Source organism: Thioclava sp. 'Guangxiensis' (genome assembly GCF_045348365.1).
GTDB classification, from domain to species: domain Bacteria; phylum Pseudomonadota; class Alphaproteobacteria; order Rhodobacterales; family Rhodobacteraceae; genus Thioclava; species Thioclava kandeliae.
In genome coordinates, this window is record NZ_CP155822.1 from 2,261,799 (window position 1) to 2,318,630 (window position 56,832).

53 protein-coding genes (2 of these 53 running past the window's edge) are annotated in these 56,832 nt (G+C 61.1%); 20 read left to right on the top strand and 33 right to left on the bottom strand.

Features of this window, described 5'->3' with window-relative positions; genetic code table 11:
• From speB to ABEB22_RS11255, 5 genes are all read left to right on the top strand, one after another.
• A protein-coding gene (speB, locus tag ABEB22_RS11235; RefSeq protein ID WP_406870304.1) for an agmatinase crosses the window boundary here: on the top strand, positions 1-54 show its end. The gene continues 918 nt to the left of window position 1, outside the view; 54 of the gene's 972 nt are visible here — the last part of the coding sequence; the start codon falls outside the window, past its left edge; it ends in the stop codon at positions 52-54.
• An 80-nt stretch (positions 55-134) separates the two neighbouring features.
• Positions 135-1,751 carry an FMN-binding glutamate synthase family protein gene (locus ABEB22_RS11240; RefSeq protein WP_339112741.1) on the top strand — a complete coding sequence of 539 codons (1,617 nt, stop codon included), beginning with the start codon at positions 135-137 and terminating at the stop codon, positions 1,749-1,751.
• Between the two features lie 234 nt (positions 1,752-1,985).
• A complete protein-coding gene (locus tag ABEB22_RS11245) occupies positions 1,986-3,215 on the top strand; it encodes an MFS transporter (RefSeq protein WP_350935952.1) in 1,230 nt (409 codons plus the stop codon).
• 121 nt (positions 3,216-3,336) lie between these two features.
• Positions 3,337-3,732, top strand: a complete 396-nt coding sequence (locus ABEB22_RS11250; RefSeq protein WP_406870305.1) for a VOC family protein — start codon at positions 3,337-3,339, stop codon at positions 3,730-3,732.
• A 127-nt stretch (positions 3,733-3,859) separates the two neighbouring features.
• Positions 3,860-6,175, top strand: a complete 2,316-nt coding sequence (locus tag ABEB22_RS11255) for a Tex family protein (protein ID WP_406870306.1) — start codon at positions 3,860-3,862, stop codon at positions 6,173-6,175.
• A gap of 29 nt (positions 6,176-6,204) precedes the next feature.
• Here the strand turns inward: ABEB22_RS11255 and ABEB22_RS11260 are convergent, their stop codons facing one another.
• The 9 genes from ABEB22_RS11260 to ABEB22_RS11300 all read right to left on the bottom strand — a co-directional run bounded on the left by ABEB22_RS11260 (position 6,205) and on the right by ABEB22_RS11300 (position 13,350).
• Positions 6,205-6,597 (bottom strand): hypothetical protein, encoded by a 393-nt coding sequence (locus tag ABEB22_RS11260; protein WP_339112737.1) that lies wholly within the window; start codon positions 6,595-6,597, stop codon positions 6,205-6,207.
• A complete protein-coding gene (locus ABEB22_RS11265; protein WP_339112736.1) occupies positions 6,594-6,980 on the bottom strand; it encodes a response regulator in 387 nt (128 codons plus the stop codon). The genes ABEB22_RS11260 and ABEB22_RS11265 overlap by 4 nt, the downstream gene beginning before the upstream one ends.
• A 12-nt stretch (positions 6,981-6,992) precedes the next feature.
• Complete coding sequence (locus ABEB22_RS11270) at positions 6,993-7,838, bottom strand: protein-glutamate O-methyltransferase (RefSeq protein ID WP_350935944.1); 846 nt, start codon at positions 7,836-7,838, stop codon at positions 6,993-6,995.
• The gene (locus ABEB22_RS11275) at positions 7,835-8,302 is read right to left on the bottom strand and encodes a chemotaxis protein CheW (protein WP_339112734.1); all 468 of its coding nucleotides are present in this window, start codon (positions 8,300-8,302) and stop codon (positions 7,835-7,837) included. The genes ABEB22_RS11270 and ABEB22_RS11275 overlap by 4 nt, the downstream gene beginning before the upstream one ends.
• A gap of 5 nt (positions 8,303-8,307) precedes the next feature.
• On the bottom strand, positions 8,308-10,494 hold the full coding sequence (locus ABEB22_RS11280; protein WP_406870307.1) for a chemotaxis protein CheA: 2,187 nt from the start codon (positions 10,492-10,494) through the stop codon (positions 8,308-8,310).
• 11 nt (positions 10,495-10,505) lie between these two features.
• Complete coding sequence (locus ABEB22_RS11285) at positions 10,506-10,871, bottom strand: response regulator (RefSeq protein WP_339112732.1); 366 nt, start codon at positions 10,869-10,871, stop codon at positions 10,506-10,508.
• The gene (locus ABEB22_RS11290) at positions 10,868-11,143 is read right to left on the bottom strand and encodes an STAS domain-containing protein (protein ID WP_339112731.1); all 276 of its coding nucleotides are present in this window, start codon (positions 11,141-11,143) and stop codon (positions 10,868-10,870) included. Before ABEB22_RS11290 ends, ABEB22_RS11285 begins: the two co-directional genes overlap by 4 nt.
• Before the next feature lie 122 nt (positions 11,144-11,265).
• Positions 11,266-12,243: an ROK family protein gene (locus ABEB22_RS11295; RefSeq protein WP_339112730.1), complete on the bottom strand. Its 978-nt coding sequence runs from the start codon at positions 12,241-12,243 to the stop codon at positions 11,266-11,268.
• A gap of 81 nt (positions 12,244-12,324) precedes the next feature.
• Entirely contained in the window at positions 12,325-13,350 is a 1,026-nt protein-coding gene (locus ABEB22_RS11300; protein ID WP_339112729.1) for a LacI family DNA-binding transcriptional regulator, read from the bottom strand.
• A gap of 234 nt (positions 13,351-13,584) precedes the next feature.
• Between ABEB22_RS11300 and ABEB22_RS11305 the strand changes: the two genes are divergently transcribed.
• Together ABEB22_RS11305 and ABEB22_RS11310 are read left to right on the top strand one after the other, a co-directional pair.
• Complete coding sequence (locus ABEB22_RS11305; protein ID WP_406870308.1) at positions 13,585-15,216, top strand: alpha-amylase family glycosyl hydrolase; 1,632 nt, start codon at positions 13,585-13,587, stop codon at positions 15,214-15,216.
• 78 nt (positions 15,217-15,294) lie between these two features.
• The gene (locus tag ABEB22_RS11310) at positions 15,295-16,773 is read left to right on the top strand and encodes a trimethylamine methyltransferase family protein (protein WP_406870309.1); all 1,479 of its coding nucleotides are present in this window, start codon (positions 15,295-15,297) and stop codon (positions 16,771-16,773) included.
• A gap of 55 nt (positions 16,774-16,828) precedes the next feature.
• Here ABEB22_RS11310 and ABEB22_RS11315 read toward each other — a convergent pair whose 3' ends face one another.
• Genes ABEB22_RS11315 through ABEB22_RS11330 form a run of 4 tightly spaced genes read right to left on the bottom strand, consistent with a single transcriptional unit; the run spans position 16,829 to position 20,917 of the window.
• Entirely contained in the window at positions 16,829-18,154 is a 1,326-nt protein-coding gene (locus ABEB22_RS11315; RefSeq protein WP_339112726.1) for an HlyC/CorC family transporter, read from the bottom strand.
• Positions 18,155-18,184: 30 nt separating this feature from the next.
• Positions 18,185-19,132 (bottom strand): site-specific tyrosine recombinase XerD, encoded by a 948-nt coding sequence (locus ABEB22_RS11320; protein ID WP_339112725.1) that lies wholly within the window; start codon positions 19,130-19,132, stop codon positions 18,185-18,187.
• Entirely contained in the window at positions 19,129-20,745 is a 1,617-nt protein-coding gene (locus tag ABEB22_RS11325) for a hypothetical protein (RefSeq protein ID WP_339112724.1), read from the bottom strand. Before ABEB22_RS11325 ends, ABEB22_RS11320 begins: the two co-directional genes overlap by 4 nt.
• Positions 20,746-20,767: 22 nt before the next feature.
• Positions 20,768-20,917, bottom strand: coding sequence for a hypothetical protein (locus ABEB22_RS11330; RefSeq protein ID WP_339112723.1), 150 nt, complete (start codon positions 20,915-20,917; stop codon positions 20,768-20,770).
• 314 nt (positions 20,918-21,231) lie between these two features.
• On the opposite strand from ABEB22_RS11330, the gene ABEB22_RS11335 reads away from it, so the two are divergent.
• The 3 genes from ABEB22_RS11335 to guaA all read left to right on the top strand — a co-directional run bounded on the left by ABEB22_RS11335 (position 21,232) and on the right by guaA (position 24,565).
• Positions 21,232-21,750, top strand: coding sequence for a shikimate kinase (locus ABEB22_RS11335; protein ID WP_406871147.1), 519 nt, complete (start codon positions 21,232-21,234; stop codon positions 21,748-21,750).
• Positions 21,743-22,852 (top strand): 3-dehydroquinate synthase, encoded by a 1,110-nt coding sequence (gene aroB / locus ABEB22_RS11340; RefSeq protein ID WP_406870310.1) that lies wholly within the window; start codon positions 21,743-21,745, stop codon positions 22,850-22,852. Before ABEB22_RS11335 ends, aroB begins: the two co-directional genes overlap by 8 nt.
• Before the next feature lie 150 nt (positions 22,853-23,002).
• A complete protein-coding gene (guaA, locus tag ABEB22_RS11345; protein WP_406870311.1) occupies positions 23,003-24,565 on the top strand; it encodes a glutamine-hydrolyzing GMP synthase in 1,563 nt (520 codons plus the stop codon).
• A gap of 599 nt (positions 24,566-25,164) precedes the next feature.
• Here guaA and ABEB22_RS11350 read toward each other — a convergent pair.
• The 7 genes from ABEB22_RS11350 to ABEB22_RS11380 all read right to left on the bottom strand — a co-directional run bounded on the left by ABEB22_RS11350 (position 25,165) and on the right by ABEB22_RS11380 (position 32,704).
• Positions 25,165-26,931, bottom strand: coding sequence for a hypothetical protein (locus ABEB22_RS11350; RefSeq protein ID WP_339112720.1), 1,767 nt, complete (start codon positions 26,929-26,931; stop codon positions 25,165-25,167).
• A 273-nt stretch (positions 26,932-27,204) separates the two neighbouring features.
• Complete coding sequence (locus ABEB22_RS11355; RefSeq protein WP_406870312.1) at positions 27,205-28,503, bottom strand: pyruvate dehydrogenase complex dihydrolipoamide acetyltransferase; 1,299 nt, start codon at positions 28,501-28,503, stop codon at positions 27,205-27,207.
• A gap of 12 nt (positions 28,504-28,515) precedes the next feature.
• Positions 28,516-29,889, bottom strand: coding sequence for a pyruvate dehydrogenase complex E1 component subunit beta (locus tag ABEB22_RS11360; RefSeq protein WP_339112718.1), 1,374 nt, complete (start codon positions 29,887-29,889; stop codon positions 28,516-28,518).
• 14 nt (positions 29,890-29,903) lie between these two features.
• Positions 29,904-30,929, bottom strand: coding sequence for a pyruvate dehydrogenase (acetyl-transferring) E1 component subunit alpha (gene pdhA, locus ABEB22_RS11365; protein ID WP_339112717.1), 1,026 nt, complete (start codon positions 30,927-30,929; stop codon positions 29,904-29,906).
• A gap of 186 nt (positions 30,930-31,115) precedes the next feature.
• Complete coding sequence (locus ABEB22_RS11370) at positions 31,116-31,412, bottom strand: septum formation initiator family protein (RefSeq protein ID WP_406870313.1); 297 nt, start codon at positions 31,410-31,412, stop codon at positions 31,116-31,118.
• Positions 31,413-31,611: 199 nt separating this feature from the next.
• Positions 31,612-32,205, bottom strand: a complete 594-nt coding sequence (locus tag ABEB22_RS11375) for a peptidylprolyl isomerase (protein WP_406870314.1) — start codon at positions 32,203-32,205, stop codon at positions 31,612-31,614.
• Entirely contained in the window at positions 32,198-32,704 is a 507-nt protein-coding gene (locus ABEB22_RS11380; protein WP_339112715.1) for a peptidylprolyl isomerase, read from the bottom strand. Before ABEB22_RS11380 ends, ABEB22_RS11375 begins: the two co-directional genes overlap by 8 nt.
• 213 nt (positions 32,705-32,917) lie before the next feature.
• Between ABEB22_RS11380 and ABEB22_RS11385 the strand changes: the two genes are divergently transcribed.
• Both ABEB22_RS11385 and ABEB22_RS11390 read left to right on the top strand, forming a co-directional pair.
• Positions 32,918-34,108: a phosphoglycerate kinase gene (locus ABEB22_RS11385; RefSeq protein WP_406870315.1), complete on the top strand. Its 1,191-nt coding sequence runs from the start codon at positions 32,918-32,920 to the stop codon at positions 34,106-34,108.
• Positions 34,109-34,326: 218 nt separating this feature from the next.
• Positions 34,327-35,229, top strand: coding sequence for a fructose bisphosphate aldolase (locus tag ABEB22_RS11390; RefSeq protein WP_339112713.1), 903 nt, complete (start codon positions 34,327-34,329; stop codon positions 35,227-35,229).
• Positions 35,230-35,433: 204 nt separating this feature from the next.
• On the opposite strand, the gene tyrS is transcribed toward ABEB22_RS11390, so the two are convergent.
• Positions 35,434-36,684 carry a tyrosine--tRNA ligase gene (tyrS, locus tag ABEB22_RS11395; RefSeq protein WP_339112712.1) on the bottom strand — a complete coding sequence of 417 codons (1,251 nt, stop codon included), beginning with the start codon at positions 36,682-36,684 and terminating at the stop codon, positions 35,434-35,436.
• Between the two features lie 59 nt (positions 36,685-36,743).
• On the opposite strand from tyrS, the gene ABEB22_RS11400 reads away from it, so the two are divergent.
• Entirely contained in the window at positions 36,744-37,841 is a 1,098-nt protein-coding gene (locus ABEB22_RS11400) for an anhydro-N-acetylmuramic acid kinase (protein ID WP_406870316.1), read from the top strand.
• 124 nt (positions 37,842-37,965) lie between these two features.
• Positions 37,966-38,283 (top strand): hypothetical protein, encoded by a 318-nt coding sequence (locus ABEB22_RS11405; RefSeq protein WP_350935907.1) that lies wholly within the window; start codon positions 37,966-37,968, stop codon positions 38,281-38,283.
• Here ABEB22_RS11405 and ABEB22_RS11410 read toward each other — a convergent pair whose 3' ends face one another.
• The 4 genes from ABEB22_RS11410 to ABEB22_RS11425 all read right to left on the bottom strand — a co-directional run bounded on the left by ABEB22_RS11410 (position 38,284) and on the right by ABEB22_RS11425 (position 41,974).
• Complete coding sequence (locus tag ABEB22_RS11410; protein WP_406870317.1) at positions 38,284-38,709, bottom strand: cupin domain-containing protein; 426 nt, start codon at positions 38,707-38,709, stop codon at positions 38,284-38,286. It lies immediately after the preceding gene.
• Entirely contained in the window at positions 38,706-39,620 is a 915-nt protein-coding gene (locus tag ABEB22_RS11415; RefSeq protein ID WP_406870318.1) for a DMT family transporter, read from the bottom strand. Before ABEB22_RS11415 ends, ABEB22_RS11410 begins: the two co-directional genes overlap by 4 nt.
• A gap of 200 nt (positions 39,621-39,820) precedes the next feature.
• Positions 39,821-41,098, bottom strand: a complete 1,278-nt coding sequence (gene eno, locus ABEB22_RS11420; RefSeq protein ID WP_406870319.1) for a phosphopyruvate hydratase — start codon at positions 41,096-41,098, stop codon at positions 39,821-39,823.
• Between the two features lie 168 nt (positions 41,099-41,266).
• Positions 41,267-41,974 (bottom strand): endonuclease/exonuclease/phosphatase family protein, encoded by a 708-nt coding sequence (locus tag ABEB22_RS11425; protein ID WP_339112706.1) that lies wholly within the window; start codon positions 41,972-41,974, stop codon positions 41,267-41,269.
• Positions 41,975-42,140: 166 nt separating this feature from the next.
• Here ABEB22_RS11425 and ABEB22_RS11430 point away from each other — a divergent pair, with 166 nt between their 5' ends.
• Positions 42,141-42,815, top strand: a complete 675-nt coding sequence (locus ABEB22_RS11430; RefSeq protein WP_406870320.1) for a hypothetical protein — start codon at positions 42,141-42,143, stop codon at positions 42,813-42,815.
• A 3-nt stretch (positions 42,816-42,818) separates the two neighbouring features.
• Here the strand turns inward: ABEB22_RS11430 and ABEB22_RS11435 are convergent, their stop codons facing one another.
• Entirely contained in the window at positions 42,819-44,246 is a 1,428-nt protein-coding gene (locus ABEB22_RS11435) for a protein adenylyltransferase SelO (RefSeq protein WP_350935896.1), read from the bottom strand.
• 102 nt (positions 44,247-44,348) lie between these two features.
• Between ABEB22_RS11435 and ABEB22_RS11440 the strand changes: the two genes are divergently transcribed.
• Positions 44,349-44,567: a DUF2945 domain-containing protein gene (locus ABEB22_RS11440; RefSeq protein WP_339112703.1), complete on the top strand. Its 219-nt coding sequence runs from the start codon at positions 44,349-44,351 to the stop codon at positions 44,565-44,567.
• A complete protein-coding gene (locus ABEB22_RS11445) occupies positions 44,567-45,547 on the top strand; it encodes a DNA topoisomerase IB (RefSeq protein ID WP_350935892.1) in 981 nt (326 codons plus the stop codon). Before ABEB22_RS11440 ends, ABEB22_RS11445 begins: the two co-directional genes overlap by 1 nt.
• Here the strand turns inward: ABEB22_RS11445 and ABEB22_RS11450 are convergent.
• Both ABEB22_RS11450 and ABEB22_RS11455 read right to left on the bottom strand, forming a co-directional pair.
• Positions 45,544-46,479 (bottom strand): nucleoside hydrolase, encoded by a 936-nt coding sequence (locus ABEB22_RS11450; protein WP_350935890.1) that lies wholly within the window; start codon positions 46,477-46,479, stop codon positions 45,544-45,546. The genes ABEB22_RS11445 and ABEB22_RS11450 overlap by 4 nt on opposite strands.
• Positions 46,480-46,559: 80 nt before the next feature.
• Positions 46,560-47,561 (bottom strand): Fe(3+) ABC transporter substrate-binding protein, encoded by a 1,002-nt coding sequence (locus ABEB22_RS11455; RefSeq protein WP_350935888.1) that lies wholly within the window; start codon positions 47,559-47,561, stop codon positions 46,560-46,562.
• 243 nt (positions 47,562-47,804) lie between these two features.
• Between ABEB22_RS11455 and ABEB22_RS11460 the strand changes: the two genes are divergently transcribed.
• Both ABEB22_RS11460 and ABEB22_RS11465 read left to right on the top strand, forming a co-directional pair.
• Entirely contained in the window at positions 47,805-48,647 is an 843-nt protein-coding gene (locus tag ABEB22_RS11460; protein ID WP_339112699.1) for a MipA/OmpV family protein, read from the top strand.
• A gap of 136 nt (positions 48,648-48,783) precedes the next feature.
• A complete protein-coding gene (locus ABEB22_RS11465; RefSeq protein ID WP_406870321.1) occupies positions 48,784-50,190 on the top strand; it encodes a tetratricopeptide repeat-containing sulfotransferase family protein in 1,407 nt (468 codons plus the stop codon).
• On the opposite strand, the gene ABEB22_RS11470 is transcribed toward ABEB22_RS11465, so the two are convergent.
• From ABEB22_RS11470 to ABEB22_RS11490, 5 genes are all read right to left on the bottom strand, one after another.
• A complete protein-coding gene (locus ABEB22_RS11470; RefSeq protein ID WP_406870322.1) occupies positions 50,191-52,044 on the bottom strand; it encodes an ABC-F family ATP-binding cassette domain-containing protein in 1,854 nt (617 codons plus the stop codon).
• A gap of 48 nt (positions 52,045-52,092) precedes the next feature.
• On the bottom strand, positions 52,093-52,740 hold the full coding sequence (locus ABEB22_RS11475) for a hemolysin III family protein (RefSeq protein WP_339112696.1): 648 nt from the start codon (positions 52,738-52,740) through the stop codon (positions 52,093-52,095).
• 111 nt (positions 52,741-52,851) lie between these two features.
• Positions 52,852-53,943 (bottom strand): amino acid permease, encoded by a 1,092-nt coding sequence (locus ABEB22_RS11480; RefSeq protein WP_406870323.1) that lies wholly within the window; start codon positions 53,941-53,943, stop codon positions 52,852-52,854.
• A gap of 138 nt (positions 53,944-54,081) precedes the next feature.
• Positions 54,082-54,510 (bottom strand): hypothetical protein, encoded by a 429-nt coding sequence (locus tag ABEB22_RS11485; protein WP_339112694.1) that lies wholly within the window; start codon positions 54,508-54,510, stop codon positions 54,082-54,084.
• A 230-nt stretch (positions 54,511-54,740) separates the two neighbouring features.
• Complete coding sequence (locus ABEB22_RS11490; protein ID WP_339112693.1) at positions 54,741-55,787, bottom strand: ABC transporter substrate-binding protein; 1,047 nt, start codon at positions 55,785-55,787, stop codon at positions 54,741-54,743.
• Between the two features lie 178 nt (positions 55,788-55,965).
• Between ABEB22_RS11490 and ABEB22_RS11495 the strand changes: the two genes are divergently transcribed.
• Positions 55,966-56,832: the 5' portion of a cryptochrome/photolyase family protein gene (locus ABEB22_RS11495; RefSeq protein ID WP_406870324.1), read on the top strand. 549 nt of this gene lie beyond the right edge of the window; only the first 867 of its 1,416 coding nucleotides appear in the window; it begins with the start codon at positions 55,966-55,968; its stop codon lies beyond the right edge, outside the window.

The following is a 56,832-nucleotide window of genomic DNA, read 5'->3' on the forward strand; positions in this document are numbered from 1 at the left end:
TTGAGCGAACTGATCGCGCTGCGCGGGCTCGTGGATGCCGGAACAAGTCTTTAATACGTCGGGTAAGTTTCCGGTTACATTAGGGAGCTAAACTCGCTACTAGCCCGTCGAAATGCGCTTTAGAGGAGAAAGCCATGCATTCAAAAGATGTTAGCCGCTTTATGCCCATGATCCTATGCGGGGTGCTGGCGCTGTTATCGCTACTCGGTGTCATCTTCCACAGCATCTTCTGGCTCACATTCCTGATCTTTGGTGCACTCTTCTTTGTTGGCTTCTACGATGTCCGTCAAACCCGCCACGCGGTGCTGCGCAACTATCCGATCATGGGGCATATGCGCTACCTGCTGGAAAGCATCCGCCCCGAGATCCGGCAATATCTGATCGAGGCCGATCAGGACGAGGAGCCCTTCTCGCGCGAGGAGCGGACGCTGGTCTATCAGCGCGCCAAGGATGTCGAGGATGCGCGTGCCTTCGGGACCAAACAGCGGGTCTATGATTCGGGCTATCAATGGCTGACCCATTCGGTCCAGCCGCGCCATATCGAAAGCCATGATTTCCGCGTCACCATTGGCGGCCCGGATTGCCAACAGCCGTATTCCGCCTCGATCTACAATATCTCGGCCATGTCCTTCGGGGCGCTGTCTGCCAATGCAATCCAGGCGCTCAATACCGGTGCCAAACTGGGCGGCTTTGCCCATGATACGGGAGAGGGGTCCATCTCGCGCTACCACCGCGCGGGCGGGGGCGATCTGATCTGGGAGATCGGGTCCGGCTATTTCGGTTGCCGCAACCATGACGGCTCGTTCAATCCCGAGACCTTCGCGCAGCGCGCGCAGGAGCCGCAGGTGAAGATGATCGAAATCAAGCTGAGCCAGGGCGCGAAACCGGGGCATGGGGGCATGCTGCCTGCGGCCAAAATCACGCCCGAGATCGCCGAGGCGCGTGACATCCCGATGGATCAGGACTGTATCTCGCCCGCCTCGCATTCGGCTTTCTCGACGCCGCTGGAATTGTGCCATTTTATCAAACAGCTGCGGGATCTTTCGGGTGGCAAGCCAGTGGGCTTCAAGCTCTGCGTCGGTCACCGCCGCGAGTTCATGTGCATGCTGAAGGCGATGATCGAAACCGGCATTACCCCCGATTTTATCGTGGTTGATGGCAAGGAAGGTGGCACGGGGGCGGCACCGCTGGAATTTGCCAACCGTCTGGGTATGCCGCTTGTTGAAGGGCTTACCTTTGTCCACAATGCGCTTAGGGGGGCGGGCTTGCGCGAGAAGATCAAGATCGGGGCCTCGGCCAAGATCATCTCGAGCTTCGATATCGCGCGGGTGCTGGCGCTCGGCGCAGACTGGTGCAATTCGGCGCGCGGCTTCATGTTCTCCATTGGCTGCATTCAGGCACAGGCTTGCCACACCAACCGCTGTCCCGTGGGCGTTGCCACCCAGGACCCGCGCCGCTCCAAGGCGCTGGTGGTCGAGGATAAGGCGACCCGCGTGGCCAATTTCCACCGAAACACGATGAAGGCGCTCAAGGAGATGACGGGGGCTGCCGGCCTGGATCATCCCTCGAAATTCCTGCCACACCATCTGATGATGCGGGAGAAGGACCGTCAGATGGTCGTGGGCAGCGAGGTCTATCCCTATATGCCTATAGGTTTCCTGCTGCGCGAGGAAGAGGACCGCTTCGGCTATCTGGCCCGCTGGCACCGTGCACGGGCCGACAGCTTCTTCCCGATCGATGACGGCGTGTGATTTGCCGCTTAAATAGCTCTGCGGCGGCGTGTCGCAGTAGCTGAGTATAAAAACGGCGGCTGTTAAGTCGCCGTTTTATATTAAAAAATAACAGCTCTGCGCTTGGATGTAAGCGGGCTTGCAGTAAGTGCATATAGAAAATGATTTACGGCGCTTGTTCTTTTGGGAAACTCTCCCTAGTTGGGCGAAAGAGGCCAACGGGGTTTCGACCCCCCGAACGCTAGGAACTACCCTATGACAATCGAAAACACTCCCCACGGGGCTACGGTGCAAGGCATCGAGCCTCCCGTTATCAATGCTTCGTCGCGCCTGATCATTCTGGCTCTGGCGCTGGGTGGATTCGCGATCGGTACGACGGAATTCGCCTCTATGGCGGTGCTGCCATATTTCTCCCAGGAACTGGGTGTTGATTCGGCCCGTGCGGCCGATGCGATCAGCGCCTATGCCCTAGGGGTGGTCATCGGTGCGCCGACACTTGCCGTGCTGGGCGCAAAAGTGCGCCGTCGGCTGATGCTGACTTGGCTGATGGTCGCCTTTGCGGTCTTCAATATCCTTTCGGCCTTCGCCCCGACCTTCGGCAGCTTCATGGCAATGCGTTTCCTGTCGGGGCTGCCGCATGGTGCCTATTTCGGCGTGGGTGCGCTTGTGATCGCGGCCGCTGTGCCCAAGGGGAAACGCGCGGCGGCGGTATCGAAGATGTTCCTCGGACTGACCATCGCCACTACCTTGGGGGTGCCGATGGCCAACGTGCTGGGACAGACAGTGGGCTGGCGCTGGACCTTCGGGCTGGTGGGGCTGATGTCGCTTCTGACGGCGATCTCTGTCTTCCTGACGGCACCGCGCGTGCCGGTTGATCCCACGGCAAGCCCCCTGAAAGAACTGGGTGCGCTGAAGAACCGTCAGGTCTGGCTGACGCTGGCAACCGGCGCGATCGGCTATGGCGGTTTCTTCGCGGTCTATACCTATCTCGTGGATACCTCGACCAAGTCCATGAACCTGCCGGCGTCCTACGAGCCCTTCATCCTGATGCTTGCAGGCGTTGGTATGACTGTTTTCACGATGGTTTACGGTTGGGCATCTGACCGCAGCTACACGGCCACCACGTTCTTTGCGCTGATCGTCGGAACGATCCTGCTCATCGCCTATCCTTGGGCAACTGCCAATGTCGTGACCTTTGCGGCGGTGGTGTTCCTGCTGGGGATTCTCAGCGGTGTCTCGATGCCGCTTCAGATCCGCCTGATGGATGTGGCCAAGGAATCGCAGCAGCTTGCAGCGGCGCTCCATCATGCAGCCTTCAACGTGGCCAATGCGCTGGGGCCGTTCCTTGCCGCGAAGGCGATCGGGGCAGGGTATGATTATCCGGTCTCCGGCCATGTCGGCGCGGTGCTCAGCATCATCGGTCTGGCGATTTTCGGGGTGACAATCCTCGACTGGCGCCGCCGGACCCGTCTGGGCCACGCCTGAACCCCAGACATACCGTGGATCAAAGCGGCCCTTCGGGGCCGCTTTTTCATGTCTGGTGCTTGCGTCCTTCGCGTTGGAATGGTCCTTTCGCCCCGGAGTTCCATTTGCGAAAGGATGCCTAATGGCCAAGATGATTCATTCGATGATCCGTGTGCTGGACGAGACCAAAGCCTGTGCCTTCTACAAAACCGCTTTCGGTCTCGAGGTGGCCGAACGCCTCGATTTTCCCGAATTCACGCTTGTCTACCTCTCGAACTCCGAGACCGGATTCGAGCTGGAGCTGACCGTGAACAAGGGGCAGACGACGCCCTATGACCTCGGCAATGGTTATGGGCACCTTGCGGTTTCGGTCGCCGATCTTGATGCCGAACATGCCCGTTTCGAGGCTGCAGGCCTGGCGCCGCGCAAGATCGTCGAATTCGCACCGGCAGGCACCAGGATCGCGCGGTTCTTTTTTGTCGCCGATCCGGATGGTTACCAGATCGAGGTGCTGGAGCGCTCGGGCCGTTTCGGCTGATATCGGCTGAAGCTGACCGATGTGATACATGCCTCAAGGGCTTGTGCGGAGATAGGCTCTTGGCGGGCTGCGGGAACAGGGGTAGACCCGTGTTTCCGAAGACTGCCCGAGACGCATGGAGGAAGCCTTGGACCCCGATCTCCGCATATCCCGTCAGATTGCCACAGATATCTCCGCCCGCACCGATCAGGTGGTTGCGGCGGTAAAACTTCTGGACGAAGGGGCCACGGTTCCTTTCGTCGCGCGTTACCGCAAGGAGGCGACGGGGGGGCTGGACGACAGCCAGTTGCGTCTGCTTTCGGACCGGTTGGTCTATCTGCGCGAGTTGGAAGCGCGGCGCAGCGCGATTGTCAAATCCATCGAGGAGCAGGGCAAGCTGACTGACGCCCTTGCGGCGCAGATTACCAGGGCAGGCACAAAGGCCGAGCTGGAAGATCTCTATCTCCCCTACAAGAAAAAGCGGCGTACCAAAGCGATGATCGCGCGCGAGAACGGGCTGGAACCGCTCCTCGAAGCGATTCTGGCTGATCACGGGGCAGATCCTGAAGGGCTGGCCTCCACCTATCTTTCCGAAGCCGTGCCGACCGAGAAAGATGCGCTGACCGGCGCGCGTGATATCCTGGGCGAGCGCCTCACCGAGGATGCGGCTTTGCTGGGCCGGTTGCGCGAATGGATGCAGCAGAATGCGATCCTGCGTGGAAAGTTGATCGAGGGGCAGGCCGAAAAAGGTGCCAAATTCTCGGATTATTTCGATCATAGCGAAAAGTGGCAGAGTGCGCCCTCCCATCGGGCGCTGGCATTGTTGCGCGCCTCGAATGAAGGGATCATCACGCTCGATATCGCCCCCGCCGAAGAGATGGCGGGACGGCCGGCCGAGATCGTGGCCGCGTCGCTGGGGCTGCGCGGGCAGGGTGCGGGTGCCCGTTGGCTGGGGCAGGCCGCGGCATGGGCGTGGCGGGTGAAACTGTCGCTGTCTATGATGCTCGATCTGCTCGGTGATCTACGCGCGCGCGCGCAGGAGGAGGCGATTGCGGTCTTTGCCCGCAATCTGAAGGATCTGCTTCTGGCAGCTCCGGCTGGTGCGCGGGCGACGCTCGGTCTCGATCCGGGGATCCGAACGGGTGTGAAAGTGGCGGCCATCGACGCGACTGGGAAGGTTCTGGAAACGACCACAATCTACCCGTTCCAGCCCAAGAACGATCTGCGCGGATCGGAGGCGGCGCTACTTGCGTTGATTGCGAAACACCGGATCGAATTGATCGCTATCGGCAATGGCACCGCGTCCCGAGAGACCGAACGCCTCGTCGTGGATGTGCTCAAACGGCTGCCCAAGGGCGTTGCCATTCCGACCAAGGTGATCGTTTCCGAGGCGGGAGCCTCGGTCTATTCCGCGTCAGAACTCGCCGCCCGCGAATTTCCCGATTTGGATGTCAGCCTGCGCGGGGCCGTGTCGATTGCGCGCCGTCTGCAGGACCCCTTGGCGGAACTGGTAAAAATCGAGCCGAAAAGCATCGGCGTCGGGCAGTATCAGCATGATGTCGATCAGCATAAGCTGGGCCGATCCCTCGAGGGTGTGGTCGAGGATGCGGTAAATGCGGTGGGGGTCGATCTCAACACAGCCTCTTCGGCGCTACTGTCCCATGTCTCGGGCCTCGGTCCGGCCCTCGCAGAAGCGATCGTGGCCCATCGTGAGGCGAACGGGGCGTTCGCGACCCGCAAGGAGCTCTTAAAGGTCAGCCGTCTGGGTCCGCGCGCCTTCGAGCAAGCCGCTGGATTCCTGCGTATCCGTGACGGGAAGGAGCCCCTCGACGCATCAGCGGTCCACCCGGAGGCCTATGAAATCGCTCGGGATATCGTGAAATCCTGTGGGCGCGATCTGCGGTCGGTGATGGGGAATGATACAGCATTGCAGAATTTACGGGCGGAGGATTTTCTGCGCGATGGATTCGGTCTCCCGACCATTCGTGATATTCTGGCAGAGCTTCAGAAGCCTGGACGAGATCCGCGCCCTGATTTCAAAACTGCAAGCTTTACCGAAGGGGTGGAAGAGATATCCGATCTTCGTCCCGGTATGCGTCTTGAGGGAACCATAACCAATGTCGCGGCTTTCGGGGCCTTTGTCGATATCGGCGTCCATCAGGATGGGCTTGTTCATGTGAGCCAATTGGCGGACCGTTTTGTCAAGGACCCGCATGAGGTCGTCAAAGCGGGTGATGTGGTCAAAGTCGTGGTGACGGAAGTTGATGTGCCGCGCAAGCGCATCGGGCTCTCGATGCGTCGAGATGGAAAGACCGAGCGGCCCGAGCCGAGCCGGGGGCCTGCATCAAAAGGTCAGTCGAAATCATTGCAGCATAAAAAAAGCGGAACCGGGGCTTCTGCCGTGTCCGGTACCAATAGTGCATTGGGCTCCGCGCTCGCGCAGGCACTCAACAAAACCAGATGATTTGTCAGGTTCTGAGCGGGGTAACCCGCTTAGAACCATTCAATCTCCCCATCCGCTTCATCATGGCTCAGCACTATCCGCTCTTCTGCAGGGTTCAAATTCGTGATGAGTTCATGCAGGCGAAGGCGCGAGAGGATCGGAACGGCATGCAGTTTCACACCTTGGGGCATCTCTCCCGAAACCGCAGCCATGAGGCGGCCTAGATCCTCTAGGGACTGAGTGATCCGGTCGATACCCTGCATACCACGGATCGCTTCGGCCTGCGTATGTTCCGCGAATTCGCAGGCTGAAATCGCTTTCTGGACGTCGGCGGAGAGGCGAGCCAGTGTCTCGAGCTCGTCCCCCACGCGGGCGGCCAGCGCATCAAGAGGCAGGTCTTGATGCTTTGGCGGGATTGTTTCCTGTGCGGTGCTTACAATCATAGGCGCCCCACGACCGCCTCGATGCAGTTACGAAGGTCCTGCGGTTGGAACGGCTTTTTGATGAAGTTGTTCATCCCCAACTTTTTGCCGTTCTCGATGATTTCCTTATCGGCCCGGCCGGTAATCAGGATGAAACCGCTACGTTGCGTCTTCGGGTTCTTGCGCATCGCATGGAGCAGCTGCAGCCCATCCATGCCAGGCATGTTATAGTCGGAGATGACCAGGTGAACCGGCGTCTTTTCCAGAATACCCATCGCGCCTTGACCGTCGACAGCATATCCGACTTGGCGAATACCCATCGCGTCCAGCGCCTGCAAAATCAGGCCGCGGCTCGTGGACATGTCATCGACCACCAAAACTTTAAGTTGGTCTCGCAATGCCATTTGTGGCCTCCTTCATTGTCCCTCTGCGGGGAGTCGATAAGTGGTGATTCCGGCCGGCACGAGTTTACTACCGGTATCGAGCGGAACCCGCTCCGAATGTCCGACAAACAGCCATCCACCCGGGGCAAGAATTTTCTCAAAGCGCTTCCACAGGAGGTTTTGCGCCTCAGGGGAAAAGTAAATCATCATGTTCCGGCAGAAGATGATGTCGAACTGGCCCTTCATGGGCCAATCGGAATGAATATTGAGTTCGCGAAACGTGGCCCGTTTACGTAGGCGATCTACGACCTGCTGATCTGCCCCGGCCGCTTGGAAGTATTTTTTCTGGAGCGGCGCCGGTACGGCTTCAAGGATACTGCTTGAGTATACCCCCTGAGTGCCGCGACGTATCATGACCGGATCAATATCGGTTGCCAGAAGCTTGATATCGGACTGATCGAATTCTCGCACTGTTTCTGCGGCCGTCATCAGGATCGAGTAGGCTTCTTGCCCGTTGGAGCAGCCGGCCGACCAGATCCGCAGCCGTTTTCCGCGCGCGGCAATGAGCTTTGGCAGAGCCTCTTTTTGCAGCGTCTCGAAGTGATGGTTCTCCCGGAAGAAGTTGGTGACGTTGGTTGTGAGCGCGGAAATCATTTCCTGCCGTTCGGGGAGACCGTCAACGCTGTTTACCAGATCGATATAGGCGCGATAGGAGCTCAGCCCCAAAGCACGAAGCCGTTTCTGGAGGCGGGACTGGACCATTGATCCCTTGCCCGGTGCCAGAACGATCCCTGCATGTGTCATAAGGATCGCAGCAATCTCGGAGAGTTCGCGGTCACTTGGTGACATCTGGGAGATATTTGGGGTCAGGGCGTTCATGCAGCTTCCGCAGTGTCTTCAGGCAGAACAGTTGCGAGATCCAGCACACGGATCATGCGGCCTTCTACGATCGTTAGGGCAGAGATGAAGCTGTGTGACAGATCCGCAGCGAGATCCGGCGGAGGCTGAAGCTCTTCGCGCGGAATGGAGAGAATGTCCGACACAGCATGTACGAGAAGTCCTGCAGTTTGATTGCCGAACTGTACAACGATAATCACGTTACGCGCGTCGCCTTCGACCGGGTCCATACCTAAGCGGATGGAGAGATCAACGACCGGCAGAACGGTGCCGCGCAAGTTGATGACACCTCGGACATGGGGTGGTGCGTGCGGGAGCGGGGTTGCTCGCGTCCAGCCACGGATCTCACGAACCGACATGATGTCGACGCTATATTCTTCGTCTGCCAAGCGGAAAGACAGAAGTTCAATTTCGGACGAGGTTTGGGTCGATGCTACGTCAGTCATCTTTATCATCCTGCTAGAGCAAAGTCGGACCGGGTGTGGCCGGTTGCGTTTTGGACAAGGTCGGCGGGGTCGAGAATCAGCGCGATCTGACCGTCACCAAGGATAGTTGCGGCGGCAATGCCGGGAATGTGGCCATAGGCTTGTTGCAGACCTTTGATCACTACCTGACGTTGCTCCATAATCTGATCGACGATCAGGGCGTTGCGGCGGCCGTCTTCCTGGGCTGTCAGCAACACGATACAGCCTTCGTAGTTGCTCTTGGCGCCACGATATCCGAGCTCTGCACCCAGGTCGTAGAGCGGTACAAACTCACCACGAACATGGATAACATTCGTTGTCGGTCCAAGCTTGCGGAGATCCTCGGCGGTCAGCGTCTGCGTCTCAAGGATCGCATTCAGCGGAACAACGAGCGTTTCGCCAGCGACCGTCACCACCATTCCGTCCAGGACAGCGAGCGTAAGCGGGAGCGAGATTGAGAAAATCGTGCCTTTGCCAGGTTCGGACTGGATGGTGATACGCCCGCCCAAAGACTGGATCGAACTGCGCACCACATCCATTCCGACACCTCGGCCCGACAGAGCGGAGACCTGATCTGCCGTGGAGAAACCGGGCAGGAACAGGAGGTTATCGATCTCCGCATCGGTCAGCTGTGCATCGGGTGCGACAAGACCTTTCTCGATGGCTTTTGCCAGAACCTTGGGACGGTTGATGCCTGCACCGTCGTCCTCGATCTCGATGACCACACGGCCGGAGCGGTGCTGCGCCGAAAGTGTGATAACACCTTCTTCCGGTTTGCCAAGCGCGCGGCGCTTGTCAGGGGTCTCCAGGCCATGGTCAACCGAGTTCCGGATCATATGCGTCAGCGGATCGGCGAGACGCTCGATCACGGTCTTGTCGACCTCGGTCGTTTCACCTTCGACTTTCAGACGCACATCCTTGCCGATCGCGGCGGAGGATTCGCGCACGATCCGGCCCATCCGCTGGAAGAGCGGTTTGACGGGCTGGGCGCGGATCATCATCACCGAGTCCTGGATATCACGCGTCAGCATCATGAACGCTTCAAGACCTGTCATGACTGCCGAGTTCGGCGGTAGGCCCGCTTCCGCGACGCTTTGCGCAAGCATGGCCTGGTTGATGACCAGCTCGCCCACTAGGTTCACCAGCCGGTCGATACGATCGAGATCGACACGCACCGTCGGCGATGGATCACTGCCATGTTTGGCCGCGCCGCCTGTATTGGCCGCACCTCCCTCGGTTTCCTTCGGTGCCGGAATGTCCGCGCCCGCGGCGCTCGGCATCGGTGCTTGTGCGACCTGAGTCGCTGGTGCGGCTATGGGGTGCGGGGCATCCATGAAATCACTGTTCATGACGGCGTCAGAAGATGCCTCCGCACCGTCATTGGCAAAAGGGAGAAAACTATTTTCGGCATCAGAGTCCTGATGGATCTCGAGCTCGCTAACATCTTCGACAAAATCGAAGATCTCGCGAACATCCATCTCGTTTACATCGCCAGTCAGAACGGCATGCCACGAAAGGTGGGGAATTTCGGGGCTGAGGTCATCGAGCGCAGGAACCGCATCCAGATCGAGAGAGACTTCGATTTCGGGACAGAGTTCATGAAGCGCACGGAAGAGATGCAAAGGCTCGTTGCCTGACGCAAAAAGTTCCGCTTTGGGCGCGAATTTGATCTCAATGCGGGTCTCGCTGACGTCATCGGTCGTCCCGAGATCCAGATCGAAGCTCAGACCCATCGGCTGGAAGTCGTCCGCCGACACTTCTTCACTCTCTTCTGTCGCTCCGCCCGGAGCCATTCCCATTAGGGCTTCCAGCTCGCACAGCGCCTGCTCTGCACCCTCGGGAGGAGGGTCGCCGGCCTGGGCTGCACGAACATGATCCGATAGGAAATCGGCGCATTGGAAGAACTGTTTCACTGCCTCCGGAGACAGCTGCAATTTTCCGGAGCGGACCTCGTCCATGACCGTTTCGTAACGGTGTGCAAAAGCGACGAGCGCGTCCAGTCCGAAGGCACCAGCGCCGCCCTTGATGGAATGCACCGCCCGGAAAACGACGTTGATCGTTTCGTTATCATAGGCGCCTTCATCCATTTCGATGAGGGCATCCTGAAGACTTTCGAGCAATTCCTCGCATTCAACGAAGAAACTGGCTCTGATTTCTGCCATCGGATCAGACATAGATCCCTCCCTTAGCCAGCAACCATCTGCAATGCCTTGACCAGCTTCGGCGGATCAAACGGTTTGACGATCCAGCCGCTGGCCCCTGCGGCACGTGCCCGTGCTTTCAGCTCGGGGGCGGATTCGGTGGTCAGGACAAGGATCGGGGTCGCCCGGTGCTTTTCCTGACCGCGAACGGCCTCGATGAAGCCGAAACCGTCAAGGCGCGGCATATTGATGTCGGAAATGATTGCGTCGGGTTCGATGCCTTCCAGCACCTCCAGCCCATGCACGCCGTCTTCGGCAACGTGGAGTTCCATGCCCGCGTCTTTCAATGCAAGTTTGAGCATGTCGCGAATGGTGCGGCTGTCATCGACGGCCAGAACTGTCAGGCTCATGCGGCCTCCGTGGATTGTAAATCGTCGAGGGAAACCCCGTAGAGCCCAAGCGCTTCATCGAAGGCTTCGGAGCGGGGCGAAATCGTCAGCGAGTGACCGCTGTCACGCCAGCTCTTTGCGGCAGAGACTAGCACCTGCAGGCCAAGGGCCCCCAGATGGGTCACTTCTGTCGCGTCAATCACCAGATCGCTGCCTTTATGGGAGCGGATGGTATCTGTAAGAGCCGCGACCTTGGTCAGGTCCAGCTTCGGGTCCAGAGGCAAAACCGTCATTGGCTGCCCCCAGGGATGTCTGAGTGAGAAAACTGCACCTAGTTCCCCTTTCATTCGGTAATGAAACGGGTTTAGCGCAGGTCTATTAACATAGACTTGACGGCGCAGGGGCCGTGAGAGGTTTACGACAGACCGAGCTTGTGGGTGGCGATATAATTCGCGCATCCCGCGAGTGCGGCGAAGTCATCCTCAACTACATGGATCGGGAATTTCGTCATGTAATCAGAGAAAGATCCTTTATCCATAAAGGCTTGCCTGAAATTCATCTGTTCGAGCCAAGGCTCGACCGCGCGCGCCGCCCCCCCGATCAAATAAATTCCGCCAAATGGAAGATGGGTTAGGGCCAGATCGCCCAATGCACCCCCAAGGAGAGTTACGAAGATCTGGGCCGCCTTCAGAGCGTCCTCATCTTTACCGTGCATTAGCGAAAGAATCTCTTCGCCGGTTACGGTGGCGTCCTCGCGCCCGGTCACGAACGCATAGATTCGCTCGAGGCCCCGACCCGCACAGGCATGTTCGACGCTCGCAAAGCGGTGTTTACGCTCGAAATAGCGCTTGACCTCGGTGTGGATCTCGGAGCGGACGGGCATGGTGATATGGCCGCATTCCGAGGCAGGCACAACCATCAGCCCGCCGGGCGCGTGATGGACGGGAGCCGCATTGAAACCGGTCCCGACACCGACCACCAGCTTGGGCGACAAGGCAGGCGCGGGTTCGCCCGCCTGCACCTCGCGCAGCACTTCCGGCGAGAGCCCGGCGAGTGCGTGGCCCTGTGCCTGCAGATCGTTGAGCAGCGATACATGCGCCGCACCCGTCACCTCGGCCAGCGCCTCCGCACGGATCGTCCAGTCGAGATTGGTCATCCGCGCATGGGTCCCGTCAACGGACACCGGACCTGCCACGGCCACGCAGACACCCACCAGATCACTGATCCGTTCGGCCACCATGTATTCGCGAATGATTTCCTCGAGCGTGGCGCGCCCTTTATTGGGGAAACGCGCGATGGAGGCAGGCACCAGCTGCGCACCTTGTGCCAGAGCGACCCGTGTATTGGTCCCGCCGATATCGGCCAGTAGGGTATAGCGGCTGGTCATGGTCATCTCTGTCTCCTCCACAGTGCTCGGTCTCCCTGATAGATTGGCCCGAGGGCTTGGGCAAGGGCAGGGTACACCTGACCGCTCTCACATTTTCAGCGGGCCAAGGGACTGGCCCATGAGCAGGGCGGGCTCCAGAAGAAGTGGGGTCTGCGCGATATCGGGCGTCTCGATCCGGTCGATCAGCATCTGTGCGGCGCGCTGGCCCGCCTCGCGGACCGGAGATTTCATTGCGGTATAGATCGGGTTCAGGCCGCGGTTGGTCACGAAGGACAGCCCGTCATCCCATGTCACCAGAGAAATATCGCGCCCCAATGCAAGCCCCGTATCCTCGACGGCCCGACGCACGCCCATCGCCCCCATCAGTGAGGCGGTCACAAAGGCACTGGGGCGGCTTCGCCAGCTCAGCATCTCGGCTGCGGCATCGCGCCCCGTCTCGTCCGAAACCTCGCCCGACACCATGTAGAGCCGCGGCACTTCCAGCCCGCGCGCCAGAAATGCTCTCTCGAACCCCGCGCGACGGTGGGCCGAGGCGCGCAATCCCTCGGGGCCGTTGATCAACGCGATGTCGCGATGCCCCTGATCGATCAAGAGCAGCACCAGCTGTTCGAAGGCGCTCTCGTGGTTGGTGTCGATCCACAGATCCCCCGATGCAGGCGTCTCGACACGACCGTGGATCACAAAGGGCAGGCCCAGTTCGCGGCACAGATCGGGGCGCAGATCCAGATCGCGCGCGCCATGCAGTATGACGCCGTCTACATTGCGCTTGGCCGCCATCGCACGGTAAGCGGCATCCTCGTCGCCCTCTTTCACCAAGGTCATGATCAGGTCGTAGCCGCGCAGGGCATAGATCTCGCCCGCACCGGCAATGAAATCGGCAAAGATCGGGTTCACCAGATCATGGGAAGGCGCCATCGGCAGGATATGCCCGATGGCCATGGCGCGGCCCGTCGCCAGCCTGCGGGCCTGCAGATTGGGGTGGTATCCGCTGGCCTGCGCCGCCTCGCGGACCTTGATCCGCGTGGCTTCGGATACTTCGGGGAACCCGTTCAATGCACGGCTGACGGTGGTCGGAGAGAGCCCAAGCTGGCGGGCAAGTTCTTTGAGCGTCATCGGGTTACCTGAGATCCTACCTGAAAGTCTTTGCGATAGAAGGATAACGCTAGAACGCTTTGGTCCGGTTCCAAACCGATTTCGGAGAGGGTAAAGGCCGAGGGGCGCGGGCTGTTGCAATCGCGCGTCGCCCGTCCCCGGTTTCAGCTTTTTGTCATCGGGGTTTCGCTCGGGGGTATCCCCTCCTATCCTCGGGGCAGGCAAAGGGTATACCGATCAGAAGGAGACCGACGCATGAGCGTGATGCGAAAAGACCCCGACTGGTGGCGTGGCGCTGTCATCTACCAGATCTATCCGCGCAGCTATCAGGACAGCAATGGCGACGGTGTGGGCGATCTTCTGGGGATCGTGCGCAGGCTCCCCCATATTGCACGGCTCGGGGCGGATGCCATCTGGATCTCCCCTTTTTTCACCAGCCCGATGAAGGATTTCGGCTATGATGTGGCCGATTACTGCGATGTCGATCCGATGTTCGGCACGCTGGCCGATTTCGATCAGGTGATCGAGACCGCCCATGCGCTGGGGATCAAGGTGATGATCGATCTGGTCTTCTCCCATACATCCGACCAGCATCCGTGGTTCAAGGAAAGCCGCGCGAGCCGCGACAATCCGAAAACCGACTGGTATGTCTGGGCCGATCCCAAACCCGATGGCACGGCACCCAATAACTGGCTGGGAATGTTTGGCGGCTCGGCATGGCAATGGGACACCCGCCGCGAGCAGTATTACCTGCACAACTTCCTGACCCAGCAGCCCGATCTCAACCACCACAGCGCCGAGGTGCAGCAGGCGCTTCTGGATGTGTCGAAATTCTGGCTCGATCGCGGGGTCGACGGGTTCCGGCTGGATGTGATCAACTACTACATGCATGACGAGAAGCTGCGCGACAACCCCGCGCTGCCACTGGCAGATCGCAATGATGTCGCCGCGCCCAAGGTGAATCCCTATAACTATCAGCTGCATCTCTATGACAGGAACCATCCGCGCAATCTGGAATTCCTGCGCAAGCTGCGCACCCTGATGAACGGCTATAATGCCGCCGCGGTGGGCGAGGTGGGAGACGCACAGCGCGGGCTGGAACTCCTGGGCGAATATACCTCAGGCGAGGACAAGGTGCAGATGTCCTATGCCTTCGAGTTTCTGGCAGGGCATGCGCCGCTCTCGCCGCAGACCTTCAAGACGGTGCTCGACAAGGTGGCCGAAGTGGCTGCCGATGGCTGGGCCTGCTGGGCCTTCACCAACCATGATGTGGCTCGCCATATCAGCCGTTGGGGCCTGAGCCCGCAGGCCGCGCGGGTCTATACAACATTGATGGTCTGTTTGCGCGGCTCGCTTTGCCTCTATCAGGGGGAGGAGTTGGGCCTCCCGGAGGCCGATCTCGATTACGAGGATCTGCAGGATCCCTACGGGATCGAATTCTGGCCCGAATTCAAGGGCCGCGACGGCGCGCGCACGCCGATGGTCTGGGAAGAGGAGGCGCCCTATGCGGGGTTCTCACAGGCCAAGCCCTGGCTTCCGGTCCCGCGGGCCCATGCGCGGCTGGCGGTGGATGCGGCCGAGCGTGATCCTGCCGCGCTATTGCATCACTATCGCCGTGCGCTGGCCTTCCGTCGCGCGCATCTTGCCCTGCGCAAGGGGGATATGAACGAGATCGCGGCGGGCGAACAGGTCCTGTCGTTCAAGCGTAGCGGCAACGGGGAGCAGATCCAGTGCTACTTCAATCTTTCCGGGCACCCTGCGCGGGTCACGGTGCCTGCGGGGCGCTGGGTCACCATCGCGGGCGAACTGGGATCGATCCGGCCTGATCCCGATCATAGTCTCCATCTGGGGCCGTGGCAGGCAAGCATCCTGATCCTGCAGGCGTGAAACTCGGGGCAGGTGGTTGCCTTCCTGCCCCGATCAGGGGCAAGATCGCCCCCCAATGCCCCACCCACGGAGATATAAATGCCTTCATTCGTTCTTCCGCATCAGATTGCCGCGCAGTCGATAGGGCGGATACCTCCCTGCACGATCCTCAGCGAGGCGCGCGCGGCAGAGATCGAGGGGCTGGCAGAAACCATCCTTGCCGAGATCGGTGTGAATTTCACCGACAACCCCGCCGCACTGGCGCGCTGGCAGGAGGCGGGGGCCGAAGTGCAGGGCGAGCGGGTCTATATCCCGCGTGGTCTCGCGCGCAGGCTCTGCGCCACAGCACCCGCCTCCTTCGTGCAGCAGGCCGTCAATCCGGCCCGTAGCGTGACGATCGGCGGTGGCAAACCCGTGATCGCACCGGTCTATGGACCGCCCTTCGTGCTCGATCCGGTGGAGGGCCGCCGTGCCGCGCGGTTTGGCGATTTCCAGATGCTGGTGCGGCTGGCGCAGGCGAGCGAGGCCATCTCCCATGCCGGTGGCACGCTCTGCGAGCCGACCGATCTGCCGCTCGAGACGCGTCATCTGGATATGCTGATGGCGCATGCGCTGTTGTCGGACAAGCCGTTCATGGGCTCGACCACCGACCCCGAGCGTGCCCGCGACTCCGTCGCCTTTGCCAGAACGCTCTTCGGGCTCGAGGGGGATGACCTGCCGGTGCTGCTGAGCGCGCTAATCAATATCGGTTCGCCGCTGAGTTTCGACGCGACGATGAGCGAATGTCTGGAAGTCTATGCCGGTGCGGGGCAGGCCTGCGTGATCTCGGCCTATGCGATCATGGGGGCCACGGCGCCGGTGACGGTGATCGGGACGCTCGCGCAGGCGCTGGCCGAGGTGATGGCGGGCACGGCCTACGCCCAGCTCGTGCGGCCTGGCGCGCCGGTGGTCTTCGGGCTCTACGCCAATGCTCTCGACACCAAGACCGGCGCGTCGATCTTTTCCTCTCCCGAGATGACGCAGCTGACGCTGGCCGCAGGGCAGCTCGCGCGCCGCATGGGGCTGCCCTACCGCGCGGGCGGCTGTCTGACGGCGGCATTCGAAGCCGATGCCCATGCCGGATACGAGGCGGCCAATTCGCTTTGGGCCAGCCAGCTGGCGGGCGTCGATTTCATGCTGCACGGGGCAGGCTGGCTGGAGAGCGGGCTTGTGGCCTCGCCCGAGAAATTCGTCCTCGATACCGACCAGATCTCGGCGACCCTGCGCCAGTATGACGGCCTTCAAAGTGCTTCGGGCGATCCGCTGGCCAGCCTGCGCGAGGTTGGGCCGGGAGGGCATTTCCTCGGCGCCGAGGAAACGCTGCGTGAGGGCGAGGCGCGGCTCTGGAAAAGCGCTGTGCTGGAGGACAGGACCCATGATGCCTGGGAGGCGGCCAATCGTCCCGATACGGTCTGGCATGCGCGCCAATGCGTGAACAGGCTGCTCGACGCTTCCCAGCCGCCGAGCCTTGCGCCCGAACGCCGCGCGGCGCTCGAGGCCTTTGTCGCCCGCCGGAAAAAAGAGATCGCGGGCCTCTGAACGCCGGAGGCTTTGCCAGAAGAAAGCCGGTCGGGAGAGCCCGACCGGCTTTTTGTTATTCCTCTTCGCCTGTTACAGGACGCAGCTGCCGGATCTTCAGCCGCGTGATCCGGTTGTCCTTGCGCGCCAGAACCTCGAAGCGGAAGTTGTGGAAGCTGAAGACCTGACCCGTGGTCGGGATGGTCTGGGCCTCGTGGATCACCAGACCGGCGATCGTATGAGCCTCGTCATCGGGCAATTGCCAGTCCGTCTCGCGATTGAGGTCGCGGATCGTCATGCCACCATCGACGATGTAATCGCCCGCCGCATTCGGCAGAAGACGCGAGGGCGCGGTCGGATCGTGCTCGTCGGTGATCTCGCCCACGATTTCCTCGAGGATGTCTTCCAGTGTCAGCAGCCCGCGCAGGTCGCCATATTCATCCACCACCAGCGCGAAATGGGTCCGGCGCTTGAGAAATTCGCGCATCTGTTCGTCGAGCGGCGAGGTCTCGGGGATGAAATAGGGCTTCATCATCACCTGCGTCACATCCAGCTTGGCGATGCTTTCCAGCGTCGAGCCTTCCTGACGCAGGAGTTTCTCCACCGCGCGCAGCAGGTCTTTCGAGTGAATGATGCCCACCACATTCTCGCGCTCGCCGTCATAAAGCGGCAGACGGGTATAGGGAGAGGAGAGCACGGCGGTCAGGATCTCGCTCGGATCCGCCTTCACATCAATCATCTCGATATGGCTGCGGTGGAGCATGATTTCTTCAACCGTGCGGTTGCCCAGATCGAGCGCGCCCAGAAGGCGGTCGCGGTCTTCCTTATCCACCGTGCCTTCCGATTGCCCCAGTGCCAGAGCCCCCGCAATCTCCTCGTGGATCGAGAACATATGGGTGTCTGCATTGGTATGCTGGCCGAAAAGCCGCAGGATGCCGCGCACCAGAAGACGCACCACCGACACGACAGGGGCGAGCAGAATGGTGATCAGCTTGATCGGACGCGCAACTTTGCTCGCCACGGTTTCGGGATTATTGATCGAATAGGTCTTGGGCAGCACTTCCGAGAAAATCAGCACCAGGACGGTCATCGCCAGCGTTGCCAGTGCCACACCGGAATCGCCGAAGACCCGCGTGAGCAGGGCGGTGGCCAGCGAGGTCGCCAGAATATTGACCACGTTATTGCCCAGAAGGATCGCGCCGATCAGCTTCTCGCTATCCTCGGTGACATCGAGGGCGATATCGGCGCCCTTGTCGCCCTTATCGGCTCGCGAGCGCAGCTTGGCGCGGCTCGATCCGGTCAGCGCCGTTTCGGAGCCCGAGAAAAAGGCCGAGAAGGCCAGAAGGATCAGGATGGTGATTGCCGAGCCGAAAAAGGCCGCATCGAGAAAATTGCTGTCCATAACCGTGTTCTATATCGCTTTCGCCGTGCTTCAAGACCGTTTTGCGAGCGGATGGTGCTGCATGACCAGAGTTTTCAGCCGCTCGTCAAGCACATGGGTATAGATCTCTGTCGTTGAAAGATCCGCATGGCCAAGAAGCATCTGGATCGCGCGCAAATCCGCGCCCCCTTGCAGCAGATGGGTGGCAAAGGCGTGGCGCAGCACATGGGGCGTGACCTTTGCGGGGCTGATCCCCGCCTCGACCGCGAATTCCTTCAGAAGTCGATGGAAAGCCTGCCGCGTCAGATGCCCGTCCTTGCCCGAGGAGGGAAACAGGAAGCGCGAGAGTGGTTTGCGCTTCTTGGTATGGGCCTCGTCCTCGGCGGCGTCCCGCAGCACGATCCAGTCCGCCAATGCCTGACGGGCATGGTCCGACAAGGGCACCATCCGGTCCTTGCCGCCCTTGCCATTGACGAGAAGCATCGCCGGATTGCCGCGCGCCCCGGAGACGGGCAGGGTGACCAACTCGGTCACGCGCATGCCTGTGGCATAAAGCAGCTCCATAAGACAGCGGTTGCGCCCGTGATCGAGAGCGGTGCGCCCGTAATGCGGCGCAACCGCCAGCAGCCGGTCTACCTCCTCGATGCTCAGCACTTTGGGGAGCGCCTTCACACGGCCGGGGCCCGAGATCCGCAGCGCGGGGTTATCCTCGCGCCAGCCTTCCTCATAGGCAAAGCGGTAAAGCTGGCGGATCGCCGAGAGCCTGCGCGCGCGGGTCGATTGCGCCAGCCCCTCCGCCTCGCAGCGGATGAGATAGGTCTCGATATCGTCTTGCGTAAGCGTGCCGAAGGCGAGGTTCTTTGCTGTGACAAAGCCCATGAAGTCGCTCAGATCCCGTCCGTAGCTCAGCACGGTATTGCGCGCGGCACCGGCTTCGGCGGCCTGTGCTTCGAGAAAGATGGACAGCCAGTTGGGGTCGCTCGGGACCGGATCGTTCATCCGCGCCGCTCCAGTATGATCATTTCGAGCGCCGTGCGCCGCGCGACGGTTTCCAGTCCGACGAAACGAAGCAGGTTCAACCCGTTCACCATACGCGGATAATCTCCTCGCGCGCCATTGTCGATATCGTTTACCGCCTGCAGGATCGCCGCACCCAGCTGGTCGGGCAGCAGCTCGCGATAGGGGGCGGGCGTCGCTGTCTGGGGCGCATCGAAAACCCGTTTAAGCGCCAGTCCCAGCTGGTCCTGGGCAGGCACTGCCTCGGTATTGCCCAGAGCGATGGCGATGAGCAGCGCGTCATCAGGCGCCTCGTCATCGGCATTGCGAGCGACATTCTCGTAATCCTGCGATAGCAGCCCCAGCCGGAAAGCGGCCTCCTTGGCCGCCCCCTTGAGATCCATCGCTGCCAGCACCGGCCCGTAAAGCTCTGCCAGAACCGGTTCCAGCTCCGCCCGTTCCATGGCCTGATAGGCTTCGGGAAGGTCGGTCTCGATTGTGTCGATATCGTTATCGGTAATTGCCCGATCCAGCGCCGATACCGCCGAAACCCTGTCCCACAGGCTGCCCGAGGCGGCGGCGCGCCGCTCGGTATAGAGGCCAAGCAACTGGTTGGGGTCGATGGCGCCATGCGGGGCCAGCCGCTCGGCCGCCTCGATCTGCGCCTTCCAGCCATTATTCGAGCGCAGATCGGCATGGGCAAAGGCCAACGGCAGCCCCGTTGTGGGCAGCGGCTGGCCGATCGCCTCCATCATACGGAAATTCAGCGGTGTCACGCGGGTGGGCGGAGGCAGATCATCCGCATCCTCGCCCAGCTCCGGTTCGAGGAACCGTTCCAGAAGGGTCGCCGTCTCGGGGTCGAACTGGCCCAGTGCCTCGCCGCTCCCGAGTGAAAGTGCCGCCGCATCCCAATCACCATTGCGCGCGAAACAGAAGATCCGCGCGCCAAAAGACGGCGCCACATCCGGCATCTCGTCCATCAGCTTGCAGGCGGTATCTTCCTCCCCCAAAAGCAGCGCCACATCGAAACGGCGGCGGAAGACCTGCGGATCATCGCTATGGTCCTGCTCGAGCATGGCCAGCGCGGGTTCCAGCGCGCCTTGATCGAGCAGCTTGTCGATCCGCGCCAGAAACAGGCTGTCGGTCCGGCTCGGATCCGAGATCTCGGGCGGGTCCAGCTCGGCCAGCATCAGTTTCTGCATCAGTTGCTGGATCGCGGGCAGGGCGTTCACGACCTGCGCCTGACGCAGCAGATCGATCAACTCGGTTTCGGGCGTTTTGCCCCAAAGCGCTTTCGGAAGGCCCGCACGCTTGGCAGGCAGGAGCCCGATCCCATTGGGGTCCGGACCGCCCAGATCCAGCACGCTGATATCTTCCGTGCCCACACCCTTGCTCACCGGCGGCTCGCCCGGCACGGGTGGCATCACCGAGAGCGTGCTACCGGGCACAACAGGACGCGCCGTCCCGAAGGTCGGATTGGCCGGCATGGCCGAGGGCGTGACAATGGAATTCGAAAGCCAGTCGATGGCAGAGATCGGGGCCGCCCCCTGCGCAAGCGCGCCCGAGACGGTGACAGCCCACAGACCGGCCGCCACGATGACACGCTTGTCGCCCACGCCTCCCACCATCAGCGCCCCGTTACTGTTGCGCGGCGGGTTGGTCGGGCAGGGTGACTTCGACCGAGGCCGGTTCCTGCCGCGGTGCCATATCGCCGATATAGGCATAGCCGATCACGCCCAATGCGCCCAATACCAGAAGGATCAGAATTACCTTGAAGATGCGCCCCATGGGTCCCCACGTCTGCTTAGTGTTTTTCTCGTTCTGCTCGTATGATCGCGCGTGAAGCAGATGCAAGGTGCAAGCGGTCGGTTTGCTGCAAAACCCCACGGCCCCCGCGAAATCCTGCACATTATAACTGGCATTTTTGGGAAGTTCACGCCATTGAGGGGGGAAATCTTCACGATTGCGCCAAGCAAGCAGCTTCTCTGGAAAATTGCGCCATTTGGTGCGATTACGCACAGAAGTGATGCAGGAAAAGGCAAGAGGAACGCGTGGGCGGACGAGTAAGAGAGCGGCTTCAGAAGAGCATCGTGCTGGTGGGTATGATGGGATGCGGCAAGACCACGATCGGTCAGTCGCTGGCACAGGCTTTGGGCGTGCCGTTTCTGGACAGTGACGAGGCCATCGAGGAGGCCGCGCAGATGAGTGTGACGGAAATCTTCGCCCGTGATGGCGAGGCGTTCTTCCGTGCCCGCGAATCCGAGATCATCGAGCGGCTGCTGCGCGGGGCACCTGCGGTCATCTCCACCGGTGGCGGGGCGTTTCTCTCCGAGGCCAATCGTCGCATGATCGCCGAGCGTGGCATGTCGGTCTGGCTGAAGGCCGATGTGGAAACGCTCTGGACGCGGGTAAAAGCCAAAAGCAACCGTCCGTTACTGAAAACCGCCGATCCCAAAGCGACCCTGCGTCACATGCTCGAGACCCGCCTGCCGGTTTATGCCATGGCGCAGGTCCATGTCGAAGCGGGCCCCCAGACCGGCGTGCATGCGATGACCGACCGCGTGATCGCCGCGCTTCACCAACAGCCGGGACTGTTCAGAACGGAGTGCCAGAATGGATGATATCGTTTCCGTCAATCTAGGTACGCGATCCTATGAGGTCTGTATCGGGACGGGGCTTCTGGCCCGTGCCGAGGCCCAGATCGCGCCTTTGTTGCGCCGCCCCCGCGTGGCGGTCGTCACCGACGAGACAGTGGGCCCGCTGCATCTCGACGCGCTGCGCGCAGGGCTCGGGCAGATCGAAATGGTCTCGCTGACCCTGCCTGCGGGCGAATCGACCAAAAGCTGGCCGCACTTTACCCGCACGGTCGAATGGCTTCTGGAACAGAAAGTCGAGCGTAAGGATATCGTCATCGCCTTCGGGGGCGGTGTGATCGGGGATCTGGTGGGCTTCGCGGCCTCGGTCCTGCGTCGCGGCGTACGTTTCGTGCAGATCCCGACGACGCTTCTGGCACAGGTCGACAGTTCGGTCGGCGGCAAGACGGGGATCAACTCCGTGGTGGGCAAGAACCTGATCGGCGCCTTCCACCAACCCACCCGGGTGCTGGCCGATATCGATCTTCTGGGCACGCTCGCGCCGCGCGATTTTCTGGCAGGCTATGGCGAGGTGGCCAAATACGGGCTTCTCGGATCTGCCAGTTTCTTCGACTGGCTCGAGCGCAATGGTCCTGCACTGGCGCAAGGCGACACGGCCCTGCGCCAGGAGGCCGTGCGCCGCTCGGTACAGATGAAAGCCGATATCGTCGAGCGTGACGAGACAGAGGAAGGCGACCGCGCGCTTCTCAATCTCGGCCATACCTTCGGCCATGCGCTTGAATCCGCAACCGGCTATTCCGACCGGCTTCTCCATGGGGAGGGCGTCTCGATCGGCTGCGCATTGGCGTTCGAGCTCAGCCAGCGTCTGGGCCTGTGCGCGCAAGAAGCCCCCTCGCGGGTGCGCGCGCATCTGCGCGCCATGGGCATGAAAACCGACCTCTCCGATATTGCGGGCGATCTGCCCGATGCCGATGGTCTCATTGCCCTCATGGCGCAAGACAAGAAAGTGCTCGACGGCAAGCTGCGTTTCATCCTCGCCCGCGGCATCGGCGAGGCCTTCGTGACCTCCGAGGTGCCCGCCGACACCCTGAAAACCCTCCTGCAGGATGCGCTGGCCAGCAGAGCCTGAGATCCACTTCCAGTGTCCCCAAATATCCCGGGGGTGAATTGTGCCAGAGGCACAAGAGGGGGCAGCGCCCCCATCCCCATCTCCACTCTTGCATCGGGCAGGGCTGCAAAGTTATTGCCTTTGTAATCCTGCCCCCTTAAAGGCTCGCATATGGCACAGCATCAGACCCTCCTTATCATCGACTTCGGATCCCAGGTGACGCAGCTGATCGCGCGCCGCCTGCGCGAGCTGAACGTCTATTGCGAAATCCGTCCCTACCAGTCCGTCACCGAAGAGGTGATCCGCGAGATCGCGCCTCTGGCCGTGATCCTGTCGGGCGGTCCTGACAGCGTGACGCGCGAAGGCTCCCCCCGCGCGCCGCAAGCCCTTTTCGAGATGGGCCTTCCCATCTTCGGCATCTGCTATGGTCAGCAGGTCATGATGGAACAGCTCGGCGGCCGCGTCGAAGCCGGCCACCATGCCGAATATGGCCGCGCCTTCGTCACTCCCGCCGATGGCCACAAGCTCGACGGCATCCTTGCCGGTCTCTTCCTCGATGATGGCCGCGAGCAGGTCTGGATGAGCCATGGCGACCGCGTGACCGCATTGGCTCCGGGTTTCGAGGTGATTGGGACCTCGCCCAACGCGCCCTATGCGATCACCGCCGATGAAAGCCGCCAGTTCTACGCCGTGCAGTTCCACCCCGAGGTGCACCACACGCCCAATGGCAAAGCGCTGATCGAGAACTTCCTGCGCAAGGCAGGTTTCACCGGCGACTGGACCATGGCCGCCTATCGCGAGGAAGCGATCAAGACGATCCGCGAGCAGGTGGGCGACAAACAGGTCATCTGCGGTCTTTCGGGTGGCGTTGACAGCTCGGTCACCGCGATCCTCCTGCACGAAGCCATCGGTGACCAGCTGACCTGCGTCTTCGTCGATCACGGCCTCCTGCGCCTCGATGAGGCCGAACAGGTCAAGACCATGTTCCGCGAGAACTACAATATCAAACTGATCGCGGCGGATGAATCCGATCTCTTTATCGGTGCGCTGGAAGGCGTCTCCGATCCGGAAGTCAAGCGCAAGACCATCGGCAAGCTCTTCATCGACGTATTCCAGAAATACGCCAACGAGATCGAGGGCGCCGAATTCCTCGCTCAGGGCACGCTTTACCCCGACGTGATCGAGAGCGTGAGTTTCTCGGGCGGTCCTTCGGTCACCATCAAATCGCACCACAATGTGGGCGGTCTGCCGGAGAAAATGGGCCTGAAACTGGTCGAGCCGCTGCGGGAGCTGTTCAAGGACGAGGTCCGCGAGCTTGGCCGCGAACTCGGTCTTCCCGACAGCTTCATCGGGCGTCATCCGTTCCCCGGTCCGGGTCTGGCGATCCGCTGCCCCGGCGAGATTACCCGCGAGAAGCTCGAGATCCTGCGCAAGGCGGATGCGGTCTATATCGACCAGATCCGCAAGCACGGCCTCTATGACGAGATCTGGCAGGCTTTCGTGGCGATCCTTCCGGTGCGCACCGTGGGTGTGATGGGCGATGGCCGCACCTATGATTTCGCCTGCGCATTGCGCGCGGTTACTTCGGTCGACGGGATGACGGCGGATTACTACCCCTTCACCCACGAGTTCCTCGGCGAGACCGCCACGCGGATCATCAACGAGGTCAAGGGCATCAACCGTGTGACCTATGACATCACCTCGAAGCCCCCGGGCACGATCGAGTGGGAATGACTTGAGGTCTGGAACCGACCGGTAGCCACCGGCAGAAAATCACATCTAAGCCCGCGTCACTGCGGGCTTTTTGTATTTTGGTGCTGTATCGACCGGGATGGTCTGGCGCTGATCGTCGGAGCGGTGGTTGTTCGGGTTCCGATGCTGGCGTCCGACCGTGCACTTGACCACGATGCTGATCAGTTCACAGGATTTGAAAAGGCGACACACCGGAACCTTTGTCACAGAAGCTTTCCGGATCAGTCAACTTTACCGCCAATATATGCGGTGATCGCCCGGGCAGCTTTAGCGCCAAGGTCACGTTGTGAACGCGAAGCCCTAGCGACCTGCGGAACCAGCGCCTGATTGACAGCGAACTATTCAAAAGGACGCTCCGCCACGCGCTGAACGGCGTCCTCATCCTCTTGAGGCGGGGACATGGGCGAACGCCCGAATGCAGCGAATCTGCTCGGCGAGAAAGAATATCAACGTCGGCTGTTTCGACGGAGTTTTCCGACAATAGCGCCCCGTCGTGTTGGGACAGTCTGGCATCTGCGCAGAAAAAGACCCGCCACGCATGGCGCGGCAGGTCTGGTGCTCATTTCCCGGATCGCGGGTCGTCAGTTGCTCTGATTGGCATCCGTGACACGCATCGCAAGCGCGGCAAGGATGAAATAGCACAGCGTCAGCGCCATTGCGATCGAGTGGAAATTGGTGCGCAAAAGCTCATAGGCCCCGAGATCGGGTGCCGTAAAGGCCAGTTGCAGTGCCAGTCCCAACATCGACAGGAGCATAATTCCTGCACCGCCCAGCAGCCATTTGGCGATCTTGGCCGTGTGCTCGTTCGATGGATCCTCTTCCTCGTCATCCATCTGGGCTTGCGCATCACGGCGCTCCTCGAAGGCCGCGAGATATTCCTCGCGCTCGGCCTGCTGGGCTTCTCGCTTGGGCCAGTTTCCTTTCGCGCCCATGAAGGAGGCGAGGATCGGGTAGGAGACCAGCGCCAGAATATATTCCGGCAGGAAGATGAAGTAGAAGCTGATGGCTTCGGTCACCAGCAGGGTGATGGCGAAAGCGAGAGCGATCATCCATGTCACCAGCGCGGCAGGGTTCAGCTTTTTGCCCAGATAGCGTGACCAGTAGCGGGTCAGGCCCAACTTGGGGAAGAACCAGTGTTCAGCCACCACGATTGCGCCGATCGGTGAGAGGAGCATCGCGCCGTACACGGTCAGCGGCATGATGGATTGCGCCACGAAGGGGAAACACGCGGCAATCGCAATGAAGATACCAACGCCGAGCGTGACCTTTGCCCGCGATTTGCCCGGGAAAAGGGAGGTTGCTGCAAGCCCTGCACGGTAGAGGCAGGCATTGGCCGTTGTCCAACCGGCACACACCACAACAAGGATGCCGATGACGCCCAGTGTCGCGAAGGCCACATCGGCGCTATCGAGGCTGGTCAGGCTGGCGCTGACAATCAAAGCGGCACCCGCGCCCATCAGACCTGCCGAGATCCAGCCGATATAATGGCCGAGGAACATCCCGATCCCCGAGAAGAGGCCATAGCTCTTGTGTTTGGCGAAGCGGAAGATCGCCATGTCGATGAGGCCCAGATGGACCATTGCGCCATTCGCCCAGGCAAAGGCTGCCACTTCCCAAACGCTGATCCCGGGATCTCCAGTAGGGGTGCGACCGGTCCAGATCGTGTCCTGTGCTGCTTGCAGGAAGCCGCTGAAACCGCCGAAGCCCACCGAACCGGTGGCGTTATAGGCAAGGATCGGCAGGGCAATGGCTCCGCCGCAGATGAAACAGGCCAGCATCCAGGGCGCACAGATCGTTGCAAAATTCGCCATGGCCTCGAAACCGATGGCCGCCACGGCCACAACGACCGCGCCCACCAGAAGCGTGATCAGAACGAAGGTTCCGGAGGTCGGATACCATTCCGTCTGCACAGGCAGACCGAAAGCGAAGCGTACCGCATAGGCAGAGATAGTGATCATCGCCGCTGCAAGAGAGCCGTAAAACAGCAAGATCGCAATATTGTAGACCTTGGTGAAGTAGGGCCCCGCGATATGTTCAAGATAGGAGAAGAGAGAGCGGCGTGTCTCGACAGCGATCGGCGTGGTCACCAGCGTCCAGCTGGCCACCGCCAGCGCGTTGCCGATCAGGAGGCCGATCAGGACTTCCTTGGCGCCGACCCCCATCATCACGAAGGTGACGCCGATGACGAATTCGGTCGCGGCGATATGCTCACCGCCGAAAAGGCCGGCGAAGTAGCGCCAGCCGCGCACATGGCGAGCCGCAGGCGGAATGGCACCGCGCAGGTGTTTACGATGTTTTTGGGGCGAGGGAACGGAGGAAGCCAGGCTCTGGTCGTTCGAGAGTGTCATCTTTTTCCAGATGTTGTTGCATGGAGCGGACAGCCTTTCAGACCATCCCATGCAACTAAACCCTTAGAGCATGACAAGGTTTCGCAGATCCGTGAGCTTTTGTGAGTTTACCTCAAAATGACGTGAATCCGACGGCGTTTTGCAGGATGTTAGCGCGAGTGCAAAAATCATGAAGCAATCTTGAAGCGCAGCAAGCTGCGTGACCTATCTCCCGAGGGTAAATAGGAAAAGGCGCCCGGTGCCGGGCGCCTTTCAAACCGGTTCGAGAGGCAATTATGCCAGCATGGTCATCGGGTTCTCGAGGTTCTCGACGATAACCTTCAGAAGGTCCGCACCAAGCGCCCCGTCGATCACACGGTGATCGACCGACATGGTGACCGACATCACGGTGGCCACTTCGATTTCGCCTTCGGCATTCACCACCGGCTTTTTCACACCACCACCGACGGCAAGGATACCGGCATGGGGCGGGTTCACGATGGCATCGAAATTGTCGATACCGAACATGCCGAGGTTGGAGATTGCGAAGGAGCCGCCCTGATATTCATGCGGCGCGAGTTTGCGATCGCGGGCACGTTTGGCCAGATCCTTCATCTCGGAAGACAGCGCGGAAAGCGACTTCATATCGGCGTCTTTCAACACCGGCGTGAAGAGGCCGCCCTCGATCGCCACGGCCACGGCCACATCCGACGGTTTCAGCTTCAGCACCCGGTCGCCCGCCCAGACGGCATTGGCGTCCGGCACGGCCTGCAGCGCTTGCGCCACGGCCTTGATGATGAAGTCGTTCACCGACAGTTTGACCCCACGGCCTTCCAGCTGCTTGTTCAGCTGCGAGCGGAACTTCAGCAGCGCATCCAGCTTGATGTCGCGGCGCAGGTAGAAATGCGGGATCGTCTGCTTGGCTTCCGAGAGGCGCGCGGCAATCGTCTTGCGCATCCCGTCCAGCTTGACCTCTTCGAACTCGCGGCCCTCATACATCTTGATGACGGCATCGGCCGAAGGGCCAGCAGGTGCAGCTTTGGCGACAGGCGCGTCGGTTTTGGCCGGAGCTGCAGCCGCGGCTTTGGGAGCTGCGCTTGCACCTTCGACATCGGCCTTCACGATCCGGCCACGAGGCCCGGAGCCTGCGATGGTCGCCAGATCCAGACCTTTCTGGGCCGCGATACGGCGGGCCAGCGGCGAGGCGAAGAGACGCTTGCCATCCTTGGCGGGGGCTGCCGGAGCAGCGGCTGCTGCAGGGGCCGCCTCTGCTTTCGGTGCCTCTGCCGGCGCCTCGGATTTCGCGGGCGCTGCCGGATTGGAGGCGGTCTCGATGGCCGAGGCATCCTCGCCCTCTTCGAGCATAACAGCGATGGGCGTGTTGACCTTCACGCCCTCGGTGCCTTCGGCGATCAGGATCTTGCCCAGAACACCTTCATCCACCGCCTCGAATTCCATCGTCGCCTTATCGGTCTCGATTTCCGCGATGATGTCGCCGGAGGCGACGGTGTCGCCTTCCTTCTTGAGCCAGCGCGCCAGCGTGCCTTCTTCCATCGTCGGAGAAAGGGCCGGCATCAGGATTTCAGTTGCCATCTCTGGATCTCCTTAGCGATAGGTGACTTTTTTCACCGCAGCGATGACTTCATCGGTGGTGACAAGAGCCAGTTTCTCGAGGTTGGCGGCATAGGGCATCGGCACGTCTTTACCGGTGCAGTTGATCACGGGCGCGTCGAGATAGTCGAAGGCGCGTTCCATGATGACAGCAGAGAGGTGGTTGCCGATGGAACAGACGGGGAAGCCTTCTTCGACGGTGACGCAGCGGTTGGTCTTCATGACCGAAGCCAGCACGGTGTCATAATCGAGCGGACGGATTGAGCGCAGGTCGATGACCTCTGCCGAGATGCCATCTGCCGCGAGCTTCTCGGCCGCTTCCAGCGCATAGGTCATGCCGATCCCGAAGGAGACGATGGTCACATCGGTGCCTTCGCGCCAGACTTTTGCCTTGCCGATCGGAACCGTGAAATCGTCCATCACCGGCACTTCGAAGGATTTCCCGTAGAGGATCTCGTTTTCGAGGAAGATGACGGGGTTCGGATCACGGATTGCCGATTTCAAGAGACCCTTCGCATCGGCTGCCGAGTAGGGCTGCACGACCTTGAGGCCCGGGATCTGCGCATACCATGCGGCGTAATCCTGGCTGTGCTGCGCGCCCACACGGGCGGCGGCGCCGTTCGGGCCACGGAACACCATCGGTGCGCCCATCTGGCCGCCCGACATGTAGAGGGTCTTGGCAGCCGAGTTGATGATCTGGTCGATCGCCTGCATGGCGAAGTTGAAGGTCATGAACTCGACGATCGGACGCAGGCCGCCAAAGGCCGCGCCGACCGCGATACCGGCGAAGCCATGCTCGGTGATCGGCGTGTCGATCACGCGCTTCGAGCCGAACTCGTCCAGCAGGCCTTGGGAGATCTTGTAAGCGCCCTGGTATTCGGCCACTTCCTCACCCATCAGATACACGTTCTCGTCGCCGCGCATCTCTTCGGCCATCGCGTCGCGCAGGGCTTCGCGGACCGTCTGGGTCTTCATCTCGGTGCCTTCGGGCCAGTCTGCGGCGGTATTCGGCGCCAGCGGTGCCTCGGGGGCCTCATCGGATTTGGCGGTTGCAGGAACCGATGCGGGGGCAGGGGCGGCCTCTGCGGCAGGTGCCGAAGCCGTCTCGATATCATCGGCGGATTCGCCTTCCTCGAGCAGCACGGCGATAGGCGTGTTGACCTTTACGCCCTCGGTGCCTTCCTCGATCAGGATCTTGCCCAGCGTGCCCTCGTCGACCGCTTCGAACTCCATCGTCGCCTTATCGGTTTCGATCTCGGCGATAATGTCCCCTGCGGAGACGGTATCGCCTTCTTTCTTCAGCCAGCGCGCCAGAGTGCCCTCTTCCATGGTGGGCGACAGGGCGGGCATCAGGATTTCAGTTGCCATTCGTGTATTCCCTCTCAGGCGTTCTGCGGTGCGACTTCGGCGTAGATATCGGTCCAGAGCTCTTCGAGCGCGGGCTCGGGGCTTTCTTTCGCGAATTCGGCCGACTCGTTGACGATCGCCTTGATATCCTTGTCGATGGCCTTCAGGTCATCTTCGGTTGCGTGCTCGCCGGTCAGCAGGAGCTGGCGCACATGCTCGATGGCATCACGCTCTTCGCGCATCTTCTGCACTTCATCGCGGGTCCGGTATTTCGCGGGGTCCGACATCGAGTGGCCGCGGTAACGATAGGTCTTCACTTCGAGGATATAGGGGCCTTTGCCCGCACGGCAGTGCGCCACGGCTTTTTCGCCTGCGGCTTTCACGGCCAGAACATCCATCCCGTCGACTTCCTCACCCGCGATGCCATAGGCCTCGCCGCGCTTCCAGAGCGCCGGGGATTTGGTCGAACGCTGGACGCTCGTGCCCATCGCATACTGGTTGTTCTCGATCACGAAGACGACCGGAAGATCCCATAGCTGCGCCATGTTATAGGTCTCATAGACCTGGCCTTGGTTGGCCGCGCCATCGCCGAAATAGGCGAAGGTCACATTGTCATTGCCCTTGTATTTGTCGGCAAAGGCCAGACCCGCACCGATCGGCACCTGTGCGCCCACGATGCCATGGCCACCATAGAAATGTTTCTCTTTCGAGAACATGTGCATGGAGCCGCCTTTACCTTTCGAATAGCCGCCCTCGCGGCCCGTCAGCTCGGCCATCACGCCTTTGGCGTCCATGCCGCAGGCAAGCATATGCCCGTGATCGCGATAGGAGGTAACGCGCTTGTCGCCCTCTTTCGCGGCGGCCTCGAGACCGACAACAACAGCCTCCTGACCAATATAGAGGTGGCAGAAACCACCGATCAGACCCATACCATAAAGCTGGCCTGCCTTCTCTTCGAAGCGGCGGATCAGCAGCATGTCACGGTAGTAGCTGAGTAGCTCGTCCTTGGAGACGTTGGCACCGGCCTTCGGTGCAGTCCCCGAACTCTTGCGAGCAGCCATAGGCATCCTCCCTAAAAGCGGATAGTTCAGTATTAAACCATTTCTAGCGGAAAGCTTTCAGGAACACAATCACCGCATTGCCTGCCAATGAAAAAAGGGCGAGCGACACGATTATGTCAGACAGGGTAATGCAAAAACCCGCAAGCCTTGCCTGCGGGTCCGGATGTGGCGCCACTGTGGAGGGGCTCAGCGGATGACGACCTCGTCGCCGCGCACCAGCCCGAGAATATTGCGGGCCTGCTGGTCGAGGAGGTCGAGATCGAGATAGTCATCCGAAAGCCGGTGCGTCAGATTCGCCATCCTCGTCACCTCGTCGCGCAGCGTGTCGCGCTTCTGGGTCATATCGGCAATCTCCGCCTCGATCTGGACGCGCTTGAAGATCCCGTAAGACCCCTGCACAGCCGCAAAGGTGAAATACGCCGCAAGCACGAAGGCGATGGAAAAGAAGATCAGCGGCCCGACCGCCCGGTTTTTCTGCTGCATGTTCTGCCTATGTCGGGCGCGGGGACACGCGCCTCACTGCTCTGCCAAATATGGTGCGAAACTCGCGATGCCTCTTGTCGGGCAATGGACGAATTATGGCATGAAGGGAGCTTAACGCCTAGCTATTTCTGGCGGGGCCGAGGGCCGAAAATGAAAAAGGCGCCCGCGGGGGCGCCTTTTATGGAAGCCAGAGGCCGGATTACTTCTCGACCTTGGCCGAGACGATATAATCGGGCTCATCCACCAGACCATTCTTGGCGCTGTCGCCCTTCTTGATCTGGTCGACGATGTCCATGCCTTTTACGACATGACCCACAACGGTGTATTGGCCATTCAGATGGGGCGCATCGGCAAACATGATGAAGAACTGCGAATTGGCCGAATCCGGGTTTTGCGAGCGGGCCATGCCGACGATGCCGCGCACGAATTTCCGGTTCGAGAATTCTGCCGGAAGGTCGGGTTCGGTCGAACCGCCCATGCCGGCCATCGAAATCTGCGATGATCCGCGTTTTCCGAACTGCACGTCACCGGTCTGTGCCATGAATCCGTCGATGACGCGGTGGAAGACCACGTCATTATACTCGCCTTTCTCGGCCAGCTCTTCCAGACGTTCGGCGGCTTTGGGAGCCACATCGGGGAGAAGGTCGATGACCACCTCGCCTTGAACCGATCCGCCGATCTCGAGCACAAGATTCGGACCGGGCCCGTCAGGGGCCGTGTCCTGAGCATAGGCTCCGGTGGTCATTGCCCCGGCGCCCATTGCAAACAGGGCTGCCGCAACAAGATTACGCATCGGCAGCCACCGTGACCTTGATCATACGGTCGGGGTTTTTCGGGGGCTCGCCACGCACGATCTTGTCGACATTGTCCATACCTGCGATCACGCGGCCATAAACGGTGTATTGGCCGTTGAGGAAGTGGTTGTCCGAGAAGTTGATGAAGAACTGCGAGTTGGCCGAGTTCGGGTTCATCGAACGCGCAGCACCCAGCGTGCCGCGATCATGCGGGATGCGCGAGAATTCTGCGGGAAGATCATCATATTGCGACCCGCCGGTGCCTGCGCGGCCCGGATTGTAGTCTTTTTCCATATTCGCGTTTTCCACGTCGCCGGTCTGCGCCATGAAACCGTCGATCACGCGGTGGAAGGCCACGTTGTCATAGGCTCCGTCGCGGGCCAGCTGCTTCATGCGCTCGGCATGTTTCGGCGCGATCTCGGGCATCAGTTCGATGACAACCGGACCATCCTTCAGCTCGATGATGATGGTGTTTTCGGGATCTTTATATTCGGCCATAAGGTCCTCCTGAATCTGGCCTGCAATCTACACGACCATGCCGCCATGGAAAGCCGAAACCTGAGTTTTTCGCTCTCACAGCCTGTCACAGCCCGTCACGGGGTGTTCAGGGCGGGTGATCGCCTCTGTTGACGGGCCCCGATCCGCAGTGCAAGTTGCCGCCAAAGAGGCGCCGTCTATATGAGCCAAGGCGCCGGAATGAGGAGACACCCTATGGCTTGGAAAACCCTTGATGATCTGGACCTGGAGGGCAAGGTTGCTCTGGTTCGCGTCGACATCAATGTCCCCGTCGAGGACGGGCGCGTGACCGATACCACGCGCATCGACAAGATCGTGCCGACCGTGAAGGACATCTTGGCCAAAGGCGGAAAACCCGTTCTGTTGGCACATTTCGGCCGCCCCAAGGGCAAAATCGTGCCGGAGATGAGCCTCAAGCCGCTGGTGCCCGCATTGGCCGAAGCCTTCGGCGTGCCGGTGCATTTCGCCGAGGATTGCATCGGCGGTCCGGCCAAACGCGCGGTGGCGGCACTGCCCGAGGGCGAGGTTTTGCTGCTGGAGAACACCCGCTTCCATGAGGGCGAGGAAAAGAACGACCGCGAGCTGGCCGCTGCCATGGGCGCGCTCGGGTCTGTCTATATCAATGATGCCTTCTCGGCCGCGCACCGTGCCCATGCCTCGACTGAAGCGCTGGCCCATGTGTTGCCCTGCGCGGCGGGTCGGCTGATGGAGGCCGAACTGAAGGCGCTCGAGGCGGCACTTGGCGAGCCTGAACGTCCGGTCACGGCGGTCGTGGGTGGGGCGAAGGTCTCGACCAAGCTGGACCTCTTGGGCAATCTTGTCAGCAAGGTCGATAATCTGGTGATCGGCGGGGGCATGGCCAATACCTTCCTCGTGGCGCAGGGTATCGATGTCGGCAAATCGCTCGCGGAACGGGATATGGCCGACACCGCGCTCGAGATTCTCGAGAAGGCAAAAGCGGCAGGCTGCACCATCATCCTGCCTGCGGATGTGGTGGTGGCGCGCGAGTTCAAGGCCAATGCCAAGAGCGAGACCGTGGCGGCGGATGCCTGCCCCGAGGATGCGATGATCCTTGATGCCGGTCCCGAGGCCGTGGCGCAGATCGTCAAGGCCTTCGAGGGTTCGCGCACGCTGATCTGGAACGGACCGCTCGGGGCCTTCGAGATCGCGCCGTTCGATACGGCCACCAATGCCGCCGCCGCCAAGGCCGCCGAACTGACGGCCGAGGGCAGGTTGATTTCGGTCGCCGGTGGCGGGGATACGGTTGCGGCGCTCAACAAGGCGGGCGCTGCAGAGACCTTCAGCTATATCTCAACCGCAGGTGGTGCTTTCCTCGAATGGATGGAAGGTAAAACCCTGCCGGGCGTGGCAGCGCTTGGCGCGTAAGAGGTCCTTGTAAACATGACGCGAAGGGGCGGCCTGAAGGCTGCCCCTTTTGCCATCTGGCGTGAAAGATGCCCGAATACTGGCAGCATTGCGCCAAGCTTCATGACAAAATGAAAGAATCCGAAAAGGTTAGCGCCATCAAGATTGTCTAAGCCCCTCCGTCGCGCTAGGTCTGGACTTGGCCCATTATTCATACTCCGTGCTGGAGGGAGAGACATATGCCGAACGCGCAACAAACCGAACAGATTTCAAAAGGTGACGGGTTTATCGCCGCGCTTGACCAATCGGGCGGTTCGACTCCGAAGGCGCTGCGCCTTTACGGTATCGAGGAGAGCGAATATTCCAACGATGCCGAAATGTTCGACCTGATCCACAAGATGCGGACGCGGATCATCAAATCGCCGGCCTTCTCCAACGGCAAGGTGATCGGGGCGATCCTGTTCGAGCAGACCATGGATCGCGAGATCGACGGTATCCCGACCGCCACCTATCTGGCCGAGAAATGCGGCGTGGTGCCCTTCCTGAAGACCGATAAGGGGATGCTCGACGAGGAGAACGGTTGCCAGCTTCTCAAGCCGATCCCGGGCTTCGAGGATCTTCTGGACCGCGCGGCGGCAGCAGGTATCTTCGGCACCAAGATGCGCTCGGTCGTCTCGGCCGCCAACCCCGAGGGGATTGCCGCCGTGGTGGCACAACAGTTCGAGCTGGGCGCGATTGTCATCAAGCACGGTCTGATGCCGATCATCGAGCCGGAAGTGACCATCTCGATCGCCGATAAGGTCGAGGCTGAAGCGATCCTGCGCGAGGAGATCCTCAAGCAGCTCGACGCCCTGCCGGAAGACCAGCAGGTGATGCTGAAGCTCTCGCTGCCGAGCGTGCCGAATTTCTACAAGCCGCTGGTCGATCACCCGCGTGTGCTGAAGCTGGTGGCCCTGTCGGGCGGCTACTCGCGTGACGAGGCCAATGCGATCTTGGCAAAGAATGATGGCATGATCGCCTCCTTCTCCCGCGCGCTGACCGAAGGCATGTCGGACAAGCAGACGGACGAGGAATTCGATGCGGCACTGGCGAAGGCGATCGACGATATCCATGCGGCGTCCCTGGCGCATGAGCCCGCCTGATTGTATCCGGAACTGAGTTGGGAAGGCGGGGCGTTTGCTCCGCCTTTTCCTTTTGGCATGCGGGGTAAGGGGACGCTCGCGCCCCCTCTTTGCGCTGCGCGCAAATTCACCCCCGAGGATATTTAGAGACGCTGGAATTGCAAAAGGGCGCCGGTGAGGGCGCCCCTTCAAGATGGATATGGCTCGGATCTGGCGTTGTGGGGATCAACCCAGTTGCACGAGCGCGTGGCGTTTCTTGCCAGCCGAGAGTTTGACCGGTGTCTCGAAATCGGTGGCGGTGAACATACGGCCCGCTTCGGTGCAGGTTTCGTCATTCACTTTCAGCCCGCCTTCACCGATCAGGCGTTTGCCATCCTTACCGGTTTTGGCAAGGCCCGAACGGGTTACGAGTTGGGCCAGGCTGATGCCATCGCCCAATTCTTCGGCCGAGAGGCTGAGGGTCGGAAGATCCTCGCCGGTGCCGCCTTTTTCGAAGACCTCACGCGCGGTGGCCTCGGCGGCGGCGGCCGCCTCGGCACCATGCAGAAGCGTGGTGACCTCGCGGGCGAGGATGATTTTGCCCTCGTTGATCTCCGAGCCCTGAAGGGCTGCAAGGCGGTCGCATTCCTCGACCGGCAGTTCGGTATAGAGTTTGAGGAAGCGGCCTACATCGGCATCCGTGGTGTTGCGCCAGAACTGCCAGAACTCGTAGGGGCTGAGCATCTCGGCATTGAGCCACATCGCGCCGCCTTGGGACTTGCCCATCTTGCGGCCATCCGAGGTGGTCAGCAGTGGCGTGGTCAGGCCATAGATCTCGTTATCAAGCACACGACGGGTCAGGTCAATCCCGTTGATGATATTGCCCCATTGGTCCGAGCCACCCATCTGGAGCGCACAGCCATAGCGGCGGTTCAGCTCGAGGAAGTCATAGGCCTGCAAGATCATGTAGTTGAATTCGAGGAAGGACAGCGACTGTTCGCGGTCCAGACGCGATTTCACGCTCTCGAAGGAGAGCATCCGGTTGACCGAGAAATGCCGCCCGATATCGCGCAGGAAGTCGAGATAGTTCAGGCTGTCGAGCCATTCGGCATTATTGAGCATGAGCGCGCCATTGCCGCCCTCGCTATAGTCGAGATAGCGGTCGAAGACTTGCTGCATGCCGTCGATATTCGACTGGATCTGCTCGGGTCCCAAAAGCGGGCGCTCATCCGAACGGAAGGAGGGATCGCCCACCTTGGTCGTGCCGCCACCCATGAGCGTGACCGGCTTATGGCCACATTTCTGGAACCAGCGCAGCAGCATGATGTTGAGCAGGTGACCCACATGCAGCGAGGCGGCCGTCGCGTCATAGCCGATATAGGCAGTGACCGTCCCGGAATAGAGTTTCTGGTCCAGCTCCTGCAGGTCGGTGCAGTCGGCCAGGAATCCGCGCTCGGTGATGATGCGCAGGAAATCCGATTTGGGATGGTATGTCATCTGGCTTGTTCCTTTCTGATAGGCATGCGTATATCGCTTGGTCAGGTAAAGGGGAAGCCATGTTGAAAGCAGGACCTGTCTGGGCAGTTGGCGCGATGTCGGGCACCTCGCTCGATGGCGTGGATGCGGCTGTCGTGCTGACGGATGGTGAGCGGATTCTCGATTTCGGGCGCGTGGATTATCGTGGCTATAGTGACGAGGAGCGCGGTATCCTGCATGCGGCACTCGGGCTGTGGCAGGGCGAGCCTGCGGTCGAGCCTGCGGCGGAGGTCGTCGAGACGGTGCATGCCGAAATCCTCTCGGGCTTTTCCGAGGCCGAGATTGTGGGCTTCCATGGTCAGACACTGGCGCATGATCCGGGCGGGCGTGGCACCCATCAGGCGGGCGATGGCGCGGTGCTGGCGGAGGTGCTGGGCAAGCCTGTGGTCTGGGATTTCCGCACGGCGGATGTCGCACTTGGCGGGCAGGGCGCGCCGCTTGCGCCCTATTTCCATTTCGCCTGTGCTAAATGGGCGGGGCTCACCGCGCCTTGCGTTTTTCTCAATCTCGGCGGGGTCGGCAATGTGACATGGGTCGATCCGCGTCTGACCGGACCAGAGGCCGACGGGGCGGTTCTGGCCTTTGACACAGGTCCGGCCAATGCACCGATCAACGATCTGATGCGTCTGCGGTTCAATCTCTCGCAGGATGAGGGAGGCGCGCTGGCGTTGCAGGGGAATGTCGACGAGGCTGTGGTCGCGCGGTTTCTGGAGCATCGCTATTTCCTGAAAATGCCGCCCAAATCATTGGACCGGAACGATTTCCACGGGGTGCTCGAACTGGTCTCCGGCATGGGAGATGCCGATTCGGCGGCAACGCTGACCGCCTGTTCGGCGGCGTCGGTGGCGCGCGGGTTCGAGCATTTTGCGACCCCGCCCGAGAGGCTCTATCTTTGTGGGGGTGGCCGGCTCAATGCAGCACTCGTGGCCGAGATCGCAAAACGCGTGCCGTGCCCCGTGGAGCTTGTCGAGGATATCGGGCTTGATGGCGATATGCTGGAGGCGCAGGCATTCGCCTATCTGGCGGTGCGGGTGGCGCGTGGATTGCCCACCTCGGGACCGTCGACCACGGGTGTGGCTGCGCAGGTGGGCGGGGGTCAGATCAGCCGGCCTGCCTGACATCGCGCTCTTTCCGCAACAGCATTAATCAATTGTTAATCCTTTGGTGCTCGCGACTTTGTGATGTCTGGCGGTGCGCGTAATTTCGCTCATGCCGATAACGATAAAAACGAGGCCGAGCATCATGAAAGCGCTTATTCTTGTCCTGCCCCTGATGATGGCGGGCTGTGGTCATACGCCCGACATCGCGTCACGGCTGCCTGCGATCCAGTTCGTCCCGGATCTGCCCTCTCCCGCAGCTCTGATGCGCCAGAAGGCACCCGATTACACCTATAACGGCCAGATGATTACTTTCACGCAGGTTGATCCGACCTTTGATGATGATGCGCCTGCTGGGCGTAATTACGCGCAGGCGCAGGGTGTCTGCACGGATCACGGCTTTGATTTTGTTGAATATTGGGGCGTAACCGAAAACGGTCAGCGCTTCTTCTGTAGTAACTGATCAGCCGCGCGGAATGTCGAAGCCTTCCGGTGCAAGGGTAAAGCCCTCGAACCGGAAGCCGGGCGAGACGGTGCAGCTGACGAGGCTATACTCCCCCGTGCTAAGGGCTGCCTGCCAGTGATGGGGCGGCACGATCACCTGCGGGCGCTCTCCGGCGAGGATATCGGGGCCGAGCCGGTGGTCCTTTGCCGGCCCCGTATCGCTTGGTGCAAGCGACAGGGTCAGCGGCGCGCCGGCATGCCAGAGCCAGATCTCGGTCGAATCGACCTTGTGCCAATGGCTGGCTTCACCTGCTTTCAGAAGGAAATAGATGCAGGTGCCCGCTGTGCGGCCTTCGCCTTCGGCGATCCATGTCTGGCGATAGTGGCCCCCTTCGGGATGGGGGGCCAGCTGGAGTGTTTCGATGATATCATCTGCAGTGCTCATGGCGCATTGAGCGTTGGTTGGCGGCGCAGTGTCAAGTGTGGACTGGTGATCTGGGACAAGCTGACCCCGAGGAGTGTCAGAGCCGTGCCGATGATCTGCAGGAGGGCAGGTGTCTGTCCGAGCGCCCAGCCGATCAGCACCGCAAAGACCGGCACGAGATTGAACAGGATGGCGGTCTTTGCCACGCCGCGCGCGGCGATCGCCGCCGTCCAGAAGATATAGGCCAGCATTGAGCCGAGGATCCCCATCCACAGAGAGGCGATCAGGCTGGAGGGCGATGCGGCTAGAGTGAAGGCAACAAGATTGCCCTCATGGAGGCTCGTTCCGATCAGGGCGAGGGTGCCGAAAACCATCGTCCAGCTTGTTGTGGCAAGCGGGGAGGAGCCCCGTATAAAGCGCGTGCAACCCACCCCATAGGCCGCCCATGCCAGTGAACCGGCAAGAATGACCAGATCGCCGGAGTTGAGCCTTCGGGAGATATCGTCAATGTGCCCCTGTGCGAGCACCAGTGCGACGCCCGCAAAGCTGAGTACCATGCCGGATAATGCGCGCCAGCTTGGGCGTTTACGCGACAGGACCGCGTCGAAGATGGCAGAGGTGATCGGGGTGGTGGCCATGATCAGTGCCGCCGTTTGCGGGTTCGTGCTTTGCAGCCCTATGCAAAGCGCCGCATTGAATCCGGCAACCCCGAGAATGCCCAGAATGATATAGGCGAGCAGGTTCCGCCTGAGAGGCGCCATGGCCAACCCTTCGCGCCAGATAAGGAGCACGAGGATCGCGATTGTCGCGATGAGAAAGCGCAGGCTTGCCACGCTTAGAGGCGGCAGGCTGCCAAGGGCGATGCGGGTCGCCTCGAAATTGCTGGCCCAGAAAGCCGTTGCGGCAACACCCAGAATAAGCGGTCTTTGCATGAGATGTCCTTCGGAGAAGATCCGGCCCATGAGGGGCAGGATAGGGATCACGCGACCGGTAGCGCAGGGGCAAACTACGCGTGGTTTCGTTTTCCGTCTTCCCTCAACTACGCGTAACCGCTTTCCAAATACGGAAAGTATCGCCACTAAAAAAGGCGCGGAGAATCTCCGCGCCTTTCTCCGAAGTATTCACCGAAGTCTTATTTCTTCAGGATCGAACGGCCCGCATAGATTGCGGTCTCGCCAAGCATTTCCTCGATACGGATCAGCTGGTTGTATTTTGCCAACCGGTCCGAACGCGCCAGCGAGCCGGTTTTGATCTGGCCGCAATTGGTGGCAACTGCGAGGTCCGCGATGGTCGCATCCTCGGTCTCGCCCGAGCGGTGCGACATCACATTGGTGTAGCGAGCGCGGTGGGCCATATCGACGGCCTCGAGCGTCTCGGTCAGCGAACCGATCTGGTTCACTTTCACCAGCATGGAGTTTGCCACGCCTTGCTCGATGCCATCGGCCAGACGCTTGGGGTTGGTCACGAACAGATCGTCGCCCACCAGCTGGATCTTGTCGCCGAGTTTCTCGGTCAGGATCTTCCAGCCTGCCCAGTCATCTTCCGCCATACCGTCTTCGATCGAGATGATCGGGTATTGCTCGCAGAGTTTCACAAGATAGTCGGCATTCTCTTCCGAGGTGAGCGAGAGGCCTTCCCCCTTCATCTCGTATTTGCCGTTCTTGTAATATTCGGTCGAGGCGCAATCCATCGCCAGATAGATATCCTCGCCCGGCTTGTAGCCGGCTTTCTCGATGGATTTCAGGATCACGTCGAGCGCTTCTTTGGTCGAGGAGAGGTTCGGCGCAAAGCCACCCTCATCGCCCAAACCGGTGGACAGACCCATCGCGGTCAGCTCTTTTTTCAGCGTGTGGAACACTTCCGAGCCCATACGAACGGCTTCGCGGATATTCGCGGCCGAGACGGGCATGATCATGAATTCTTGGATGTCGATCGGGTTATCGGCATGCTCGCCGCCGTTGATGATGTTCATCATTGGAACCGGCAGAACGCGGGCCGAGGTGCCACCGACATAGCGGTAAAGCGGCTGGGTGGTGTAATCGGCGGCGGCTTTCGCACAGGCCAGCGACACGCCCAGGATCGCATTCGCGCCAAGGCGGCCCTTGTTCTCGGTGCCGTCCAGCTCGATCATCGTGCGGTCGATTTCGACCTGCTCGGTGACATCGGCGCCCACGAGGGCTTCGGCGATCTCGCCATTCACGGCGGCAACCGCGTCAAGCACGCCTTTGCCCATATAGCGGGCCTTGTCGCCATCACGCTTCTCGACCGCTTCATGAGCGCCGGTCGAGGCCCCCGAGGGCACAGCCGCGCGGCCCATGGTGCCGTCTTCGAGGATCACGTCGACTTCGACGGTCGGATTGCCGCGGCTATCGAGGATCTCGCGCGCGTGGATATCGATGATGGTGCTCATATTACTCTCTTCCCTTGTCGTTGCACAGCTGTGCTTAATGGGCCGCGTAAAGCTATAACTTCGCCAAGCCCCAGTGAAAAGGGCGTTGTTACCGCTAACGCGAGTGTTAGCGACACAACTTCATGAAATTTGTGGAATGTTCGTATGACATACGCATAGTCAGGTAGATCAGCGCCGGCGCCGCAGACCTTTCACATCAGCCCAGATCGGCAGATGGTCCGAGGCACGCCGCGTCAGCTGGGTGTCGAGCACTGCCATTTTGGCAATGCTCGCACGGTTGCAGGTCACGATTCGATCCAGCTTGCCGACCGGCGCGACCGAGGGGTAGGTGGCGCCAGGTGCATGGACCGAGAAGCCGCTCAGCGCCTCGAAGCCGGAACGCCCCGACCATTCGTTGAAGTCACCAATGGCGAGGGCGGGCGCGGGAGAGGCTGCCAGCATCTCCTTGGCTATCCGCGTCCATTGCGCGCGCCGGTCCGCCCGGCGTAGCCCCAGATGGGCTGCAAAAATGGAAAAGGGCAGATCGCCCTCGGCCTTGATATGTAGATGCAGCGCGCCGCGCGGCTCGAGGCCGGGCAATTCGATCCCCTTGCAATCGATCATCTCGACGGTCTTGCGCACCAGAAATGCCTGACCGTGCCAGCCCAGACTATCGGGTCCGGTGCGGGGTTGCTCGATGGTGCAGAAATCCGTCTCGGCCTCGATAAGGGACGCAGTCAACGCAGCCGGACGCGCGCCGCGCCGGCGGTCAACTTCTTGCAGCGCAACGATATCGGCATCCAGCGTGTTGAGCACCTCGATAATCCGGTTGGGATCTCGGCGGCGGTCCACCCCTACGCATTTATGAATGTTATAAGAAGCAATTCGGAGAGTCATTGGTCGTCAGCATGGTCAATTTCACGCAGAGATATAGATCTAATGCGCGGGATGTCACCTTGCCGTCGCGAAAAATTCCAATATTGCGATATATTCGCCGAGAATTTTTTGTGAGCGGAGCGTGAGCATCTTCCCCGCACTGCGATTTGCCCCCATCATGAGAGTTATGAAAAACTTCCTCCCCCTCGCGGCGTTTTTGCGCCAGCCCTGGCCGGTGCGCGTGATCTGGTCGCTTCTGGCCATCGAGTTATGTCTGGCCCTTGTCGAACGGCAATGGCCACTTGCGGGGGTGGCGCTGTTTACCTTCGGGCTGACACTCGTGCCGCTCTATGTTAGCTCGCGCATCGGAATTTCCATGCCCACGGCGCTGGTTGTGGCGATCACCGGCTTTATCTTCGCCACGATCTTTCTCGGCGAGGCGTTCGATTTCTACAACCGCTTCTGGTGGTGGGACATCGCGCTGCATGGCGGATCGGCACTCGGCTTCGGCCTGGTAGGCTTCATGTTCGTTTTCATGCTGTTTGAAGGCGACCGCTATGCCGCGCCTCGCTGGGCGATGGCGCTAATGGCGTTCTCGGTGGCGGTCACCATTGGCGCGGTCTGGGAGATCTTCGAGTTCGGCATGGACCAGATCTTCGGCACCAATATGCAGAAATCCGGCCTGATGGACACGATGGGCGATCTGATCGTGGATGTGATCGGCGGCGCTTTGGGGGCGCTTGCGGGCTGGGCCTATCTCTATGGTCGCGGTCCCGGTTTTACCCGCGCTTTCTTCGAGGATTTCGTCGCCCGCAACCGCCGGTTCTTCCGCAAGATCGGCAATCGGGTCGGGCGACGCTAGGGGTTATGTCCCGCAGAAGGTGCGCATAACGCGCTCACCCAGGTCGGGCGCCTTCTCGTAGGCGGCAAAGCCCGGTGCTTCCGCATAGGGCTCGGCCAGCGCTTGCATCAGGCGCTCGAACGGGGCCAGATCACCGGCCTCGGCGGCATTGATCGCCTCCTCCACGCGATGGTTGCGCGGGATGCGCAGCGGATTGGCTTCGGCCATCACCGCCTGCGGATCGGTCTCCCGCGCCAGACGTGCCCGCCAGTCGGGCGCCCAGGCTTGCCACAGGGCAGGGTCCATGAACTCCGCCCCCGCATCCTCTCCTCGGCGCATCGCCGCAAAGACCCGCGTGAAATCGGCCTGACCCTGAGCCATCGCGGTCAGGAGCCCCTGGATCAGGTCCAGCTCCTCCATCCCTGCATCGGCAATCCCGATCTTCTGCCCGAAACGCTTCAGCCACTGGCTCTGGTAGAGCGGACCGAACGCATTGATGGTCAGTGTGGCGTCCTCGATGGCCTTCTCCTGCTCGCCCATCAGCGGGATAAGGCAGGTGGCGAATTGCGCCAGATTCCACGTGGCGATCTGCGGCTGCGCGCCATAGGCATAGCGGCCATATTGGTCGATCGAGCTGAACACCATCTCGGGATGATAGATATCGCTGAAAGCACAGGGGCCATAATCGATGGTCTCGCCGGAGATCGCCATATTGTCGGTATTCATCACGCCATGGATGAAGCCGAGGCTCATCCAGCCCGCGATCAGCGTCGCCTGCGCCGCGGTCACCGCCTTGAGGAGGTCGAGCGGGCTCTCGCATTCGGGATAGAGCCGCGCGATCACATGATCGGTCAGGGTCCGCAGCCCCTCCACATCGCCGCGCGCGGCGAAATACTGGAAGGTGCCGACCCGCACATGGCTGCGTGCCACCCGCGCCAGCACCGCTCCGGGGCGCTGTTTCATGTCGCGCAGGATGGTCTCGCCGGTAAAGGCCGCTCCAAGTGCGCGTGTGGTGGGCAGGCCAAGCGCATACATTGCCTCCGAAACCACATATTCGCGGATAACCGGCCCGACCCATGCCCGCCCGTCGCCACGGCGCGAAAACGGCGTGGGGCCGGAGCCCTTCAGCTGCAGGTCGAACCGGCCCTCGGGGGTCGTGACCTCGCCCAGGAGCACCGCGCGCCCATCGCCCAGTTGTGGCACCCAGCCGCCGAACTGGTGACCGGCATAGGCCTGCGCGATCGGGGCCGCGCCTTCGGGGACATGGTTGCCCGCGAGCATAGCCACACCCTCGGGACTGCGCAGGAAGGCGGGATCGATGCCCAGATTGCCTGCCAGCGCATCATTGACGGCGATCAGCTGCGGCGCTGCCACGGGTGTGGGGGCTTGCGGCGCGAAGAAACGCTCGGGCAAGGCGGCATAGCTGTTGGTGAAGCGGATGGGTGCGGTCATGAGAGGCCTCCTGTTGGTTCCGATATAGGCCCCATGGCCGCTGACGGGAACCCCGACCCTCCGAATTCGTTTGGGCGGTAGCTAATCGTGAAGGGGGCGGCTATGGGGAATTCTTACCGGACCGGACAATGGGTCACATGGAACTGGGGGCAGGGCGAGGCCAGAGGCAAGATCGCCGCGCGCCATGAGGAGCGTGTCGAGCGCCAGATCGACGGCTCCAAAATCACCCGCAATGGCAGCGCCGAGAACCCCGCCTACGAGATCCATCAGGAGGACGGGGCGCGGGTGCTCAAGCTCGGTTCCGAGTTGGAGGCGGGGTGATGGACGGCGCGCGTCTGGCGGATCTGCCGAAAGGCCTGTGCTTCTATCCCGATAGCCGTCCGGGGATCGCGCGCAGGCGCTGTGGGCGGGGCTTCAGCTACATGATGCCCGATGGCACCACACTTGCCCGTGGCCCCGAGCGGACCCGCGTCGAGGCTCTGGGCATTCCGCCCGCTTATGAGAATGTCTGGATTTCTCCGCGCGAGAACGGGCATCTGCAGGCCACGGGGTTCGATGCGCGCACGCGCAAGCAATATCGCTATCACACACTCTGGTCCGAGGCGCGGGCCGCCGAAAAATTCGGCACACTTGCCGCCTTTGGCCATGCGCTGCCACGGATCCGGCGCGGCGTGACGCGGGATCTGGCCGAGGGGCCGGGCGAGATGGGGTTTGCGCTGGCTGCTGCCGTGCTCTTGATCGACCGTCTGGCGATGCGGGTCGGCAATGCTGCCTATACCGAGGCCAATGGCAGCTACGGGGCGCTGACGCTCCGCCGCCGCCAGATGCGACTTTGCGATCAGGGGCTGCGACTGAGCTACACGGCCAAGGGCGGCAAGAAGGTGCGGCGCCTGCTCACAGACCGCAAGCTGTTGAAAGTGCTCGACCAGGCGCGCGATCTGCCGGGGGCCGAGCTGATCACATGGCTCGATGATGCGGGCGCACCGCATGCGTTGGCCTCCGATCAGCTCAATGCCTATCTGTCTGACCTAGGTCAGGGAGATTTTACTGCCAAGACCTTCCGCACATGGTCGGGGTCGCTGGCGGCATTCGAGGCGGCAGAGGCGGGGGGCGAGACCATCAAGGCGCTCTCCACGGCTGCAGCCAAGCGGCTGAACAACACGCCCACCGTCGCCCGCAACAGCTATATCCACCCCAAGGTCATCGCGCTGGCCGAAGAGGGCCTGCCCGAGATCACGCCCGTGAAGCTGCGCGGGCTGACCGTGGCAGAGACCCGCCTTCTGGCGCTTCTCGAGGGTTAGAGCGTGGCGAGGCGGTCGCTGATCAGCGCGAAGAAACGGTCGCGATCGACCTCGCCCATGAAGGTGGCATTGGGCGCGCGCTTGCTGACGCGCCACCAGTCCGCCACCGTCATGCCAAGGGTCAAGGGCGAGTCCACCTCGATCTCGACATTGATGAGACGGCCGGAAAACAGCGTCGGATCGATCAGGTAGCCGATAGTGCAAGGGTCGTGCAGTGGCGCGCCGCCCGAGCCGTATTTCTCCATATCGAAGCGCTCGAAGAAATCGGTCCAGGACGCCACCGCCTCGCCGAGAGGCGTGCCCAGATCGCGCATCTGCTGCACCCACGCGGCGGAGGTCATGGCCTTATGCGTCACATCGAGCGGCATCATCGTCACCTTCACCCCCGCGTCCAGCACGATCTTGGCCGCTTCCGGGTCGACATAGATGTTGAACTCGGCGGTGGGAGTGATGTTGCCGACCTCGAAATAGGCCCCGCCCATCAGCACGATCTCCTCGATCTTCGCAGCCAGTTCGGGGGCGCGGTGCAACACGGTCGCGATATTGGTCAGCGGACCGATCGGGACCAGAGTGATCGAGCGGTCCCCGGCGGCCCGCAACGTTTCGATGATGAAATCCACCGCATGTTGCTCCTGCACGGGCATTGTGGGCTCGGGCAGAACGATCCCGTCAAGGCCGGTCTTGCCGTGGACATGCTCGGCCGTCACCAATGCGCGTGACATAGGTCTGTCGCAGCCCGCAAAGATCCTTACATCGCGGCGTCCTGCCAGTTCGCAGATCTTGCGCGCATTGCTTACCGTCAGATCCAGCGGCACATTGCCTGCGACACAGGTGATGCCCAGCAGCTCCAGCTCGGGGCTGGCCAGCGCCAGCAGAATGGCCACGGCATCGTCCTGGCCGGGATCGGTATCGATGATGATTTTGCGCGTCATGTCTGCTCTCCTTTGGAGGGGCAGGTTGAGCGCAGGCGCGGGATTTGTCCAGCGGGCGTCATGCCCGCCGGACGCTTGGGTCAACCGTCGAAGTTCACCGCCTCGATCAGCTTGAGGGCCTCGGGACGCATCCTGGCGATCTCCACAAGATCGAGCCCGTCGGGGGTGAAGGCGCCCCAGCTTTTGACCAGATCCGAAGGATCTACGCCCTCTTTCACCGGAAACTCGTGATTGGTCTCGGCATAGATATGCTGCGCCTCATCGGAGACGAGGAACTCCATCAGTCTCAGCGCCTCGTCCTTGTTGGGGGCGGATTTGGTCATCGCGACGCCCGATATGTTCATATGTGTGCCACCGCCCTCGAAGACGGGGAAGCGGATCGACACGCTATTGGCCCATTCGGCGCTCTCGTCATTGGCCAGCATCTGGCCCATATAATAGGTGTTACCAAGGCTGATATCGCATTGACCCGCCCAGATGGATTTCACCTGACTGCTGTCATTGCCCGAAGGCTTCAGCGCCAGATTGGCCTTGAGCCCTGTCAGCCAGTCACGCGTGGCCTCCTCGCCGTGATGGATCAGATAGGCGGCGGTCAGCGCGACGTTGTAATCGGAGGTGAAGGGGCGGGTGCAGATACGGCCCTTCCATTTGGGGTCGGCCAGATCCTCATAGGTGGTGATCTCGCCCTCGGCCACGCGCTCCTTGGAGGCATAGACGATCCGCGCCCGTGTGGTCAGTCCGAACCACTGATGGGCAGGGTCACGGAAGGCCGCCGGGATCGCGGTATCAAGGGCCGGATCCTCGACCGCTTGCGTGACGCCGCCATCCACAACTTGCGTCAGCCGCGCGATATCGACCGTCATCACCAGATCGGCGGGAGAGCGGCGGCCCTCGGCCTGCAGGCGCTCGACCATACCCTGCGCGATATAGGCGACATTGACCTTGATACCGGTTTCCTTGGTGAAAGCATCCAGCAGCGGCTGAACAAGCTCGGGCTGACGGTGCGAATAGATGTTCACATCGGCCATCGCAGGCAGGGGCAGGGCCGCGAGAGCTGGCGCGAGAAGCGGAAACAGACGCATGGAAACCTCCTATTTGGACGCAACCGATATGCCAATTCCGTGAAAACCGGTCAATACCTGATCTTTTTTATCGGCATATCGACGGGTTTCGCAGGGGCGTGACATATCCATGCAACAGTTTCGCGCGAAATTGAGCGGGAAGGTAGCAAGTTTTGTGATCTGCGCTAAGATAACCGCAAATGATTGACAGGCGGGGTGCTGCATCACTGCAGGGGCCGCGCTCAAGAACGAGGGAATCATACCGTGACCCAGATCACTGCGAAAATCGCCGCCGCTTCTGTTGCCCTGATGCCGCTTGTGGCGGGTGCCGCCTTTGCCCAGGATAGCCAGTCCGAAGGTTATCACTTCGATACGCCGCGCGTCTCCACCCAGTCGTCGGGCGCAGGGGTGAAATTCACGCTGGGGGCAGGCGTTGCGGTCACTCCCGAATATCCCGGCTCGGATGATTTCACCGTCGGTCCCGATATGGTCGTGCGCTTCCACGCTCTGCAATATGGCGGGATGACCTATGGCAATCCCGACCCCTATGCCGAGAAATCGGGCTTCTCGGTTGCGGGGTCGTTCCGCTATATCGGCGAGCGCGATGCCAGCGACTATTCCGAGCTGCGTGGGCTCGACGATGTGGAGGATTCTCTCGAGCTGGGTCTCGGCTTTGCCTATGACACCCCTGTCTATGAGGTCTTCAGCACCGTGCGTTACGGCGTTATCGGTCATAACACCTGGGTTGGTGAGGTCGGTGCCGACCTCAAGATGCACCCGACGGAGCGTCTGACCGTCACCTTCGGGCCGCGCGCCTTCTGGGGCACCGAGCGTTATGCTGACACCTACTATGGTGTGACGGCGGCGGAATCGGCGGCGTCCGGTGGATCGCTTGCCGCCTATGACCCCGATGGCGGTTTCCTGTCGGCGGGTGTCGAGCTGGGCGCGAATTACCGCTTCGACGGCGGTTGGGGTGTCGAGGGCGCGGTGCGCTACGACAAGCTGATGAACGATGCCGAAGACAGCCCGATCACGCAGGCCGGATCGGACGAGCAGTGGAGCATGTCCTTCGATGTGACGCGCGTGTTCACGCTGGGCGCGATGTAAGCCCGCCCATAGCCGATCTTAGACAGCCCCCCGCGAGGGGGCTGTTTTCATTTTCGGGGTGATTTTTCCGAGATGGTAAAGGGTTTGTTTGCCAATTTCGCCGAACCTGCAGGCGAGTTTGCGAAAGAGAGACCCCATGCGCGCCATCCGTTATCAAGACCATCGTGACGACCATCTCCAGTTGATGCAGCGCGGCAAGTATCACGAGGCCTTCGCCATGCTGCAGGAGATGGCGCCGATGCATGGGGATGATCCGGTCTATATTGCCGATCTCGCCGAGGCGATGTGGTATATGGGCGACGAGAAACAGGTGCTTGATCTGTTGCATATCCTGGTCACCCGCTTCCCCGACTACTATCGCGGCTGGCTGCAGTTGGGGTTGCGCATGGGCAGCTATGGCGAGACGGAGCAGGCGGTCGCCTGTTTCAGGAAAGCTTTGGAACTGAAGCCGAAATCGATCGCAGCGCGGACCGAGCTTGCCAAACACGAGCCGTTCAGCCCCAACAGCCAGCAGGCACGGGTGCTGCGAAAATATCTGGAAGACGATATCGCCGATCCGGTAAAGATCGAGATCCTGATCGCACTGGCCAATGCCGAGGCGCGCTCTGGCAGTGCGGTCAAGGCGTTCCATTACTGGACGCAGATGAACGCGTTACGAAAGCTCGATTATGACACCGAGGGGCTGTTGCAGATGGTCAAGGAGATCGGTCGCCTTGCGCCCGCGATGCCGCGCGCCGCAACCGACGCCGCGATGCCGCGCTTCCTCTTCATCACCGGTATGCCGCGCTCGGGCACCACGATCACCGAGACCGAGCTTGCCAAACATCCCGATGCCCACCCGATGGGCGAGCTGCCGACGCTGCAGATCGCGGTGCAGGCGTTGAAACTGCCCGCGTTCTCGGGGCTGCGCCGCGACTGGATTGCGCATCTGCACTCCATCGATGCCGCCCAGATCGCCCAGATCCGTGCGGTATTCCTGAGCCAGCTGCCCCGGAACGCCCCGCGCGGCAAGGTGCTGATCACCAAGACGCCTGCCGATGCGTTCAGCATCTGGGCGGCACGGCTGATCATCCCCGAGCTGAAGGTGCTGCATATGGAGCGACATCCGCTGGATGTGGCGCTCTCCAATTTCAGCACCAATTTCGGCACCTTACGCGGCTATCATACGACTCTCGACGGGATTGCCGATGTGACACGCGCCACATGGCAGGTCCGCGATATCAATGCCGGTCTTCTGGGTGCGGATATGCGGGTGCAATCCTATCGCGCAATGGTCGAGGATCAGGAGAACCAGCTTGCGCACTGTCTGGCCTTTGCGGGGCTCGCGCCCGAGCGGATGCAGACCGAGGCCGATCCGGAGACGCTGCGCGCGGTGCGCACGGCCTCTGTCCATCAGGTCCGGCAGGGGGTGAATACCAAGGGGCTCGAGAAATGGCGCAAGTTCGAGCGCCAGCTTGCGCCATTTGTGAGCCGCCTTGGTGGTCCGGAGGTGATTACCGCTTGGGAAGCGCAGGATCGGGCCTGCGATTACCGGCTGGGGTGATCACCCGGCCTCGGCCGTCTCCAGCTTCTCGAGGGCGGCCATCCAGAGCGTCTCCGCCCTATCCATCGCCTCACGCAGCTCGGCATATTTGGCATTCCACGTCGCCAGCTCGCCCGCTTTGCCATCCTCGTAAAGCGCGGGATCGGCGAGTTTCTTGGAAAGCTTTTGGGCCATTTCCTCGAGCTTCTGGACCCGCTCCTCGCATTTGCGCGCCTCGGAGCGCAGCGTAAGGATCTGCTCGCGGGGCGCGCGTTTGGGCTTGGGTTTGGGGGCCTCGGGTGGCGCTTCTTTCTTGGGCGGCGTCAGCAGTTCCTGCCGGTAGCTGTCGAGATCGGCCTCATAGGGTGCGACGCGACCCTCTTTCACCAGCCACAGCCGGTCCGCGACCATCGACAGCAGGTGCATGTCGTGGCTCACGAGGATCACGGCGCCGGTATAGGCGTTGAGCGCTTCGGTCAGCGCCTCGCGGCTCTCGATATCGAGGTGGTTGGTCGGTTCGTCGAGGATCAGCATATGCGGCGCATCGATGGTCGACAACAGCAGGGACAGCCGCGCTTTCTGCCCGCCCGAAAGCCGCCCGACCTCCGTCTCGGCCTGATCGGCGCCAAGACCGAACCCCGCCAGTCGCGCACGCAGCTTCGATTGACCCTCGTCGGGGCGCAGGCGCTGCAGATGCAGGAGCGGCGTGGCGCCCAGATCCAGCTCGTCCACCTGATGCTGTGCGAAATAGCCCACCCGCAGTTTCGAGGATTTCACCATCGATCCGGTCATCGCCGGAAGCTTGTCGGCCAGAAGTTTCGAGAAGGTCGATTTGCCCTCGCCATTGCGGCCCAGAAGCGCGATCCGGTCATCCTGATCGATGCGCAGGTTCAGCCGCTGAAGGATCGCCTTGCCGTCATAGCCCACCGAGCCGCCCTCGATCGCCACGATCGGCGGCGAAAGCTGCTCGGGTTCGGGGAAGGTGAACACCGTCTTGGCGCGATCCTCGGGCGCGGTGATCGTCTCCATCTTCTCGAGCATCTTCACGCGGGCCTGTGCCTGTTTCGCTTTGCTGGCCTTGGCCTTGAAACGGTCGACGAAGCTCTGCAGATGGGCGCGGCGTTCGTCCTGTTTCTTGGCGGCGGCGGCCTGCTGCTCGCGGTTGGCAGCACGCTGGCGGACGAAACTGTCATAGCCGCCAGTATAGAGCGTAAGCTGTTTGTTCTCCAGATGCAGGATAGAGCCGACCGCACGGTTGAGAAGCCCACGATCGTGGCTGATGATGATGACCGTATGCGGGTATTTGGCCAGATACTGTTCCAGCCACAAAGCCCCCTCGAGGTCGAGATAGTTGGTCGGTTCGTCGAGGAGCAGAAGATCGGGCTGTGCGAAAAGCACCCCCGCCAGCGCGACACGCATCCGCCAGCCGCCCGAGAAATCGGAACAGGGCATGAGCTGTTGCTCGGCATCAAAGCCCAAGCCCTTCAGGATCGAGGAGGCGCGTCCCTCGGCCGACCACGCATCGATATCCACCAGACGAGTCTGGATCTCGGCAATCCGCGTGGGGTCGGTGGCGGTCTCGGCCTCGGCCATCAGGCTCGCGCGTTCGGTATCGGCGGCAAGCACCGTGTCCAGAAGGCTCGTCGAGGAGGAGGGCACTTCCTGCGCCACGCCACCGATCTTGGCGCGCGAGGGCAGCGAGATATCACCCTTTTCCAGCACCGCCTGCCCACGGATCAGACGGAACAGTGTGGTCTTGCCGGCGCCATTGGGGCCAACAAGCCCCACTTTATGGCCGTCGGGAATGGTCGCGGAGGCGCCTTCGAACAGAGGGCGGCCTTCGATGGCATAGGTGATATCTGAAATTTTCAACATGATCGAGCCATGCCGAAACCTTCGGGCAACGTCAACGGGGATTTACGCTCAGGCGCGGGCTGCCACCAGCACAATGGCAATAAAATGCGTCACGGCCCCCGCCAGCACCGCCCCGTGCCAGATCGCGCGCGAGAAGGGGATGCGTTCGATGACATGGAAGATGGTGCCCGCGCTATAGATCAGGCCGCCCGCAAGGATCAGGATGACGGCAGCCAAGGGCAGGGAAGTCACGATGGGGTAGCTTGCGATCAGCCCGATCCAGCCGAGCGCCAGATACATGACAAAGCCTAGCCGTTGCCAGCGGTCGAAAAATCCGAGTTTCATCACCATGCCGATGGCGGCGATGACCCATGCGCTGATGGCCAGTGCCCAGCCCGCGGCGCCCCCCATTCCCAGAAGCGCCATCGGCGTATAGGTGCCAGCGATCAGTAGATAGATCGCGGCATGGTCGAAACGGCGCAGCACCGCACGGGTCGGCTCATGCAGCGTCAAGTTATAGGCGGCCGAGAACCCGAAGCTTGCCACCAGCCCGCCCGCATAGATGCCCAGCGGCCAAAGATGCGCGAGCGGTCGGGTGATCGCCGCCCAGACCATCAGCCCGCTGATCCCCGCAATGACAATGATCAGCCCCAACACATGCATCACACCATCGGCCACATGTTCGCGCAGGCTATGGGGCAGCCTGTATCTCTTCATGGTCCCATCCCTAAATCGGCTCGCACTTGCAGCATAACGCCTTTTTGCGACATATGGATGATGCGGGGCCTAAAACAGCCCCTGCACGGGCAGTCTCACGCGAATGTGGCCTTATCCTTCGGCAGAGATCCCGAAAATGGCGATTGCCGCGCCAAGCGCCGCAAGCCCGCAGTAGCGCAGACGCCGTCCGCCGGTGGCGCGCAGCGCGGCAAGTCCTGACTGGAGGGCATAATAGGCGGCAAAGGCGCGCGAGGCATAGGAGATGATCGCGAACAGATCGGTGGTCCATGTCAACGCGATGCCCAGCCCCACCAATATAATATAGGCCAGTGCGGGACGCAGACGGTTATGGCTGAGTTCCGCCGCCAGCCCGCCGGCACCACCCGTATCGGCGACAGCCGCCGAGAATTGTGCGGCCAGAGCGGCCGCCACCAGCATTACCGGCAGGATCGGCGCAACCACACGCATCATCTCGATAATGGCCGTTTCGGTCAGCTTCATCTCGCCGGGTGGAAAGACATAAGCCAGCAGCAGAATATAGACCATATAGATTGCCGCCGAGAGCCATTGTGCCCATTTCATCGCGCGAATGCGGGTCGCGGCATCATAGTCGCGGCTCATATAGCGCGCTGTTTCAAAGCCTTGGACAGTGACGATCAGACCGAAGCCCAGACGCAGGGCCTCCACCGGCCCCAGATCGGGCGGCAGGATATAGAGCGTGCCCTTGGAGGTTTCGGAGACGAAATAGACCGCCAAGCCAAATAGAAGCCCCGCAATGATCGCCAGTTTCAGGGAGACGCTGGCATATTCCATCTTCTCGAGCCGTTTGAACCCGCCAGACAAGCCTGCGGCGCCAATGATGATAAAGACGGCGGTGGTCACGATCTTGGCGGTGGCGCCATTATCCCATGGTGTAAGAGAGACCGCGAAGGCCCCGAAAAGATTGAGATAATAGGCAACTGAGATCACATAAGCGAGGCCGAGTGCCACCGAGGAGAGCGTCTCCAGCCCGCGGATGCGGCGCGGAGGGGTGGTCTCGGTCTCGATCCGGGCGATGTTGAAGCGGATCGCGCTGCCAAAGGCCCATGCCGTCAGGCAGAGCACGGCCATAACCGCAGGTGCAAGCCAGCCATAGCGGACCTGAAGGATTGGCCCGAGCACCAGAAACCCCGATCCGATGATCGAGGCGAGAGGGGTGATCATGGCTCGCCACCCGGCACGCGCGCGCAAGCTCGGCAGGAACATGACGGCGCCCATAATGAGGGCAAGAGCGAGAATGGAAATATCGAGTATCATAGGCTCTATCTGCGCCGAGCTGGCGCCGATGGAAAGCCCTTTTTGTCAGTCGCGTGTCCGGAGGGCCTGCCAATGCGAAATCCGCGCGGCAATGTCTGGGCCATGCGCGTCAATGGCCGAGCGTGCCAGTTCCAGTCGCATGATGGCTTTTTCCAGACGGGCGGAGATGGTCTGGATCTCGCGCTCGAGGATCGGGCAGATATGGGGGCTCCTTGTATGATCGCGGCGCAGCTGCAGGCGGGAGAGATGGTTGCTCCACATGGAGACGGCGCGCTCTTGCACGGCGACAGTGTCGCGCATCACTTTGGCACGGATGGTTTCCGCATGGATCACGGCGCTGACAGAGCGGGTCTGGATCTCGGAGCTGCGTAGCCTGTCAAGGCGCGTGCGTTGCCCGAAACCGGGTTGATCGATGCCGCCGACGAGACTATCCGGCCGCGGTGCGACATGGGGGATCTCAAATCTGTATGTCACCTGACTGCCTGCTTCTGTTCTGAGACGACTGCCTCATGCGGTGGAGCCAACTCGCTAATGAAACAACTGTTGCGCGTGATGGTTAATCAAATCTTAACATCCTGGATCTTGCTGTAGGGTCGTATCACCAAACTGCAATCTATTCGTCATATGTCGTTTCCATGTCGCATTCGGAACGCAAAAAGCCACCCCGAGGGGTGGCTTTGATGGTGCAGAGAGGGGCTGGTGCCTTAGAAGCCGGCTTTGATTTTCTCGAACTCTGCCAGCTGGCGTTCGCGCATCTGCGGATCGTTCGGCGTCTGGGCGAGGATCGGTGCGTCGACATGGCCAAGGCCCGCTTCATCCAGATCCTCTTTCGAGAACTGTTCCATCGCCTTCACGTTCGAATGGCCATAGCCGATCTCGTCCATGAGCGCGGGGGCGGCTTCGGGGCGCAGCCACGAGTTGATGAAATCATAGGCCTGATCTTCCGAACCGGGGCCGTCCTTGAGGTTCACATAGCCGCAGAAGAAGGTCGAGGAGCCTTCCTTGGCCGCGCGCTGGAAGGCCACCGGATAGCCGTCGGCCTTGAGATAGGTCACGCCGTCATTCCACGACCACGAGATCAGCACTTCGCCCGAGGCCATGGTCTGGGCCTGTTCGGAAGGGTCGGTCCAGTAGGATTGCACGTTCTTATGCGCCTTGCGCAGCCAGTCGGCGGCGGCCTGGAACTGGTCTTCGGTGACATTGGTCCAGTCGGAGACGCCGGTGGCGAGATAGGCCAGTGCCCAGACATCGTCCGAGCTGTCGGGCAGCGAGATACGGCCTTCATATTTGGGGTTCAGGAACACATCGAGCGAGGCCACATCTTCGGCAGGCACTTCGTCGGGGTTATAGGCGATGGCGGTCGCACCCCAGTCGGTGGGGATATACCAGACGCCTTCATCATCCTTGAAGATCTTGGAATCGAGGAATTTCGGGTCGATATCCTTGAAGGCGGGAATGCGCGAGACATCCCACGGCTCGATCAGGCCGGCGTCACGGTATTTCGACACCATCTGCGAGCAGGGATGGGCGACATCGGCTTTGAAGCCGGAGGCGAGCTTCTGGTAGGCCTCGTCGTCATCGCCGTAGAAGGTATATTGCGGACCTGCGCCGTATTTCTCGGCATATTGCGCGAAGATCCCCGGAATCTCGAAGCCGGACCAGTCGAAGACCAGCAGGTCGGGGCTTTCGGCCTGTGCCTGCAGGCCGAAGAGACAGGCCGCGCCTGCGAGCAAGGAGGAGATGCGTTTCATGGAAAACCCCTGTTTTTTTTCTAATCTGCCCACGACGCTAATTCGGCCCGCTTTCACCGGCAAGGGGGATTTTCACGCCACCGTGCCTGCATGTGATATTGTGATCGGGCTGGACGCGGGGCCTTTGCCAGCTACCTAGCGGTATCAACAGTTTGACGCTTGGATGCGGGAGGCCGTCATGGCAAAAAAACCGGTAATTCTATGGCTCCGGCGCGATTTTCGGCTGCATGACCATCCCGCCATGGTCGCGGCCGCAAAAGATGGCGCACCCGTGATCTGTGTGTTCATCCATGACGAGATCGTGGCGCAAACAGGGGCTGCGGCAAAGTGGCGCTGGGGCGAGGCGATCGCCAGCTTCGCTGCCCGCCTCGAGGAAATCGGCAGCCGTCTGATCCTACGCCGTGGCGAGGCGCTCGAGGTCTTGCAGGCGCTCGTCAAGGAAACCGGTGCCGGGGCGGTGCATTGGTCGCGCGCCTATGATCCGGCCTCGATCGCGCGGGACAAGGCGGTCAAGACGGCGCTGAAAGAAGAGGGGATCGAGGCACAGAGCCATAAGGGGCATCTGATGTTCGAGCCGTGGGATGTAGCCACCGGAAAGGGCGAGCCCTATAAGGTCTACACACCCTATTGGAACGCGGTGAAGGGGCGCGGGGTCGAGCCGCCCTGCGACACGGTCAGCGCCCTCGAGCCGCCCCAGACATGGCCCGAGAGCGAGACGCTTGACGACTGGCAGATGGGGGCTGCAATGCGGCGCGGTGCAGCGGTTCTGGCACAATATGCCTGTATCGGCGAGGCGTCCGCGCAGGGGCGGATGGCCGCCTTTCTTGGTCAGAAGATCGATGGATACAAAACCGCTCGCGATCAGGTCGATCAGAACGGCACCTCCAACCTGTCGGAGAACCTGACCTATGGCGAGATCAGCCCGCGCAGCCTCTGGCATGCCGGTTGGTCGCGCATGGAGGCGGGCAGTGCAGGGGCCGAGACCTTCCTCAAGGAACTGGTGTGGCGCGAATTCGCGTGGCATCTGCTCTATCATTTCCCCAAG

Coding starts and splice junctions, on each gene's coding strand:
- ABEB22_RS11240 (WP_339112741.1), top strand. CDS start 135: ATGCATTCAAAAGATGTTAGCCGCTTTATGCCCATGATCCTATGCGGG.
- ABEB22_RS11245 (WP_350935952.1), top strand. CDS start 1,986: ATGACAATCGAAAACACTCCCCACGGGGCTACGGTGCAAGGCATCGAG.
- ABEB22_RS11250 (WP_406870305.1), top strand. CDS start 3,337: ATGGCCAAGATGATTCATTCGATGATCCGTGTGCTGGACGAGACCAAA.
- ABEB22_RS11260 (WP_339112737.1), bottom strand. CDS start 6,597: ATGATTGTAAGCACCGCACAGGAAACAATCCCGCCAAAGCATCAAGAC.
- ABEB22_RS11265 (WP_339112736.1), bottom strand. CDS start 6,980: ATGGCATTGCGAGACCAACTTAAAGTTTTGGTGGTCGATGACATGTCC.
- ABEB22_RS11270 (WP_350935944.1), bottom strand. CDS start 7,838: ATGAACGCCCTGACCCCAAATATCTCCCAGATGTCACCAAGTGACCGC.
- ABEB22_RS11275 (WP_339112734.1), bottom strand. CDS start 8,302: ATGACTGACGTAGCATCGACCCAAACCTCGTCCGAAATTGAACTTCTG.
- ABEB22_RS11280 (WP_406870307.1), bottom strand. CDS start 10,494: ATGTCTGATCCGATGGCAGAAATCAGAGCCAGTTTCTTCGTTGAATGC.
- ABEB22_RS11285 (WP_339112732.1), bottom strand. CDS start 10,871: ATGAGCCTGACAGTTCTGGCCGTCGATGACAGCCGCACCATTCGCGAC.
- ABEB22_RS11290 (WP_339112731.1), bottom strand. CDS start 11,143: ATGACGGTTTTGCCTCTGGACCCGAAGCTGGACCTGACCAAGGTCGCG.
- ABEB22_RS11295 (WP_339112730.1), bottom strand. CDS start 12,243: ATGACCATGACCAGCCGCTATACCCTACTGGCCGATATCGGCGGGACC.
- ABEB22_RS11300 (WP_339112729.1), bottom strand. CDS start 13,350: ATGACGCTCAAAGAACTTGCCCGCCAGCTTGGGCTCTCTCCGACCACC.
- ABEB22_RS11305 (WP_406870308.1), top strand. CDS start 13,585: ATGAGCGTGATGCGAAAAGACCCCGACTGGTGGCGTGGCGCTGTCATC.
- ABEB22_RS11310 (WP_406870309.1), top strand. CDS start 15,295: ATGCCTTCATTCGTTCTTCCGCATCAGATTGCCGCGCAGTCGATAGGG.
- ABEB22_RS11315 (WP_339112726.1), bottom strand. CDS start 18,154: ATGGACAGCAATTTTCTCGATGCGGCCTTTTTCGGCTCGGCAATCACC.
- ABEB22_RS11320 (WP_339112725.1), bottom strand. CDS start 19,132: ATGAACGATCCGGTCCCGAGCGACCCCAACTGGCTGTCCATCTTTCTC.
- ABEB22_RS11330 (WP_339112723.1), bottom strand. CDS start 20,917: ATGGGGCGCATCTTCAAGGTAATTCTGATCCTTCTGGTATTGGGCGCA.
- ABEB22_RS11335 (WP_406871147.1), top strand. CDS start 21,232: ATGATGGGATGCGGCAAGACCACGATCGGTCAGTCGCTGGCACAGGCT.
- aroB (WP_406870310.1), top strand. CDS start 21,743: ATGGATGATATCGTTTCCGTCAATCTAGGTACGCGATCCTATGAGGTC.
- guaA (WP_406870311.1), top strand. CDS start 23,003: ATGGCACAGCATCAGACCCTCCTTATCATCGACTTCGGATCCCAGGTG.
- ABEB22_RS11350 (WP_339112720.1), bottom strand. CDS start 26,931: ATGACACTCTCGAACGACCAGAGCCTGGCTTCCTCCGTTCCCTCGCCC.
- ABEB22_RS11355 (WP_406870312.1), bottom strand. CDS start 28,503: ATGGCAACTGAAATCCTGATGCCGGCCCTTTCTCCGACGATGGAAGAA.
- ABEB22_RS11360 (WP_339112718.1), bottom strand. CDS start 29,889: ATGGCAACTGAAATCCTGATGCCCGCCCTGTCGCCCACCATGGAAGAG.
- pdhA (WP_339112717.1), bottom strand. CDS start 30,929: ATGGCTGCTCGCAAGAGTTCGGGGACTGCACCGAAGGCCGGTGCCAAC.
- ABEB22_RS11370 (WP_406870313.1), bottom strand. CDS start 31,412: ATGCAGCAGAAAAACCGGGCGGTCGGGCCGCTGATCTTCTTTTCCATC.
- ABEB22_RS11375 (WP_406870314.1), bottom strand. CDS start 32,205: ATGCGTAATCTTGTTGCGGCAGCCCTGTTTGCAATGGGCGCCGGGGCA.
- ABEB22_RS11380 (WP_339112715.1), bottom strand. CDS start 32,704: ATGGCCGAATATAAAGATCCCGAAAACACCATCATCATCGAGCTGAAG.
- ABEB22_RS11385 (WP_406870315.1), top strand. CDS start 32,918: ATGGCTTGGAAAACCCTTGATGATCTGGACCTGGAGGGCAAGGTTGCT.
- ABEB22_RS11390 (WP_339112713.1), top strand. CDS start 34,327: ATGCCGAACGCGCAACAAACCGAACAGATTTCAAAAGGTGACGGGTTT.
- tyrS (WP_339112712.1), bottom strand. CDS start 36,684: ATGACATACCATCCCAAATCGGATTTCCTGCGCATCATCACCGAGCGC.
- ABEB22_RS11400 (WP_406870316.1), top strand. CDS start 36,744: ATGTTGAAAGCAGGACCTGTCTGGGCAGTTGGCGCGATGTCGGGCACC.
- ABEB22_RS11405 (WP_350935907.1), top strand. CDS start 37,966: ATGAAAGCGCTTATTCTTGTCCTGCCCCTGATGATGGCGGGCTGTGGT.
- ABEB22_RS11410 (WP_406870317.1), bottom strand. CDS start 38,709: ATGAGCACTGCAGATGATATCATCGAAACACTCCAGCTGGCCCCCCAT.
- ABEB22_RS11415 (WP_406870318.1), bottom strand. CDS start 39,620: ATGCAAAGACCGCTTATTCTGGGTGTTGCCGCAACGGCTTTCTGGGCC.
- eno (WP_406870319.1), bottom strand. CDS start 41,098: ATGAGCACCATCATCGATATCCACGCGCGCGAGATCCTCGATAGCCGC.
- ABEB22_RS11425 (WP_339112706.1), bottom strand. CDS start 41,974: ATGACTCTCCGAATTGCTTCTTATAACATTCATAAATGCGTAGGGGTG.
- ABEB22_RS11430 (WP_406870320.1), top strand. CDS start 42,141: ATGAAAAACTTCCTCCCCCTCGCGGCGTTTTTGCGCCAGCCCTGGCCG.
- ABEB22_RS11435 (WP_350935896.1), bottom strand. CDS start 44,246: ATGACCGCACCCATCCGCTTCACCAACAGCTATGCCGCCTTGCCCGAG.
- ABEB22_RS11440 (WP_339112703.1), top strand. CDS start 44,349: ATGGGGAATTCTTACCGGACCGGACAATGGGTCACATGGAACTGGGGG.
- ABEB22_RS11445 (WP_350935892.1), top strand. CDS start 44,567: ATGGACGGCGCGCGTCTGGCGGATCTGCCGAAAGGCCTGTGCTTCTAT.
- ABEB22_RS11450 (WP_350935890.1), bottom strand. CDS start 46,479: ATGACGCGCAAAATCATCATCGATACCGATCCCGGCCAGGACGATGCC.
- ABEB22_RS11455 (WP_350935888.1), bottom strand. CDS start 47,561: ATGCGTCTGTTTCCGCTTCTCGCGCCAGCTCTCGCGGCCCTGCCCCTG.
- ABEB22_RS11465 (WP_406870321.1), top strand. CDS start 48,784: ATGCGCGCCATCCGTTATCAAGACCATCGTGACGACCATCTCCAGTTG.
- ABEB22_RS11470 (WP_406870322.1), bottom strand. CDS start 52,044: ATGTTGAAAATTTCAGATATCACCTATGCCATCGAAGGCCGCCCTCTG.
- ABEB22_RS11475 (WP_339112696.1), bottom strand. CDS start 52,740: ATGAAGAGATACAGGCTGCCCCATAGCCTGCGCGAACATGTGGCCGAT.
- ABEB22_RS11480 (WP_406870323.1), bottom strand. CDS start 53,943: ATGATCACCCCTCTCGCCTCGATCATCGGATCGGGGTTTCTGGTGCTC.
- ABEB22_RS11490 (WP_339112693.1), bottom strand. CDS start 55,787: ATGAAACGCATCTCCTCCTTGCTCGCAGGCGCGGCCTGTCTCTTCGGC.